Consider the following 57,671-nt stretch of genomic DNA (forward strand, 5'->3'; position numbering starts at 1 on the left):
TGAATTAGTAGCAGCATTGATTAGTCGTAAAGATAGTCTTGTCGAAGGAATCAAATATGCACAAGAAGTAATTAAAGGATCTATGAGTATCTTGATCTTAACAGCAGATGGTATTTATGCGGCTAGAGATAAGTTAGGGCGTACACCAGTAATTATTGGTGAAAAAGCAACAGGATATTGTGCTACCTTTGAAAGTAGTGCCTTTTTGAATTTAGGATATCATCACTATCGTGATTTAGGACCTGGAGAAATTGTTTATATGACACCAAATAAAATAGAGGTTAAACAAGTTCCTGGAGACAAAATGAAAATATGCTCATTCTTATGGGTGTACTATGGTTATCCTACATCTACATATGAAGGTGTAAATGTTGAATGCATGCGTAATCGCTGTGGTAACTTACTAGCAGGTCGTGATGATATTCAACCTGATAGTGTAGCTGGGGTACCGGATTCAGGAATTGCTCATGCGGTTGGTTATTCAAATGCCTCAGGAATTCCTTATGCCAGACCATTTATAAAATATACACCAACTTGGCCACGTTCGTTCATGCCGACAAGTCAAGAACAACGTAATATGATTGCAAAAATGAAATTGATTCCGGTAAAAGAATTAATAAAAGGAAAGAAACTACTTTTAATTGATGATTCGATCGTACGTGGAACGCAGTTAGGTGAAACAACTGAATTTTTATATGAAAGTGGAGCTAAGGAAGTACATGTTCGGCCTGCTTGTCCGCCAATCATGTTTGGATGTAAGTACTTGAATTTTTCACGTTCTAGCTCTGAATTAGATTTAATTACGCGACGTGTAATTCAAAAATTAGAAGGCGATAATGTCAGTGATGAAGTATTACAAGAATATGCTGATCCTGATACAGAGAGATATAAAAATATGTGTGAAGAAATTAGAAAGCGTTCTAAATTTACTTCACTTAGATATCATCGTTTAGATGATATGATTAAAGCAATTGGTTTGGATAAATGTAAATTATGTACATACTGTTGGGATGGTAAAGAAGATTAGGACTGTTTTTGCAGTCCTTTTATGTTGAATTACAATTTAAATTCTTTGATTTAAAAATATGATTATATTTTAGATAAAATAAAGATAAGTATTGACTTAAATCATCATCCGTTTTATCATTTAATTAATAATAAATTCGTTTAACTAGGAAGAGTAATTAACTAAGTTTTATTTAAGAGACTTGATGGCTGGTGGGAATCAAGATAAAGCGGTTAATGAATGGGCCTGGCTAGAAGCAAAATGAACCCTTTGGTAGTAGTGGCGCCGTGATTTTCGCGTTAAGAAAAACAGACATGATGGTGTCTTACAAGGTGGCAAAATGGTTTTTATCCTTGAGGATAAAAGCCTTTTTTATTTAGAAAAGGAGTATAGAAATGAAAAATATTATTTTAACTGGTGATCGCCCTACTGGTAGATTACATTTAGGACATTATGTAGGATCACTTAGAAGAAGAGTAGAATTACAAAACTCAGGTGAGTTTGATGAAATTTATATTATGATTGCAGATTCTCAAGCACTTACAGATAATGCTGATGATCCTGAAAAGGTACGCCGTAATATTTTAGAGGTAGCTTTAGATTATATGTCAGTTGGTTTAGATCCTAAAAAGGCGACGATGTTTATTCAATCGCAAGTTCCAGCGTTATTTGAATTTACTGCTTATTATATGAATTTAGTTACAGTTTCAAGACTTCAACGAAATCCAACGATTAAAGAGGAAATAAAACAGCGTGGTTTTGAAACAAGTATACCTGTAGGTTTTTTAAATTATCCAGTGTCTCAAGCAGCTGATATTACAGCATTTGACGCGACTTGTGTACCGGTTGGTGAAGATCAAATGCCATTAATTGAACAGACTAGAGAAATTGTTCATAGTTTTAATCGGATTTATGGTGATGTTTTAGTTGAACCTAATATTATGTTAGCTGAAAACGAAGTATGTCAAAGATTACCAGGAATTGATGGGAAAGCTAAAATGTCTAAATCAATTGGTAATTGTATTTATTTATCAGATACTAGTGAAGAGGTTCGTAAAAAAGTCATGAGTATGTATACTGACCCAAATCATTTAAAAGTTTCTGATCCAGGAACAGTTGAGGGAAATACAGTATTTACTTATTTGGATTGTTTTTGTAAAGATGAATATTTTGAAAAATATTTACCAGAATATAAGAATCTTGATGAATTGAAAAATCATTATCGTCAAGGTGGGTTAGGCGATGTAAAAATAAAGAAATTCTTGTTTAATGTTTTAGAAGAAAATTTGAATCCGATTAGACAGCGTCGAAAAGAGCTGGAACAGGATATAACATATGTTATGAAAGTATTAGAAGAAGGTTGTATTAAGGCAAATTTAAAGGCAAATGCTACTTTAAAAAGAGCCAAAGATGCAATGAAAATCAATTATTTTAGTAATCAAGACAGTATCACTGATTATTTTAAATAATTAATAAGCAGCTAATAAATACTAGAATCAAAGTTTGATGCTATTTGTCGTTAAAAGAATTTTAAAGAGGTTTTTATTCTATTGATATATCCAATAGATTTAAAAATCTCTTTTTTATTTGGCTTTCTATGAAAATGATGTAGATATAAAAACAGTAAAAAGTATACTTTGATAATACTATTTACAATATTAATAAGGATATTCAAAATAAGATGATCAATTATTTATTAGAATAAAAAATTATGAAAATAAAAGAATATTATGTTGTTTTATTCATTAAGGTAAAAAAATTAAATCTATGATTATTAAGTTTTTTGATATCACAAAGAATAGAAAAACTATTTTAAAAGAAATTACGCTAATAAATATGAATTAGAGTTATTTAATAAGACTATTATAATGAAAATGTAATAGTAGGGCGACACAAAGAATAAAGTTGTGATTAAAGGGTAGAGAAAATAATCTTTACCTTTATTATTTAAATGAAAGTATATTACTAAATATAACATATATTTAATGTATTTTTGTATTATTTTACTATTTATTGTAGAATTTTACCCTTAAAAATATATTATAATATAAATATAATAAGAAATTAAATATTAGTAAAGGAGGATATAAAAATGAGAAGGATATTAAAGGGATTTCTTGTTATAGCAATTATAATTTCTACTTTTGTTACGGGAATAAATTATACAAAAGCAGTATCTGATGGTGAAATAATATATCCTGTAAATGCAGATGCATATATTAGAAGTGGTAATAATGCTAACAATAATTATAATTATGAAAATATTACTCAAGCTCACGGGCAGCAGTATGTTGGTAAGAATTATAAAGTAATAAATACCAAATATTATCCAGATGGTTCTAAGATCATAAGTGTAATGAAATTAGAGCTGCCATCTATTGAAGAAATCAATGAAAACGAACTTGATACATATGACTTTGAGTTTAATATTTTTAAAAACCCTGATTTCAATAAATCAGGACAAACATATCATTTCTATTATACTGATGATGTAAATTGGAGTGAAACTACACTTACTTGGAATAATAAACCAGCAGGTATTGGAACTGGTGAAATTTTATTTGACTTTACAATTCCTCAAGGTTTTGAATATGAAAGTAAAAATGATGATGAAAAAAGAATTCGAATTGATATAACAGAAAAAACTAAAGAATTGGTAGAAAAAGGCATTACAGCAATAACTATCTATGTTGAAGGTGAGTCAAAAGCGGATACTTCATTAATGATTCACAGTAAAGAAAGTGGCGATGGTAGTTTAGGAGCAAAACTTGTTGCTTCAAATAGTAACTATAGTAAAAATAGACTAGAACAGTTAATTGATAAATGTATGTCGATAGAAAAGGGGAATTATACTGAGACAAGTTATGATTTATTAACAGCTAGTTTAAATAATGCTAGAGCAGTACTTGAAAATGGAACAACAGTAGAAATAGATAATGCTTATGATGCATTGCTTGCTGCTAAAGAGGCTCTAATAGCTGAATATCCTGTCTTAGAAGATGGTTATATAAGAAGTGATAAAGGGACTAGTGCATATAGCTATGAAAATATTACCCAGGCGCATGGAGCACAGTATGTGGGAAAAAATTATAAAGTTATAAATTCTAAATATTATCCAAATGGAAATGAAATCATTGGGGTAATGAAATTTGCATTACCTACATTAGAAGAAATAAGTGAAAGTGATTTTGATACATTTAAATTAAGCTTTAATATGTTTAAGAATCCAGGGTTCAATAATGGAATGCAGACATATCATTTCTATTATAGTGATGATACTAACTGGAGTGAATCATCACTTACATGGAATAATAAACCAGCATCGATCAAACATGATGGTGAAAATCTGCTTTGTGATTTTACAATTGCTCAAGGTGATGAATATGAAACAAAACCAGATCTTCAAAAAACAGTGAATATTGATATCAGCAGTAAGATAAAAGAATTAACTAAAAATGGTATAAATGAGATTACGGTATTTGTCTGTGCCGAAAATAAGTTAGATACCTCAATTATGTTCCATAGCAAAGAAAGTGGTGATGGTACACTAGAGGCAAAGATCGTTGGTTCTTATCAAAATTATCGAGGACAATTAGAAGCTTTGATCAATGAATGTAAAGAGCTGGATAGTAGTAATTATACTGAAGAAAGTTTTTCAGTTTTAACCCAAGTATTAAATGAAGTACAACAGGAATATGTTGAAGGGACTTCATTAGAAAATCATGTTTCTTATGAAAAACTATTAAAAGCTAAAGAAGCTTTAGTATTAGTGCGAGATCTTGAGGATGTTGATAATATTGCTTATCATAAACCGACAAGAAGTAATTTATCAAAGACCCAAAGTGATAAAGTAACTGATGGTGATCTTGCTACTTATTGGTCAGGATCATTTTATCCATCATATGTAGATATTGATTTGATGGATACATACGAATTAACTAAATTAAAAATATATACTTTAGAAGGTAAAAACTGCTGGTATACAGTTTATGGAAGTAATGATGGTTCTACATATGACCGTTTATATCAAAAACATGTTGACTCTTTAGCAACAAACGAAGGTGATGAAATTATTTTTGATACAGCACTGTCATATCGTATTTTAAGAGTATATATTGAATATACCCAAGGTGATGACAAAGCTTATTTAACAGAAGTTAAAGCTTATGGTACAGCAGCTCAAACAAATGAAGGTGTTTTAAAAAATGGGACTTTGGAAGAAATTCTTGATGTAACTTCTTATGATGAAAGTGAGTATGCAGCTACAATTACTAAAGAAGAGACAATTGAAAATGTTTATGGTATTATTGATCGGACGATTGGTGAAGAATATCGCAACTGGTTTAGTTTTGAACTTGTAGATGATGATAGTGAAAATGACTGGTATGAAATTAGTGACCAGGATGATAAAATTCATATTAAAGGTAATGAAGGATTATCGCTTACTACAGGATTAAATTATTATTTCAAGAATTATTTAAATGTGCATATTTCAGAACAGACAATGCAGGTAAATATGCCTGATGAACTAGTTAAAGTAAATGAAATCATCAAAAAAGAAACGCCATATCAAGTACGCTATGCATATAATTATTGTACATTGAGTTATACATTTGCTTTCTTTGGTGAAGAACAGTGGCAAAGAGAGAATGATTGGCTAGCATTAAATGGAGTCAATGTGGTGCTTGATCTTGCCGGTCAAGAAGCAACCTGGATCAAATTTTTAATGAATTTTGGTTATTCTTTTGATGATGCTAAAGACTGGTTGAGTGGACCCGCTTATTATGCATGGCAGTTTATGGATAATATGGAAACATTTGGCGGACCAGTTCCTGATGGTTATGTAAAAGATCGCTTAGAATTAGCTAGATCTTCACAACGCTGGAAAAAATCATTAGGAATGCAAACGATTCTCCAAGGGTATGCCGGTATGGTACCAACTAATTTTAATGAATATCAGCCTGATGTAACTGTAATTAAACAGGGGAATTGGAATGGCTTTAGTCGTCCTGATATGATTGCGACAGATTCTAAAGAATATGATCTATATGCACAGTTATTTTATCAGGCTCAGGAATTTGTTTATGGAGCTACCAGTGATTATTATGCAGTCGATCCTTTCCATGAAGGTGGGATCCGTCCCGTTGGGTTAAGTGATGCGACTATTGCAGCTGAAGTACTTGAATCGATGCTTGATTATGATCAAGATGCTATATGGGTAGTTCAGGGATGGCAGAGTAATCCAACTAATGATCTATTAAAAGGAATGGGTGATAATCGCGAAGATCATGTATTGATCGTTGATTTGATTAAATATCCAATTTCAGACTGGACGAAATATGATCGAACAAGTTATGGTAGTACTAAATTAGATGCTAAAGAGTTTAATGGTACTAGCTGGGCTTGGGGATTACTTGCAAACTTTGGTGGTAATCCATCAATGCATGGACAGATGCAGGTCATGGTAGATGATATTATGGAAGCTCAAAAAACTTCTTCACACATGGTAGGATTAGGTATTATCTCAGAGGCACAATATGATAATCCTGTAATGTATGATTTGATTTTTGATTTAGCGTGGGCTGATGATGATTTTGACTTAGATGATTGGCTTGATCGATATATAGAAAGAAGATATGGTGGAACTTCACAAAATGCGCAAATGGCCTGGCAGATCATGAAAGATGCCAATTATGATCATGGTGTAAGATATACTAATGAATTGTTTGGAATGAAATCTAAAGCACCGCAAGATTACAAGGAACAAAATATCCCTTATGGGGCTGATCAATTAGAGAGCGCTTTAAGACTGCTTATTAGAGACTTCGATAAATTTAAAGACAGTGAATGTTATTTATATGATTTAAGTGAAATAATGCGTCAACAAGTAAGTAATTATGCAGTATTAAAATACAATGATGTTTTAGCAGCTAAAAGTGCAAATGATTTAGAAGCATTTAAAAAATACAAAGAAGAATTTTTAAAAGCCTTTGAAATTTTAAATGAAGTAGAAGCTACCCAAAAGGAACAACTAGGTGGTGAATGGATTGGTAAGGCTCAAGATATTGCTGCTAATTATGATGATTTTGCAATGGATTCATTTACAATGAATGCTAAAGCATTAATTACATCTTGGGGATCGAGAGCCGGACATCGTAGTTTAAAAGATTATGGCTGGCGTAATTACGAAGGAATTTTTAAAGATCTTTATACTAATATCTGGAGCGATTATTTAAATCGGGTCGAAGCAAATATGGAAAATGGGACACCATTAAATAATATTGATAAAAACGGTTACTTTGATTTATATTGGAAATGGAATATGAGTGATCAAGAGTATACAAGGGATGCTAAGGATTCGCCAGAAGAAATTTACGAAGTATTAGAAAAAGTACTAGAAAATTGTGCAATTAGTGGCGATGTTGATGCCAATATTGGAAATCTTGCTCTTACAGGAATCGTTAAAGATAGTAATGATTTAAAAGCTGATGCAAGTGCTGTTAATGATGGTGACACAGTGACAACATATTCTCTTAAAGCAAAAGATGAAAAAGCACCACAAGTTATTGTTGATTTAATTGGAATATTCCAGCTAAGTGAGATCAATGTTATTGTAAATGATATATATGACTATGAAATATGGGTTAGTGAAGATAGTGTTGATTGGTTAAAAATTGGTGAAGGAATAAGTGATGAAACAAAATTTGCTGTCCAGGGAAGCGTTCGTTATATCAAGCTTGTCGGTATAAATAATATCGCGGAATTAAGTATTGGTGAAATAAGAGCATATGGTGAAAGGGTATTACCAACTTTAAATCAGTTAGAAAGTCTTATTGAATTTTGTGAAAGTATAAATACAAGTGGTAATGAAGAAAGTAAGATTATAGATTTTAATAATATCTTGAATTCAGCTAAAAAAGCAGCTGATAATGAAGCTGCTCCTGATGAAATAAATACAGTATATTGGAATTTATATGATGCCGTAACTGATTTAAATTTAAGTGGCATATTTAATCTATCATTGAATAAACCAGTGACTGCGCATAATGATCCAAGTGGTAATTCTAGTAATTTAGTTGACGGCAATCTATCAACTGCTTGGAATGCTGGACGTTTGAGTTTGACAGGTGCGCCATACGAAGATAAGATTACTCCAGCATGGGCGATCATTGATTTAAAAGAAGAATATCAAATTGATGAGGTAGAAATTAATTTTGGTAGCAATGTGTGGCATCATTATACTGTTTATGGCAGTGTTGATGGTGAGGAATGGTTTGAAATAGGCCATAAAGATACGGATAGCTTACCAAATGATATTGAAGATACTTATAATTTAGAAAATACTTTTGCTCGTTATATTAAATTAGAAATTACTAATGTTCAATTAGAAAGTTCAGGGAAAAGAACGCCTGTAATGGTTAAAGAATTAATTGTTATGGGACGGATAAAAGAAGTTGTAAATAAAGAGGAATTACAACAATTAATTAAGACTGCTAAAGAACTTGATTTAAATGATTATCAAGATGGACCTGCAAAAGATGTATTTAAAGCGAAACTTACAGAAGCCATTGAGTTATTAGATAGTGGTGTAAATCAACAAGAAATAGATGCAATGATAATTGATCTTAATAAAGCAATGGATGCTCTTGAAAAAATTGCTGTAGTAAATAAATTAGCATTATCAATAGCTGTTGAAATGGCAAATAATGTAACTGAAGAACAGTTAGCTAATGTTGTTCCAGCTGTCGTTAATGAATTTAAAGCAGCACTACAAGAAGCAACAGTAATCTTAGCTGATGATAGTGCCAGTCAGGAAACTATCAATGCTTCATTTGCTCGCTTATCAGTTGCGATGCAGATGTTGGAATTTGTAAAAGGTGATAAGAGTGCTTTAGAAGCTTTGATCAATGAAGCAAATAGTTATGCAGAAGAAAACTATACAGTTACTTCATGGATGGCATTTAAAGAAGCCTTAGAAGCAGCCAATGCAGTAATGAGTGATGAAAATGCAATGCAGGAAGAAGTAGATCAAGTATATAATGATCTTCAAGTTGCAATTGACAGTTTAGTTGAAGTTAAAAAAGTAGATAAGACATATTTAGAGGCAATGGTAAATAAAGTATTGAGTTTAGATGAAAGTAAGTATATCGAATCATCATGGCAGGTAATGTTGTCAGTATTAGAAAATGGACAAACAGTATTAGCAGATGAAAAGGCCAGCCAGGAGGCTGTAGATACAGCTTATCAAGCACTAACAAAAGCATATTTAGAGTTAAGATTGAAACCAAATAAAGAACTATTACAAGAACTGATCAATCAGGCAAAGGGATTAAATAGTACAAAATATAGTGCTAAGACATGGGATATAGTAACTGAAACATTAAATAAAGCACAGCTTGTCTTAGATGATCCTGAAGTAAGTCAAGAACAGGTTAATATTACAAAAGATGCTTTAACACAAGCATTGGCAGGATTACATGTAAAGGTAATAAATTCAGGTGATTCAACTGTAAGTGTAGCTACGGGTGATAATATCGATCCTATTTATTCACTTGCAGGAGTAGTATTAGCATTAATTGCTTTATATGGAGGTAGAAAAAGAAAAAGTTTGAAATAATTTAATTAAAAGGCAACAAAGTAATTAGTTTAAAGTAGTTATTTTGTTAGCCTTTTTATTTTTGTTAATGTTTAGCTCTTTTTTCTTTTTTAGTAGAATGATAAAATAAATATAATTAGAATATATAGAATAGAGGGAAATGGATGAATTTTTTTATTTTAATTATGTTGGTTTTATGTTTAGCGGGTTTATTAGATAAAATTTTAAATAATCGCTTAGGTTTAGTAGAAGCTTTTGATAAAGGAATCAATTCAATGGGAAGTATTGCAATGAGCATGACGGGATTTTATTGCATTGCTATAGCGTTAATTCAAAAAAATGTTGATATAATTACTAAAATAGGTACTGATTCTGCTTTTGATCCCAGCATTATTATTGGAAGTATTCTGGCTCCCGATATGGGTGGTTTTTCGATTGTAGCAGGATTAAATAGTGAAATCTTTTTAATTTTTTCGGGAGTAGTTTTAACATCTACACTTGGTCAAACAATTAGTTTTCAGTTACCGATTTTTTTAGCTTCCTTAAAAAAAGACGATTTACAGCCATTTATTAGTGGGCTGGTATATGGTATTTTAAGTCTGCCTTTAGTTTTGATCGTTGTAGCATTATATCTACAAATCCCTCATTTACTAATAAATCTTTTGCCAATCTTACTTTTATGTTTAGTCTTGATCATGGCACTATATTTTTCGTATGATCGAACAATTTTTGTACTAACTTTATTTGGTTATATAATTAGAATTATTAGTATCATTTTGTTTGCTTTAGTAATTTTACAGTTATTTTTTAATAATCTTTCTTTTACTAATGATCTTTTGATTAGTGAAGCTATGGTCATTGTATTAAGAATGTGTATCGTTGTTTGTGGATCGATGATTTTAAGTGATATTATTATTAAAAAATTTTCAAGAGTTATTTTTATGGTTGGACAAAAATTAGGAATAAACAGTACTAGTGTTATGGGGTTGTTATTGAGTTTAGGAACAAGTATTGCAATGATTCCTTTATTTAGTCAGATGGATAGAAAGGGAAAAATGATAAATGCAGCATTTAGTGTTAGTGGGGCATATGTATTTGGAGGTCAATTGGGATTTATTTCTAGTGTAGTTGATAGTCAAGGAGTTTTAGTATATATGATAAGTAAGATCGTAGCAGGTGTTTTAGCAATTATTTTTGTAATGCTGTTTTATAAGTTGAAAAAGAAGAAGTCGGATTAAAGAATCTGACTTTTTTTCTAATTAAATACAAATAATTGTTATAATAGGGTTTAAATCTTATTTGCTTAATTTGACGAAAAGGAGTTGTGAGTATATACTAAAGACGGTAAAATGCATGTGTATTTTATTAAGTAATTAAAAAATTATTCTAGAAAAGAATCGTAATATAGATGATAATTTAATATATGAGGGTGATTATTAATGAAGATAATAGATTTATTTGATATACAAGGGATTGATTTATATACTGGTACAATAAGCAATAATGAGGTTATTGATCATTTGATTGCTTTGATGCAGCTTAGTGATCAAGAAATCGATAAACATGAAATTATCGAAACGGCAACAAAAGCAGGTGAAGAAACGATGATTTTTTATGTACCAATAGATAAAGAACCAAAATTATCGATTCTGATCATTAGAGATGATTCTTTAGATAGTCTAGCAAAATTGTTTTTTTTGATAGCAGTACCTAAAGATGATATTAATATTTATTTAACACTTTTATTAAAAATGTTAAGAAATCGTAAATTTGAAGAACGATTGATCAGTGCTCAAAATTCTGAAGAATTTATAGCTTTAGTTAAAGAATTTGAAAATAAGATAGAAAATAGTTATGATCTTTTGTTTGTTGATGCTTGTAAGAGTGAAACTAGGGCAATGAGAAATTTAATGAGTAAAGCTAAAGAAATGAATATTTCTTTTAAAGTAGAAATTGATGATTTAGAAGTTAAAGAAGAGTTAGAAAAAGTAAAATGTGTTATTATTGTAGGTGATGGACAGGTAGAGATGTCAAGATTTGATGGTAAACCGGTAATCTTGATAAAAGATGTTGAAAGTGATAAAGCTGAAATTTTGTTGCATCAGGCTGTAAATGAAGAGATAGATATTTTTCACTATCAAGATAAAATAAAGAAAACAATAAAACCCAATCGAGTAATTTTAAAGCGGATGTTTCAGCAATTAAGTAAGGGAGTCGATAAGATCATACCAGTGTTAGTGGGATCGGGAGCTTTGATATCGATTGCAACCTTAGCTGTATCCTATAATTTGTTTGGAATATCTTCTTTAGTAGATAATGTTTGGATAGCTAATAGTTATGTGTTTGGTAATGCGATTCAAGGGATGATCGTTGCTCTTTTAGCTGGATTTATTGGTCAAACGATAGCGAAGCAGGCTGGTTTTGCAGCGGGGTTTAGTTGCGGTGTCGCTACACAGTTAAACGTTATTTATTTAAATGATGTAAATAATCCCGGTTTATTAGGAGGAATTGTTGCTGGTTTTATAGGTGGTTATGCAGTAATCTTTTTACAAAGATCATGTAAAAAGATTTCTAAACAATTTGATGAAGTAAAATCAGCAGTTATTTACCCACTATTTTCAATTATCTTTGCTGGCATGATCACATATTTAATTAGTCCCTATATAGGAATATTTAATCATACGATCAGTAATTTTATTGGTGAAATGAATTTAGGTTTTAAATTGATTTTAGGTATGGCTGCTGGTGCAATGATGGCAATAGGTGGACCTGTTAATAAAATAGGGTATATTTTTGGGGTTAGTCAGATATTGGAAGGAAATTTTGATGTCATGGCGGCAATTATGGCAGCAGGTATGGCTCCAGCTTTAGCGATTGCATTTGCAACTACTTTGTTTGAAAATAAGTTTTCTATTCAGGAAAAGAAATTAGGACGAGATAATTTTTTAATGGGGTTTGCATTTGTTTCTAAAGGAATTTTACCTTTTATTCAAAAAGAACCGCAATTAGTTACAGTTACATGTATTATTGCTTCAGTAATTACAGGGGGACTATCAATGGTGTATAACTGTGGAGTTATGGTTCCTTGTGGTGGTATTTTTGTTTTACCATTAATAGCACATCCATTAAGATTTCTTATTGCCTTATTGGCAGGAATGATTTGTGGTGGGACTGTTTATGGATTATGGAGAGAGGCAGGCGATGAATAATGAAAAAATATATATTTTTTGATATTGATGGAACACTTACTGATAATAGAACTGGTAAAATTGTTCCAAGTGCTAGAGAGGCTTTAGATAAGTTAAGAAAAAATGGACATTTTGTTGCTATTGCAACAGGTAGAGCATATTATAAAGCAAAAGATTTTTTGAAAGAAGCTGGATTAAGAAATATGGTTTGTAATGGGGGAAATGGAATTGTGATCAATCATGAATTGATTAGAAATGCCCCGCTTGATCATGCTAAAGCTTTAGCCATTATTAATGAGGCTGAAAGCTTAGGATATGGTGTCTTAGTTGCTCCATATGATAGTAAAGATGTTGTTAGTAAAAATATGTTATTTTTTAAACAGGCTGGGTTTCGTAAAGAACCGACACGTTATTTAATTGATGATAAAATAGATTATGCTAAGTTGGAGAATATCTATAAGATCTATATTTCGATACCTGGTGATAAAGAAGAGGAATTAACTTTAAAAGATACTTTGGGATCGTTACGGTTTGAAAAAGAATACTTAATGTTTCAGCCTGATGATAAGAAAAAGGGAATCATTGAAATGATTGATTTAATGGGTGGTAGTTTAGATGATGTAGTTGTTTTTGGGGATGATTATAATGACTTAGTAATGTTTGATAAACGTTTTTATAAAATTGCAATGGGAAATGCTTGTGATGCGTTAAAATCAAAGGCGGATTATATCACAAATAGCAATATCAATGATGGAATCTATAATGCTTGTAAAGTTCATGGATGGATTAAAGAATAAATTTTAATTAGTTCACATTTAATTCATACAGTGGTGATAGGATAATAGTGTCGAAAGACAACCATAATAATATGTAAAATATATTAATCCCCTCATATATGTTTTACAACTCAAAATGATGGATGATTCCCTCTCCCATAAATCTCATCCATCATTTAGAAGCCTCCCCTGGCTTCTTTTTTAATGACATGATAAATATTAAATAAGGAGGACAAATATGATGGAAAATATTACATTATCTAATGGTGTAAATATTCCCCTTGTTGGTATGGGGGTATTTAAAATTGATAGTGAAGATATGATGAAAGAAATCATTGAAAATGCTATAGATTGTGGATATCGTTTGTTTGATACAGCACAAATGTATAAAAATGAAAAAAGTCTTGGAAATGCATTACAAGCAGTGTCGATTAATCGTGAAGAATTATTTCTCATTAGTAAAGTAGATAATGGAAATCAGTGGTATGAACAAACAATAAAAAGTTTTTATGAAACTTTAAACGATTTACAGACTGATTATTTGGATGCTTTTTTAATTCATTGGCCAGGTCAAAATAAAGAACGTATTTTATCGACATGGAAAGCGTTAGAAGAGTTATATGAAAAAGGAAAAGTAAGAAGTATTGGAGTATGTAATTTTGAAGTTTCACAATTACAATTTCTTTTAGCGAATTGTCGTATTCCACCAATGATAAATCAAATTGAGCACACACCTTTCCTCCATAATCAAGAATTATTAGATTATTGTCGAAAAAATAATATTCAGATTATGGCGTGGGGTCCATTATTACGTGGAAATCTAGAAGATCCAAAATTACAAAAAATTGCTGATAAATATGACTGTAGTGTTGCTAAGCTTCTTCTTCGGTGGAATGTTCAGCAAAATATCATCCCTATTCCTAAATCGAAAAATAAAGGGCGAATGCAGTCAAATATAGATATTTTTTCTTTTTCTATTGATGAAGAAGATATGAAAATTTTAAATCATTTAAATAAAAATCAGCGTACAAGCCATGATCCAAATACATTTGATTTTTAGGATCAAGTAAAGTAAAAAGGAAGAATTAGTTTTATTGAATGTTTCAATAAATTAATTCTTCCTTATTTTGATAATTTAGAACTTATGGGAATCGTTATACCGACATTAAATAGTTTATTATCGGCATAAATATCAACAGTCCCCTGATATTTATAAATAATACTTTTTATCGATTCCAAACCAATACCATGCTGCTTAGGATCATCTTTTAATGAAAGATATTTACTACCAATTTTTCTAATCTTACCATTATAACTGTTCTTAAAAACTAAATAAAACGTATGTTCAGTTTCTTTACTATTGATTTGAATAAATTTATGAGTATCTTTTTGTTGGAAACAAGCTGTAATACTGTTTTCTAATAAATTACCAAGAATGATACACCATTCAACATCATTTAATGGACTAGCTTCAGGTAATGATAAATTAAGACTTAATTTAATATTTTGTTTTTAACAAAGTTCTGCATAATATTGTAAAAGCGCATCAACAGCAACATTATTAGTAAAAATAATATTGAAGTTGTTAGAAGTGTCAATGAATTCATTAGTGTTACTAATATATTCAATTATATTTTTTGGATTAGTTTGTTTAGCCATGTTATCGATTACGCAAAGATGGTGTTTAAAATCATGAATCAAACGTCTTTTTTCATCAATTACTTCTTTTATCTTGAGGGTATAAGCCTGCTGGATATCCAATTGTTTAGTTATCTGGCGATATTCTTCAATAAAGGCTAGATTAAGAGTATAGGTTTTAATAATGTTTTTCCAAAGCAAAATAGCAATTGAATATATTACTACTAAAATACCGCCTTCAATAAAACGAATACCATAAATAGGTTCATAGTTTATAAAGACTCTATCCCATATACAGGCACAGGCAAAAAATATTTCACTGTAAAATAATAGATTAGCTTGTAAATAATCGTTTTTAACAGCATAATAACTTGTAATTAAAAGATAAGCAGCTAATAAAATTTTAAATAAAAAAATTAAATCAGAGAAAAGTGCAATAATATTAAGATCAAGATTTCCAGAATTTAAACAATAAAAGGCAATCAGTAGACAAAATAAGCCTGTTGATATCATGGAAATCAAAGCAGTTTTTTTATTTATATAACAAAGACGATTATGTAAAACAACAATCAATAACATTGCTAAATAACCGGATGTTACTTCAAAAAAATACCAAGGGAAAATAGAGGTAACAAACATTGTATGAATGATTGGATATGAAATAAAACCTAATGAGGTTAAAGATAAAAGGAAAAAAATAAAGGTGTTAGTTTGTTTACGAACAATACAAAAATATAATGAAAAAGTAGCTGTAATCAAGATGATAGTTATATTAATTAGATTTATCCCTAAATGAATGCCACGGACATAGTTTAAACTAGTAGGATTTCCAAAAGCTGGCGGGTATACCATTCCACTATAAAAGTGAGAATAATTACTAACGTTGATGATGATCGTGATCGTTCCTGATTGTTTAAAAGTAATCAATCTATTGGCAGTTTTAGCCTCGTAATTATCAGGATCAGGATTACCGATCGAAAGCATCATTTCATCATTGATATAGATAGTATAAGCAGAAAAGATTTCTGGAATATCTAGGGCATAAGTGTCTTCTTTAGGAAGTTTGATTCTTAAAACATAAGTGCCTTTTCCATAGGGATCAAAAATAGCATTTTCACCAATTGTTACATCTTTCATGTAAAGATCAGGATCACCATTTTGAAAATCTTTTGGACTTAATAGTACATCAGGATAGAAAGACCAGCCACGACTAAGAAAATAAGCTGTATCTTCTTTAAAGTCTTCTTTTGAAAGAATCAATAAACCATTAGAAGCTTGTAAAGATCTTTGATCGTATTTATTATCAAAATAAAATAAAGCAATAAATAAAAGAGAAGAAACTGTTATAATTGATAATATTTTAAGATATTTGTTTAACATTTTTAATTCCTCTTTTTATAATAATAAAACCAATTACGACAATTAAAAATAAAATATAAGGTAAATAATTAGGTTTTGTCTTCTCTTGTAAATGTGTTATTTGATATAAACCAGGATAATCTGTTTCAAAAGTTACTACTTGTAATTTAGAATCATATGTACCATTATAATTGCTGTCATTATTAATAATTTCAATTTCAGTAACATTATCTTTCAAAGAACAAGGAAACATTACTTTCATATTATTAAGTTTATCTATTTTTTGATTATTTATTTTTATTTCAAAGCTAAAACTATAGTCATCGACTTTATTAATATCAATTTCTACTAAATCAGAATCTTGAAGCTTTAAATCAGCAATCGTTGAACTAGGAATTGAAATAGTAATTCCATGCTTTGAAAACTTAAGACTATGATAACTATTTTCCTGCATTAATGAGATTCGGTATCCTGATAGGATATCTTTATCATTTCTAAAATACTCGTTATTATCTAGGGGCTGGTTTTCATTTACTGAAGCAGTATTATTTTCACTTTCTTCAGGAACTGGAGCAGGTTGTTCTATTTCAGGTAGCGGCGGGTTTTTACTGTCACCAGCATCACGATCACCACCAATATTTTCATAGACCGGTTTATCATGATCTTTATAATATTGAATAATCTCAGAAGCATCTTGACCATTTTGAAAATAAAAATAATAATATTTATTTAATTCCAGCTTAGTTTGACTTAATCTAAAAAAATCGCTAACGATCGTGTCATCTAATATTTGCCATGATTTATTTTGCAGATCTTGATATGTTAGTTTTACATCACTTTCAATATAAAAGACAGTAGTTTCATTTTGTTTTCTTTTTAACCAGGAAAAAGTAATATTTGAAGCATTATCGCTCATAATAAAAATATCAAAGTTATTTGGATCACTGACACAAACAGAAAAGGTGACTGTTTTGATGCCTTCGTCAAGTATATAATCATCTACACAAACATCATCCAGTCTTAAATTAAGATAAACTGGATATATACCAGCAACGTTTAAATTAACATTGCTAATATCAATATTATCTATTATTACACGGGCATCAGCTGTATCATCATCATTATAGCCAGCGATATAAACTTTATTTTTATTTTCAACAAACTTATTAAAAGCATCATGATCGTTTAGTGCAACTATAATACCGGTGGTAAGAATGTCATAACTTGTGATTTTATTGACGATTGGTTTAGTATTTTCAGGTTCTGTTTCATTGTTTAGGGCATAAACCATATTATTAGAAATTAATAAAATTATACATATAATAAACGTAATAATTTTTTTCATCTATTTACCATTCCTTCAAAAAATATAGTGACGAAATGTTTTTTCAATACTTTTTCTATTTCTAATACTAATAGGAATGCTCTCATTATTATTAAGAACAAAATAAGAATCAACAGTTCTATTGATGTGTTCCATATTAACGACAATACCTCTAATACAATTAATAAAGCGAGAATCATTTAATAATGGTTTGGTAATTTCTTTGAAAGAACCGCTTACTTTAATAGTTTCGTTGATTAAATGAATTCTTGTGGTTCGATTGGCGATATCAATATATAAGATATCACCGGTATTTATTTTGACTTCAATTCGAGAAGTTTTTACTTTAATAAAAGGGACATCGTATTTAGAAAATATTTGACAAAATTCCATTGCCTGTAAAAAAGATTGATCATTTATAGGTTTAACTAAATAATAAGTAGCATGAACAGAATAACTTTCGAGGGCAAATTCATTTGATATTGTAAGAAAAATGAGTTTGCATTTTTTATCTTGTTGGTATATTTGTTTTGCAGCTTCCATACCGTTTAGTTTATCTAAAAAAATATCCATAAAAATAATATCATAAAAATTAGGTTCAAATTCTTCTAAGAATGTTTCGGCATTTTTATATGTAAATATGGAGTAATCAATTTTCTTATCAGCAAAATAATTATCTAATATTTTTACTAAAATATTTTGGTCTGTTTCTAGATCATCAATAATTGCAATTTTCATAGATTACCTCCTCAGGACTAATTTATAATATTAGTTTAATTAATTTGTTTAATAAAAGCAAATATTATTTATGTTAAGTTTTGCTGTATTTATTTTAAACTTAACAGGCATCAAAAAATAGATAAATATGTTAAATTTTGTTGAGATATTTTAAATAAAAGATAAATTATTATAACACTACATTTAAATTAAAAAAATAATGTATTTGAAACAAAAAAGTCGCGTTTTAAGCAAAGGTTATATGAATAAAAAAGAATTTTTATTAAAATATATAAGGATTAATTAATCACATCATATAAATTAAAGTTTTAATTTTAATAGCAAGAAAAGGAGGAATAAACAAAAATGTTTAAAAAAGAAATAATAAAAAAATCATTTTTAATATCATTTATTTCATTATGTATGATGTTTTCCCTGTCACCAGCAATGGTCTTTGCAGTTGAAAATGAGACTGGAGAACCATCGATCGGTGATGAAACACCTGATGAAACAGAATCAGTGGAAATAGCTAGTGTTACTATTGGAGATAAAACAACTGTTTATAGCTATGGTTCTGATGAAGAATATACAACGCTTGATGATGCATTATTTGCAGCCTGGGAGTCTGCCCAAGGTAAAACAGCTACAGTCACTTTATTACAAAGTGTAGATTGGGGTTATACGTCAACTAATAATTTAGAAGTAACCCAAGACAGTGATATTACATTATGTATGAGTGAAGGGGTAGCATTATCAGGAAGTGTAACTTCTGTTGATACTGGTTTAATTCTTGTTTCTGGTAAGCTTACTCTTGTAAATGCGACAGTAACAAGCTATGGTTATAATTGTATATATGTAATTAATGGTGGTAACGTTCAAATTGATGGTGGTGCGATTTCTAGTATTAATGGCTATAGTTGTATAGCTGTGAATGTAGCTAATGGTGAAGCTACGATCAACGATGCTAAAATTGACACTTTAGGTGGGACAGGACTATATGCTACAGGTAGCGAGAGTAATATTTTAGCTAATAATTGCTCATATAATCGATCATTTACAGTTATAAAAGCAGAAAATGAAAGTCAAATCACAATTAATGGCGGAACTATCGTGGCTAGTGCTTATGGTATAGATGTATCTGGTGCAAATATTAGTATCACTAATGTTAATAACATCAGTGCTCCAGGCGGTAATGTATTATTAAAAGGTAATACGGTTGCTAAAATCAATAATTGTACTAATAATAGTACTGCTGCCTATGGAGTCCAAATAAGTAATAGTAATAACAAGCTGGAAATGATTAATAGTACATTTCCTGCTATAAATACAAATGGAAATGACTGTAATAATAATAGTATTACTATTGATAGCAGTACGATTAATACTACGGGACCAAATAATATATATGTAAGAGGTAGCGATAATGAAATTAGTGTTACTAATAGCAAGCTGAATGCTAAAGCAAGGTATACAGCAAACGCTGCAATTGGTTTATTTGGTACTAATAACAATGCTATTGTTAATAACACTGATATTGTCGGTGAAAATGATGATTATGGTATATATGGTGAATCTTATAATCTTACAATTAATGGTAGTAAAATTAGTGGCTTTGAGAATGGGATACAAGCATATGATAGTAGCGAAATTACAGTTAATGATTGTGTAATTGATACTACTACGGGTAATGGATTATTCTTATATAATATGGTAAATACTGCTACAGTAAATAGATGTACAATTAATGCTGGTGCTGTAGCTATATATCATCGTGGTAGTGGGACTTTTATAGTCAATGATTGTACTCTTACTGGGAAGGCTCATGGAATAGAAGCATATGCTAGTACTGCTAAAGTTATGATCAGTGATACAACAATTAGTGCAACATATAGTTTTTTATCAGTGAATAGTGATAGCACTGTGAAAGATGCTTTAGCACCTGGTAATGCTTTTTATGATAGTGATAATAACTTGATTACAACTGGTTTAGATGGTGATGAATTAAGAGGAACTAACTATGAAGTTACTACAATAAATATTAGAAAATGCAATCATGATTATACATATACAGATAATGGTGATGAATCTCATACACGTCATTGTCTAGCATGTAATGATACAATTACATCTATGCATGTTTATGAAAATGGTAAATGCAAGTTTTGTGGTGCTGAAAAAGAAACTGTAAAATATACTTTAAATGTTTATATTGATAACGAATTAAATACTTCACAAACGATGGAATATGAAGAAGGATCAATAGTTACTGCTAAAGCAGAAACAATAAGTGGTAAAAAATTCTCTCATTGGGCTCTTAATACCCCTGAAGGTAGTATGTTGAGCAGTAATGAAAATTATACATTTAGGTTAACTGGTAATATGTCAGTTTATGCGGTCTATGTAGATGAAGCGGAAACAGTAGAAAAATTACCTCAGGTTGCGGTAACTGATGTTCATACTTCAGGTACTAAGATTGTATATGAAGTTACACGCTCTATTCCATCAGAATATACCGTTATAGAAGCAGGTTTGTTATATGGTACTAGTGCAAGTACGTTTGGTAATGGAACAGCAGATGAAAATTTAAGATTTGCAGATAGTAATACTAATGGCGCAACTACTGATTTAAAAGCAAAAGTGTATAAAGTAGCATTTACATCTAAATCGTTAGAAGGAAGTGCAATCTGGTATATAAATGTTGGTTCAAATACTGATAAATCAGTTTATTTAAGAGGTTATGTTGTAGTAAAAGATTCAAAAGGTCAGTATCACTATGTATATAGTGATGTAATTGATAAAACACACGATCAGGTAACTGCTGGTAATTAAGCTATAAAACTGTAATCATTAATAAAACAGGTAGAAAGAAAGGTGATTGAGATAATGAATAAAGAATCATATGTAACTCCAGAAATAGATATTGTATGTTTTGAAATCAAAGATATTATTACGACTAGTGGAGTTTATGGAGAAATAAGTGGCGGTCTTGATGATGATAGCAGCCTTGATTTTGAATAATTAAAATTAGATTAATTAATCGAATGGACGGCAGAAGTGCCATCCAATGGCATGAACTATATATTATGAGTTCATGCTTTTCTTTTTCTAATAAAGCATATACTCAAAAAAAGTGCAAAATCCCTCTGCAAGATTTTTGGTAATGTCAAGTAATTTGTGTAAGTAATTTTAAAATTATTATTCAATTGTAAAATTTTTTTGCGGTTGTAGTTAAACAGTATCAGATATCTGTAGATAATGTATCTTTAGAAACAGTAGTAAATAACATGTTGACATTAGATGAAAGTAAGTATACAGAATCGTCATGGGAAATCATGTTACCAGTTTTACAAAATGCTCAAGATGTTTTAAGTGGTGTAAGTGCAAATCAAAATGATATTGACAGTGTATTTGTAAAATTGACGACAGCATATTTAAGTTTAAGATTAAAACCAAGTAAAGATTTACTTGCAGGCTTAATTAAAAAATAAAGATATATATTATTGATGATCGGATCAAGAGTGATGTAAATTGTAAACCACTGGTTTAAGCCAGTGGTTTTATAGTGTTTATGACTAAATTATGATTAGTTATAAGATTTTATTAGCAACTAATTTTAAAAAAATCATATTTTAACTGTCCATATTAAAAATGATAAATTAGTTCATAAAAAGCGAAAATAATGTAAGCGCTTTTATGATATTGTTAATATATAGTAACAAATAGACGTTATCTTATTTTTATATAGAATAGGAGTTGATATTTCGAAAAAGAAAATATATTTTAGGAAAAATAAATAAAGGAGGATATGTGATGAAAAGATTTATAAAAAAAGCAGGTTTGATGTTGTTAGTACTGTCATTATTTTTTACTTCTGCAAATTTTAGAATCTATGCATTTGATAATGATCAAATGCTATATGTGGATTTTGATGAAAATGTTGAGGATAAATCAGGTAATGGTAATGACGGTACGATTCAGGGAAATCCAGAATATGTTGACGGAGTAAGAGGTAAAGCATTGCATATTGTTAATAGCAATGGCAGTACAAGTGAAGTAGCAAATCAATATGTTGATTTTGGTAATAATATTAAATTTACGAATAAAGATTTTGCTATTTCTTTTTGGTATAAAAGTGATAATGGAGTTAGTGCTGGAGGAGCATTGATTTCTAATAAAAATTTTGATTCTGGAAGTAATGCTGGATTAAATATTGGTGATTTTGATACCGGATTAAGAGTGAATTTTACCCCAGAAAATAGTGGACGTTATGATGTTTATAATTTTGCCCCAATTGATGGAGTATGGCATCATGTTGTAGTTAATTTTGATCGTGATGGAACGATTGATACTTATTTAGACAATCAGTTTGTTAAATCTACAGATATTTCAAGTGAGGCTAATAAAAGTATTGATGTAACTAACTTTGTTGTTGGTGCTGATGGTTATTTTAAAAATGGTTTGAATGATGCTTATATTGATGAATTAAAAGTTTATTCACGTTTAATGAATGAAACTGAAATAGCTACAGAATATAATCTTAATGATGATGAAATCATTCATTTAACTTTTGATGATGAAAATGCTAATGATGTTAGTGGTAATGAAAATCATGGAGTGGCTTCTAATATTACATATGCTGATGGTATTGCGGGAAAAGCGGCTCATATTGTTAATTCTAATGGAAGTTCTAGTGCTGAAGTTTCTTCATTTATTAATTTGAAAAATGCAGTAGCTTTAGGAGTTGAAGATTTTACAATTAGTTTTTGGTATAAAACAAGTGTTGGAAATGAAGATGGAGGAACGATCATTTCTAATAAAGACTACGATAGTGGCGCTAATGATGGTTTCGCAATTGGAAGTTTTACTAATGAAATAAGAGCTAATCTAGCTTTTAATCGAACACGTAAAGATATTAAATTCACAGCTATTGATGGTTCATGGCATCATAATGTAATTACTTTTGATCGTGATGGAATGATGTCTACTTATACTGATGGAATAAAAACAAGTGCGGTAGATATTTCAGCCTTTAAGGATAATAGTTTAGATTTAGGTGATTTAGTTATCGGGGCTGATAGAAATAAATGTTATGGTTTATTAGATAGTTATATAGATGAGCTTAGAATTTTTAAATCAGTAAAATCTGATCAAGAAATTACACGACTTTATGAAGAGTTTAAAGAACCTGATATAATTCCAACTGGTGATATATTGTTAAAGGCATCGTTTGATGATAATGTTGAAGATTTAAGTGGTAATGGCAATCATGGTAATATTGTTGGAAATGTAAGTTATGTTGATGGAATAAAAGGGAAAGCAGTTCACATTATTAATTCTAATGGCAGCACAAGTGCGAAGGCTGAACAATATATTGATTTTGGTAATAAAATCAAGTTAACTGATCAGGATTTTTCTTTATCATTCTGGTATCAAAGTGATAACGGTGTATCTAATGGCGGTGCGATGATATCTAATAAAGATTTTAATTCTGGAGGTAATGCTGGATTTAATATTGGTGATTTTAATACAGGATTAAGAGTGAATTTTACAGCCCAAGGCAGCAGTCGTAGAGATGTTTATAATTTTGCTCCAATTGATGGAATATGGCATTATGTAGTTATTAATTTTGATCGTGATGGTTATATTGAAACTTTTGTTGATAATCTAGCAGCAGGAAAGACAGATATTTCTAGTGATGCTGGTAAATCGATCGATGTAGCGAATTTTGTTGTTGGCGCAGATGGATATTTTAAAAATGGTTTAGATGATGCTTATCTTGATGAGTTAAAAGTATATTCTCGTTTAATGAGTAAAGATGAGATCAAAGCGGAATATGATACAACATATTTACAATATGTTGTAAATGATGCGGATAAGTTTTATCAAGAAGCGGTTAAAAATGTTAAATATGATCATGATAAATTAACTGATTTAAATACAGCTATTGAAATTGGTAAAGCTGCTATCGAAGCTGATGATTATAGTAATGTTGAGATTTTAGTAAGTAACATTCAAATTAAATTGGCTTTAGTCAAAGATGGTGTTGAAGGTGTTGTTGAAGGTCAGGTTTTATATTTGAGTTTTGATAACGAGAATGTAAAAGATGAATCAGGACGTGAAAATCATGGTACAAGTGTAGGAGATGTAAGTTATGAACCAGGGGTAATCGGAAAAGCGTTACATCTTCAAAACGATAACGGAAGTACGATGCAAATAGCTAAGCAATATGTGAATTTTGGACAGCCTGATGACTTGAAATTTAAAACAGATGATTTTGCTATTTCATTCTGGTATAAAACTGTAAATGGCGGTGGCAATGAAGCGGCGATTATTTCTAATAAAGACTGGTCTACAGGCAGCAATGTTGGAATGAATATTGGAAACTTTGGCGATAGTATTAGAGTTAATTATACAGGATCTGGATGTAGTCGTGATGATATATATGGTTTGAGTGCTAATGATGGTAATTGGCATTATATAGTTGTTAATTTTGATCGTGATAATGTAATTAGTGCTTATATTGATGGAAATTTAGAGAAGACAACAGATATTAAAGATACTTTTGGTAAGAGTATTGATGCTATTGATTTTGTCATTGGAGCAGATGGTAATAAAACTCAGGGACTTAATGATGCATATCTTGATGAAGTAAGAGTAATGAAAAGATTATTTACGACTACAGAAATTGAGGAATATTATTTACCATACCGTCTTCAAATGAAAATCGAAGATTATACAAATGTTTTAAATCAAGCTAAAGAAGATGGTTATGATGAAAGTAAAATAGCCGAATTTGAAAAAGTATTAAATGCAGTTAATGAAGAAAAAATAAATGCTGATGCAGATACGATGCGAAAGCTGATCAAAAATCTTACAAATGCTTTTGATCGTTTCCAAACTTCAGAAACACCAATAATGAGTTTCCAGGTTTTATCAGATGTTCATATTGATGGAACTGAAGAAGATAATCAATCAATATTAAATTTAGTTGATGCTTTAGAAGACATTGCAATGTTAGATCCAACGAGTTCGGCAATTTTATTCCCAGGTGATTTTACAGATGCTGGATCAGAAGGGCAATATCAGGCATTCTATAATACTATTGAAAAGTATAACTTTACAAAAAGTATAATTTCGTTAGGAAATCATGATGTTCGCTGGTTGTGTTCAGGAAGTAATCGAAATGAACCTGGTGCAAATATTCCAACATGTAAATATGGTACTTCACCATTTATGGAAAGATATTTAAAATATAATACTCCTTATATGGATGGAGTCGAAGATCAGGCATATTTTGATACTTGGATCAATGATTATCATTTTATTACACTTAATACAGAACAGGATTTAAAAGATAATGCTTATTTGTCTAATGAACAATTAGATTGGTTAAAAGAAGTAATCAAAGAAAATGCTAGTATAGATAAACCAATTTTTATCCAAATTCATCAAGCATTTACAGGAACTTCAGATCATGAATCATTAGATTTGATTGGTGAACAAGAAGAAGCATTAAGAGCAATACTAAAAGATTATCCACAATCAATCGTATTTACTGGACATGTTCATAATGGAATAAATTTAGCTAAAGTACATCAAGTAGAATTTGGATATGTAGTTGATGTACCAGCATTTAAATATCAATCTTATGGTGATCCACGAGCTCAAATTGGTTACCAGGTAAATGTTTTTGAAGATAGAGTTGAAATTAGACCACGAGATTATAAAAATGATGTTTGGTTAGATGAGTATAAAACAGATATTCCTTTAGCTAAAAAAGAGGTTATTACTGATAAATTAGCATTATCGATAGCTGTTGAAATGGCAAATAATGTAACTGAAGAACAGTTAGCTAATGTCGTTCCAGCTGTCGTTAATGAATTTAAAGCAGCACTACAAGAAGCAACAGTAATCTTAGCTGATGATAGTGCCAGTCAGGAAACTATCAATGCTTCATTTGCCCGCTTATCAGTTGCGATGCAGATGTTAGAATTTGTAAAAGGTGATAAGAGTGCTTTAGAAGCTTTGATCAATGAAGCAAATAGTTATGCAGAAGAAAACTATACAGTCACTTCATGGACAGCATTTAAAGAAGCCTTAGAAGCAGCTAATGCGGTAGTAAATGATGAAAATGCAATGCAGGAAGAAGTAGATGCAGCTTATGCTGATTTACAGACAGCAATCAATAACTTAGAAACAGCAGCTAAGGCAGATAAGACATTATTAGAAGGATTAGTAAATCATATTCTAGGACTAGATAAAGATAAGTATGTTGAAGAATCATGGAATGCGATGGTACCAGTATTACAGAAAGCACAGGATGTTTTAGCGGATCAAAAAGCTAGTCAAAGCGAAGTCGATAAAGTATATATCGAATTAGTAACAGCATTCTTGAATTTAAGATTCAAACCAGTAGAAGAGGTAGATAAAACTGAGTTAGAAGCATTAATAAAAGAAGCAGAAGGCTATGATGAAGAAGAATATACACCAAGTACATGGAATGTATTAGAGGAAGCTTTAGAAGCAGCTAAAGAAGTAATGAATAATGAAAATGCTACAGAAGCTGAAGTAGAAAAAGCAGTCAATGATTTACAAGAAGCAATCAATGCTTTAACAAAGAAAGCCGATAAAGGATTCTTAGAAGAGTTGGTCAATAGAGTAGAAGAATATAATGAAGAAGACTATACAACAGGATCGTGGGCAGGATTACAGGAAGCTTTAGAAGCAGCAAAAGAAGTATTGGCAAATGAAGAAGCTACAGAAGCAGAAGTAATCGATGCATACAATAATTTAATCGATGCAGTTGAAAACTTAATCTTAAGAGCAGATAAGACATTACTACAGGGAATGTATGATAGGTGTGAAGGATTAGATAAGAGTAAATATACAGAAGCAAGTGTTACAAACTTAGCAGAACCAATGGCAAAAGCTAAAGCAGTATTAGATGATCCAAATGTAACACAAGATGAGGTAGATAATGCATATTATGGATTATTGAAAGCATATTTAGATTTGCGGTTGATCCCAAATAAAGAATTGTTGACAGGAACGATTGCTAAAGCGATGGAGCTAAATAAAGTAAATTATAGTGCAAAGACATGGGCAGTAGTAGAAGAAGCGCTAGAAAAAGCTAAAGCAGTAGCAAATGATCCCGAAGCTATGCAAAGTGAAGTGGATAAAGCTAAGGATACTTTAACAAAAGCAATCGAAGGGTTAGAAAGTACATCAGTTGTAAAAACAGGAGATACAACAAGTGTTGCTACAGGCGATGATGTAAACACTCTTTATTCTCTTTCAGGTATGGTAATTGCTTCAATCTTCTTATATGTAAATAAAAAAAGAGAAATCAATTAGTATTTGATTTTCTTTAATAAAGAAATTAAAAGAGAAATTTGGTTATACCCATATTTCTCTTTTGATGTTATAAGATTTTTATTATTTTACTGTACTATTTATATTTTTTTGCATATAATCAAATAAAAAAGATTAGGGGGTAATAAAAATGATCGATGGCCATATGCATTTAGAATATGGGGAATTAAGTAAGGAATATGTGTTACAGTTTGTTGAAGCTGCCCAAAAGAAAGGATTAACTAAAATCCAAATTTTGGATCATACACATCGTTTTATTGAATTTGAACCTATTTATGCTGAATTAAAAGAAGAACCGTTACAAAAGAAATGGTTAGAAAATAAAGCAATGAAATTTAAAGATAGTTTAGATGATTATGATGATTTAATCAAAGAAATGAAAGCGATGGAACTGCCAATTGAAGTTTCTTTCGGTTTAGAAGTATGTTATGTACCTAAACACGAAGATTATATTAGAAGTGTTTTAGAAAAGCATCATTATGATTTTGTAGTAGGGGCAATTCATTCGATTGATGGTAAATTATATGATATGAACTTTTCTAAAGATATTTTATGGGATAAATACGATGTTAATGATATTTACAAAAGATACTATGATTTAATTTTCTCATTAGTTAAATCTGATTTATTTACACAATTAGCACATCCTGATACTATTAAAATGTTTAATTATTATCCTACTTATGATTTATTGCCAACATATCACCAGTTAGCTGATTTATTGGTAGAACATCATGTTATTGCTGAAAATAACACCGGATGTTATTATCGTTATAATCATCGTGATATGGGATTAAGTGATGAATTATTAAAAATTTTTAAGGATCATGGAGTAGCGATGATAACAGCTAGTGATGCTCATCATCCTGAACATGTGGGATCAAATATTGCGGATATTTATGAAAAAACAATGATGTAAGATTTTGAATTTATTCAAAGTCTTTTTCATTTTAATAAGAAATTTATAATTTTTTTAACCCGCTATTCAAGTGTTAAATCACTATATCAATTCATTGCTTATCTTAAATTAATAATGGTATAATAGAAAATATGAGAAAGGGTGATATGATGAAGGCAATTAGTACCGGAACAGAAAATTTTAAAGAGTTTATTGATCATGATTATTATTATGTTGATAAGAGTGATTTTATTGAATCAGCATTAAGTGATAAAGTTGTCTTGTTTACAAGACCAAGAAGATTTGGCAAGACTTTAAATATGAGTATGTTACAGTATTTTTTATCAATAAAAGAAAAAGATAATGCTTATTTATTCAACGGTTTAAATATCACCAAAAATCAAGAAATCATGAAATATCAAAATAAATACCCTGTTATTTTTATGACTTTCAAAGATATGAAAGGTTTGATATTTGATGAACAAATCGAACAATTTACTTTTCTGATTTCCAATATTATCAAAGAGCATCATGAGCTGCTTAAAAGCGATAAGTTGGATGAAGTTGATAAAAATAAGCTTGAGAAATATAGAAGTGGTGAAAGTACCATTACAGAAATTAAAAATAGTTTATTATTTATATCGCGATGTTTAAAAAGACATTATGATCAAAAGGTCATTATTTTGATAGATGAATATGATGTGCCATTGCAAAGCGCATATCTTCATAACTATTATGATGAGATGACAAATTTTATGGGTGGAGTGTTAAGTTCGGTTTTAAAAACTAATGATTCACTGGAAAAAGGGATATTGACAGGATGTTTAAAAACAGCAAAAGAGAGCATTTTTACAGGGCTTAATAATTTTACAGTCTATTCTATTTTTAATAAAGGAAAGACAAGTAGACATTTTGGTTTTACACAATCAGAGATAGATGAATTATTAAGATATTATCATCTTGAAGAATATCAGGATAAAATAAAGGAATGGTATGATGGATATTTATTTGGTAATGTAAATATTTATAATCCCTGGAGTACCCTTAATTATATAAGACAAATCATCCAGGAGCAGGATGACATGATGGCTTCATATTGGGCAAATACAAGCGGAAATGATATAGTTTATAATTATATAAAAAAGGGAAATGAAGTTTTAAAAAAGGAATTTGAAGAACTGGTTCAGGGGGGAAGTGTTTTAAAAACGATCAAACCAGAGCTGACGTATCGAGAAATGGAAGATATATATAATATCTATAGTTTTCTATTGTTTACAGGATATTTAAAGATCAAGGATCGAGTATATGATGATAAGCAGGAAATCAAGTTGAACCAGTATGAATTAGAGATACCTAATAAAGAAGTTAAAGTTATATATGAAAATCAGTTTCAAAGTTATTTTGAAGAATATACGCAAAATAAAAAAGAGGAATTAGTAGAAGCACTGAGAAATGAAGAAGTAAATAAAGCAAATGAACTGTTAAATGATATATTGAATCATGCAGTAAGTTTTTATGATAATTATGAAGCCTTTTATCATGGCTTTATGATAGGGTTGTTAAGTGGATACCAGGTTTATTCAAATCGAGAAAGTGGTGATGGGCGTTTTGATATTGGAATCAAGCCAGAAACGATCTTGAAGGCATATGTAGTAATAGAATGTAAAAAGGCAGATAAGTTATCTTCATTAGTACAAGTTAGTCAAGAAGCAGCAAAGCAGATCGTTGATAGAAGGTATCTTGAAGGGATAAAGAATGAAGGATATTTGAAAGTAAAAGGTTATGGGATATCGTTTTATGAGAAAAACTGCTGGATCAGTGAAGTTGTTTGATTTAAGATAAAATATGAGAAAGGGTGATATGATGAAGACAATTAGTACCGGAACAGAAAATTTTAAAGAGTTTATTGATCATGATTATTATTATGTTGATAAGAGTGATTTTATTGAATCAGCATTAAGTGATAAAGTTGTCTTGTTTACAAGACCAAGAAGATTTGGCAAGACTTTAAATATGAGTATGTTACAGTATTTTTTATCAATAAAAGAAAAAGATAATGCTTATTTATTCAACGGTTTAAATATCACCAAAAATCAAGAAATCATGAAATATCAAAATAAATACCCTGTTATTTTTATGACTTTCAAAGATATGAAAGGTTTGATATTTGATGAACAAATCGAACAATTTACTTTTCTGATTTCCAATATTATCAAAGAGCATCATGAGCTGCTTAAAAGCGATAAGTTGGATGAAGTTGATAAAAATAAGCTTGAGAAATATAGAAGTGGTGAAAGTACCATTACAGAAATTAAAAATAGTTTATTATTTATATCGCGATGTTTAAAAAGACATTATGATCAAAAGGTCATTATTTTGATAGATGAATATGATGTGCCATTGCAAAGCGCATATCTTCATAACTATTATGATGAGATGACAAATTTTATGGGTGGAGTGTTAAGTTCGGTTTTAAAAACTAATGATTCACTGGAAAAAGGGATATTGACAGGATGTTTAAAAACAGCAAAAGAGAGCATTTTTACAGGGCTTAATAATTTTACAGTCTATTCTATTTTTAATAAAGGAAAGACAAGTAGACATTTTGGTTTTACACAATCAGAGATAGATGAATTATTAAGATATTATCATCTTGAAGAATATCAGGATAAAATAAAGGAATGGTATGATGGATATTTATTTGGTAATGTAAATATTTATAATCCCTGGAGTACCCTTAATTATATAAGACAAATCATCCAGGAGCAGGATGACATGATGGCTTCATATTGGGCAAATACAAGCGGAAATGATATAGTTTATAATTATATAAAAAAGGGAAATGAAGTTTTAAAAAAGGAATTTGAAGAACTGGTTCAGGGGGGAAGTGTTTTAAAAACGATCAAACCAGAGCTGACGTATCGAGAAATGGAAGATATATATAATATCTATAGTTTTCTATTGTTTACAGGATATTTAAAGATCAAGGATCGAGTATATGATGATAAGCAGGAAATCAAGTTGAACCAGTATGAATTAGAGATACCTAATAAAGAAGTTAAAGTTATATATGAAAATCAGTTTCAAAGTTATTTTGAAGAATATACGCAAAATAAAAAAGAGGAATTAGTAGAAGCACTGAGAAATGAAGAAGTAAATAAAGCAAATGAACTGTTAAATGATATATTGAATCATGCAGTAAGTTTTTATGATAATTATGAAGCCTTTTATCATGGCTTTATGATAGGGTTGTTAAGTGGATACCAGGTTTATTCAAATCGAGAAAGTGGTGATGGGCGTTTTGATATTGGAATCAAGCCAGAAACGATCTTGAAGGCATATGTAGTAATAGAATGTAAAAAGGCAGATAAGTTATCTTCATTAGTACAAGTTAGTCAAGAAGCAGCAAAGCAGATCGTTGATAGAAGGTATCTTGAAGGGATAAAGAATGAAGGATATTTGAAAGTAAAGGGTTATGGGATATCGTTTTATGAGAAAAACTGTTGGATCAGTATTGTGGAAGGGTGAGATTTCATCCTTTTTGTTTATTATGATGCTTAAATTTTGTTTGAATAGAGTTATTATATTGTAATTGAAGCATATAGTGGAGTGATGTTTTTAATAATTGGTTAGTAAATTGTTTAAATTTGGATAATTTTAGGTTAATTGTATACAATTTTGTAAAAATGGCTTTACAAATAAGATTGTATACAATATAATAAATACATTACAAGAAAGGAAAGGTATTTATATGACTGAAAAAAGAGTATTTAATTTTTCTGCAGGTCCTTCAATGTTGCCTGTGCCAGTTTTAGAAAAAGCGGCTAAACAAATGTTGAACTATGAAAATAGTGGGATGAGTGTAATGGAGATGAGTCATAGATCCTCTTCCTACTTAGACATTTTTGAAAAAACAAAGGGATTATTGAAAAAAGTTATGAATATCCCTGATGATTACAAAATCGTGTTTATCCAGGGGGGAGCTACACAACAGTTTTCGATGGTACCATTAAATTTATTGAAAAATGGGAAAGCTGATTATATTATTACAGGTGCTTTTAGTAAAAAAGCAGCAGCTGAAGCTAAAAAGTATGGTGAAATCAATATTGCTTATGATGGTAGTGTTGATAATTTTAAACATATTCCAACTCAAGATGAGCTAAAATTAGATCCAGAGGCTTCTTATGTGCATTTATGTGCAAACAATACAATTTATGGAACGGAATGGAAATATGTTCCAGAAACAAATGGAGTACCTATCATTGCCGATATGTCTTCTAACATTCTATCAAAACCAGTTGATGTATCTAAATATGGAATGATTTATGCTGGAGCACAAAAAAATATGGGAATAGCTGGTCTTGGTGTAGCAATCATTAAAGAAGAATTGTTACAAAAAGTAGCACCAACAACACCAGTACTATTAGATTATAAATTAATGATTGAAAATGATTCAATGTATAACACACCACCGGCTTATGCAATTTATGTTTTAGGTCTAGTATTAGAATGGATCGATAATTTAGGTGGTTTAGAAGTAATGCAGGAAAGAAATATCAAAAAAGCTAATTTATTATATGATTATCTTGATGGTAGTGATTTTTATATTTGTCATAGTGATAAAGATAATCGTTCTTTGATGAATGTTACATTTACAACACCTAATAAGGATTTAGATGCAAAATTTGTTAAAGAAAGCATTGAAGCGGGAATGACTAATTTAAAAGGACATCGTTCAGTTGGTGGAATTAGAGCATCAATCTATAATGCTATGCCAATTGAAGGGGTTGAAAAATTAATTGCCTTTATGAAAGATTTTGAAGTGGCAAATAAATAGGAGAAACGTTATGTATAACATAAAATTATTAAATAAAATATCTACAGTAGGATTAAATGAATTTGATGAAAGCTACAATTATAGTGAAGATATAAAAGATGAAGATGCAATCTTAGTTCGTTCTGCTTCATTACACGAATATGATTTTGGTGAAAATTTAAAAGCAATCGCTAGAGCTGGGGCTGGGGTAAATAATATTCCGATTGATAAATGTAGTGAAAATGGAATCGTTGTTTTTAATACCCCAGGGGCTAATGCTAATGCAGTTAAAGAATTAGTATTATGTGCATTATTTTTATCATCACGTAAAATTGTTGAAAGTATTCGTTGGGTCGATACTTTAAAAGATGATCAAAATATTGCAAAAACAGCTGAAAAAGGTAAAAGCAACTTTGTAGGTCCGGAAATTGAAGGAAAAACACTAGGAGTTATCGGGCTAGGAGCAATTGGTGTCAATGTTGCAAATGCAGCAATCAAGCTAGGAATGAAAGTTAAAGGCTATGATCCATATATTGGTGTAAATGCGGCTTGGGCGTTGTCTAAACATGCTAAACAAGCTGTTTCTTTAGAAGAAATTTATCAAGAATGTGATTATATTACGATTCATATTCCAAGTAATGCTGAAACTAAAGGTTTCTTAAATCAAGAAGCTTTTGCACAAATGAAAGATGGTGTAAGAATCTTGAACTTTGCTCGTGGTGATTTAGTTAATAATGATGATTTATTAGCTAATGTTGCTAGTGGGAAAGTTGGTAAATATATTAGTGATTTTGCAGCTCCAGAATTAATTGGACAGGAAAATATTATTATTTTACCACATTTAGGTGCTAGTACACCGGAATCTGAAGATAATTGTGCTAAAATGGCGGTTGAAGAAATTCGGGAATATTTAGAAAATGGAAATATTATTAATTCTGTTAATTTTCCTGGTGTAAATCAAGCTCGGGTTTCTAAGACTAGATTATGTATAATTAATAAGAATGTGCCAAATATTTTGGCTAATATTTCTAAATTATTTGCGGATCATAATTTAAATATTGAAAATATGGTTAATCGTTCACGTGGTGAATATGCATATACTTTGATTGATACAAATGATATGGTTCGTCAAGATATTATTGAACGAATTGAATCTGCAAAAGGAATTATTAATGTAAGAGTAATTGTTAAGGAGTAACTTAAGTGTTACTCCTTTTTTATTTGAAATATAATAATATTCTTAATTTGTTTTAATAAGTATAAAAGTTGTTTACTTTTGTTGAATCTTGTACTATAACAATATGAGAAGGTGAAGTAAATGAAAAGAATTAGATTGAAAAATGTTTCCATGAGAGGAAAATTATTAATTATTGGGGTATTGCTTTTTTTTATTATAGTGGGAATTGTTAGTTATTTTTTAACAAGATGTCCAATCGTTTTTAAAGAAGAAAATGTTAAAATTGAAATCAATGATAGTTTTGATGCTGTTAAAAATATTTTAGATGTTAGAAATGGAAATATTGCGGATGTCAAAGTAAATACTAAAAAAGTTAATTATCATAAGTTAGGTGAGTACTCAATTATATATACTTATAAAAATAAAGATTATACTGTGTCGGTTGAAGTTGTTGATACTAAAAAGCCTAAGTTTGATGTTGTCGATTTAGATATTGATGTTGGCATGACTGTTGATCCTAAAAGTATGGTTCAAAATGTTGAAGATGCTACTAAAACAAAAGTGAAATTTAAAAAAGATTATAAGTTTGATCATGAAGGTGAAAAAACAGTCGTTGTCCAAGTTATTGATGAGGCTGGCAATATTAGTGAAAAGAAGGGGAAAGTTAAAATAGTCCTTGATAAAACAAAGCCGGAGATCACTGGTACTGATGAATTAGTAGTTGTTAAAGGGGGAAAAGTTGATTATGAAGAAGGGGTCAGTGTCAGCGATAATCGTGATCCAATTCCTAAATTAGATATTGATAGTTCTAAAGTGAATCTTAATAAGATCGGAACTTATAAGGTTACATATAGCGCTACTGATCGTTCTGGAAATAAGACCCAAATAGAACGGACAATTAAAGTGATTGAGAAGAAAGAAATTGGTACTGTAAATCAAAGTGAAGAAAAAATCGTTTATTTAACTTTTGATGATGGACCATCAGCTAATACACAAAAGATTTTAGAAATACTTGATCGTTATAATATAAAAGCTACATTTTTTGTGACTGGAACAAATCAAAATTATAATTACTTAATAAAAGAAGCTTATGATAAAGGTCATACGATTGGATTACATACCTATAGTCATGACTATCAAACAGTCTATTCTTCAGTTGCGGGATATTTTGATGATTTGACAAAGGTAGGAAATATGGTCAAAGATTTAATTGGTTTTACTCCTAGATACATTCGTTTTCCCGGCGGGTCTTCAAATACTGTATCTCGTAAATACACACCAGGAATTATGACAACTTTATCTAAAGAAGTTATAAATAGAGGATATCAGTACTATGACTGGAATGGCGATTCTACTGATGCTTCTGGTAATAATGTCCCTGTTAGTAAGTTGATTGCTAATGCGACTTCAAGTAAATCTAATAATATTAATATTCTTTGTCATGATACTAATGCTAAATCAACAACGGTTCAGGCATTACCGGCTATTATTGAAAATTATTTGGCACGGGGTTATCGTTTTGAGGCTATTGATGATAATTCATTCGTACCACATCAGGGTATAAATAATTAAAAGCTGCATTAAGCAGCTTTTATTGAATGATCCATTTGAAATAAAACATCGGCATGGCACTAAACATTAAATATCTTGGTAAAAGATATTGGTCATCATTAGTAGTCATATTACGATTTTGATTGTAGCCAAAGGCTAAAGCAACATTATGTTTTTTTAAAACAGTGATAATATTTTGACATGTTGCACCATAGGGAAAAGCAAAGTATTTGTCACTGACAATATTTTTATTTAAATTAAAATCTTCATCGATTTGTTCCAAAGAAAGAGTATTGATCTTTTTTGTGCATTTATTTTTATGATGAAGATTATAGGAATGAGAATAAAATTCGACATATTCATCATTGATCAAATCGCTTTTTCTTAAATACTGATGTTTGGCAGGATCGTTATTGTTTTTAATAGTAGTTTTATAGCCGATTACAAAACATGTTGCTTTTAAATTATATTTTTCTAAAATAGGTTTAACAACAGTTTTAAAATTCAACAAGCCATCATCAAAAGTCAAAGCAACAGCTTTTTTTGGTAATTTATAATTACCATGATAATAAGCTTCTACTTCTTCCATAGTCAAGGTATGATAATTGTTTTTAGCTAAATAGGCCATTTGAGCTTCAAAATCTGATTTTGCCATATAATATATATAATTACTAAAATATGTATTTTTAGTATCATCATCTACAACTCCATGATAACCAAGAATTGGTAAACCATCTATATTTAAATAATGAACAGTTATATCTTTTCCGATCCAGATCAAGCCAATGATTAAATAACTGCAAAGGATAAAAATAAACATTCGTTTGATTGTTTTCATATTGCCTCCTTTAAAGCATTATAACAAAATTAACCATTATTCTGTTACTTTTTAATAATATTTAAATGAATTTTTTTTACATTTATTGTCTATACTTACTAGTGTAGTCAGAAATAATAATATAGTTTTTCATTCCTTTCTCTTAATAATTATCGACTACATATGATATCCTTTTCCCCGATATCTATAATAAAAAACTAGCAGTCGTCCCAGCTGCTAGTTTTTTATTATAACTTGATTTTATTTGATAACAGTGTCGCAATAATTATTTTAACGATATCTCCAGGAATAAATGGAATTACACACATCATCAACGATGGAAAAAGAGTATTCTTGGTAAGATAAATAAACCAGATAGTTCCGATTAAATAACAAATACCGGTTCCAATAAGCATAGCGATTATTTTTAAAATATTAGAAGATCTTTTATTAACGATCAAGCTAATTACTAAGGCCATTATTGGAAAACTAAAAATATAACCGCCGGTAGGACCTAAAAGTGAACTTAAGCCACCACCAAAACCAGAAAAAACTGGTAGACCAATAGCTCCAGCTAAAACATATACAAGACTGACACAAAAAGCTAATTTAGGTTTTAAGATACATGACGCTAAATATATTCCTAATGTTTGTAATGTGATTGGAACTAAACTAGGTAGATCGATTTTAATTTGGGCTAATAGTGAAATAATACAAACGAACATCGAACAATATAACATGTTTTTTACTTTTAAGTTCAAACTAATCACCCCCAAATGAGTTTAACAAATATCTTTATTTTATACAAGAAAAAAGTAAGGCAATCAAGTATTCGTTTAAAAATAAATTATTAATCAAATTTGGTTCAATTTTTTCATGATTTTTCAATAAATGATAAAAAATACAAATAGCATCTTTACTACTTAATTTCTTTATTGAAGTAAGAATATCTTTTAATGAAAAATCTCTAAAATTATTTTCGAATAAAGGGTAACGATAATGATAGTCCTTAGAAAATGTGTTAAATACTTCTAAATAAGTATTATTAAAATCATAAATTATATCACTTTGATAATGATAATATTCCATTGCAATTTCCACACCACGAATAAAATAGTCACTAAGTTCCAGCTTATGAAGATAAATATCTGCTTTCAATAAATCTGTCAAAGGACGATTAGAATTAAAAATAGATTTATTAATAATACTTTTATTAATAGCATCTTCAAAATTTATGATTGACCAGTAAAAACGGTTTAAAATCTCTATATCAATGCTAGCATGATGAAAATTAAAACGATAACCCATCAACTTATTAAATGTTTTTAATGTATCATAATAGCCTAGTTTAATACGCCAATCAAGAAGATTACGATTAAAATCTAAAAAACCACCTAAATCATAACTAGGACGAATCAATGTAATGTAGGGGCGATCAACATAATATTCGTGATTAGCTTCTTTAGAGAGTTCAATGGCAATAATCTTATCAGCTTTCATCTTTAAAGCTAATGAGATTGGGAGATTATCATAGTAACCCCCATCAATGTAACCCTGTTTTTTTATATGGTGAACAGGAAAAGCCGGAAAACAGGAAGCAGAAGCGATAGCAAATTCTACAGGTTCGTTTGTTTTCATTTTTTGTTTTGTAATTTCTAAAGGAGAAAGACTAGGATATTTTACAGTGACGATTCCATAATCGATTTTGCTGCTAAAAAACTTTTTATCATTATAATGAAAATGGATCAATTTTTTTAAAGGGGTGATGTCAGCACCTTTTTCATTAAGATATGATTTAAAGAAAGATTTGATTAGATTTGTCTGGGAAATCATCGATTCAAAAGAAAAATCAAGATTTATTGGATCTTTTAAAACATCACTGATTTTTATTTTATCCCATAATTGATATAATGCTTGATAATCTTGCTGAACGACCAGTAAGGCATTTAAAGCGCCGATAGATGTACCAGTAACGATATCGAATTCATATTTCATTTCATGCAGGGCCTTGATACAGCCGGCTTGATAGGCTCCTTTTGCACCACCGCCAGCTAATACTAATGCTTGTTTCATTAAATATCACCTCAATTAAATTATACGTAAAAAAATATGAAAAGTACTAAAAAATCAGCTTTTAGTAAGCTGATTTAGCACATATTTCATAAGTTAATGCACCTAATTTACTAATACCTGTTTCAATTTGGGTCATTGAAGCGCTAGTAAATGATAAACGAATACCCGACATTTTTCTGTTTTTATCAACTGCAAAAGTATCTTGCGATACAATGGCAATATGCATTGCTAAAGCTTTTTCAAAGAATAATTTTGCATCTGCATATTCCGGTAATTCAAACCAGATAAACATTCCCCCGTCAGGGGCGGTAAATTTAACATCAGGATGAAATGTTTTTTTCATCATTTCAATCATAAATGAACTTTTTTTGCCATATACATTTTGTAAATGTTTTAGGTGCTGATCAATATCAACAGTTTCAAAAAAACGCGTGATCACATATTGGGACCAGTTTGTTGCAGCACCGCCGCTAGTTCCTTTTAAGATATCGAAATGAGCAATAATATCTTTATGAGCAGTAATACTCCCTAAACGGATACCTGGAGAGATGATTTTTGATAAACTTGCAAAATAAACTACAATGCCTTTATTATCGATTGCTTTAAAAGTTGGAATATCTTCACCTTTAAAACGCAAAGTACCATATGGATTATCTTCTAAAATAATAATGCCATATTTTACACAAAGATCATAAATTGCTTGTCTTTTCTTTAATGAAGTAGTAATACAAGTAGGATTTTGGAAAGTAGGAATAATATATAATAACTTAGGTGCTGGTTTAGTTTGCATAGCTTTTTCTAATGCTTTTAAATCCATTCCATCATCTTGTAATGGAACACCGATCAATTTAGCTTCATTACTTAAAAAGCCATTTAATGCTCCAACAAAAGTAGGGTCTTCAACAATAATACTATCACCAGGATCTAAAAATACTTTAGCTGCCATCTCTAAGCCTTCACCAGAACCGGAAGTGACTGTAATATCATCGTTTTCTTTGACGATATATTCCTGACGATTCAAAAATTTTTTAAGAGCTTCTTTTAAAGCGGGTAAAGCTGGTTTTCTAGCGTATTGTAAAATAGGATAAATTTCTTCTTGTAAAACTTCAGCCGAGATCCTTTTAATTTCTTCAGTGGGAAAAGCATCGTTATCAGGAAAGCCGGGTGAAAAATTGATCATATCCGGACCAGCCGCTTTTTCTAAAACAGCTCTGATTCCACTAGGGGTAATGTGATCGAATCGGGAAGAAAAATTATATTTCATAGTTACACTCCTCGTAATTAATTTTCTCTATATTACACCTATTTTAGGTTAGGGGTCAAGGATTTATCGTGATGATAAAAATAAAACTGTTAAATTAATAAAAATTTGTTATAATAAAAGCGAGGAGGATTTTAAGATGAAAAAAGTAGTTAAAACTGATCAAGCTCCTGGAGCTATAGGGCCTTATAGCCAGGGAATTAATATTGGTGATTTATATTTCTTTTCTGGACAAATTCCATTAGATCCAGTTACTGGTACTATGCCTGAAGGAATCGAAGCCCAGGCGCATCAAGCATTAAAAAATGTTAAAGGATTATTAGAAAGTCAAGGATTAGATTTTTCTAATGTTGTTAAAACAACAGTATTTTTAGATAATATGGATGATTTTGTTACTGTAAATGATATTTATGCTACATATTTTGTAGAGCCGTTTCCAGCACGTAGTGCTGTAGAAGTAGCTAAACTTCCAAAAGGAGCACTAATCGAAGTCGAAGTTATTGCAACAAAATAATTAAAAAATGATATGTTATTATGACATATCATTTTTGTTTTTATAAAAATAACACTGCGATTATTCCCATGATCAAACAATATCGCGAGAAAACAATTAATTTTCTTTTTTCTAATAATCTAAATAATAAATGAATTGAAAGATAGGTTACAAGCATACTGATTATAAAAGCGATTAAATATGGTAACCATAAAGTTTGTAAAGTACTAGAAGTGATAAAATCTTTAAATTTGAGAATAATTGCACCTATACTTACAGGCATAAACATGAAAAAAGAAAAATCACGAGCTGCTTTTTGAGATAGACCGCCTAACATTCCGCCGGTCAACGTTGAACCACTGCGTGAAATACCAGGGAGTAAGGCAAATAATTGAAATATTCCCATTCTTAATGCATCAAATAAATTTATATTTTTAGCTGAGCGTTTACCTTTATAACCAAATTTGTGAATCGATAATAAAAATATTGCGGTTATAAGTAACATACAGCCTACTAGTTTAGAATCAGAAAAAGCAGCCTCGATTTTATCATTAAATAAATATCCTCCAATAGCAGCAGGAATTGTAGCAACGATCAATAGAATACAATAACGAAAATCTTTTATATAATAATTTCTTTGGTCTTTTTTTTGAATGTAGCCAAAAAAAGCTGTGAATAATGTTTTGATATCTTGGCGATAATAATACATGATAGCAAATAGTGAACCAGTATTAACGATAACTTCAAAAGTTATATCATTCATTTGGGGTAAGATCAGGCCTAATTTTTTGAAAATACTTTTAAAAATGACCAAGTGTCCACTGCTGGAAATAGGAATTGGTTCACTAAATCCTTGAATTGCTCCAAGTAAACCATAAATAATAATATTTTTGATTAGTTCCATGTTTTCACCTCGGCAAATATTATAACTTAATTAAAAATAAAAATATACTAAAACATGATTTATTAAGTTAAACATATAATTATATGGGAGGATATATGAAAGATATAATTGTTAATTGGGTTAAAGAAGATGAAGAATTATTAGAGCCATACGAGTGGGATGAGGATGATGATTTAGAAATCATTTCTGTTGTAGAAGCTTATTTAGTTAATAAAAAAACATTGCATGATTTTATTTATGGCTGTATTAATTTATTTGATGAAGAGTATTTTAATAGTATTTTTATTGTTGGTGATGGTAAATATAGTGTCGTTGTTGAGATAAACAGTGCTGGTAAACTTGTTTATCGTTCGTTGCCGATGATTAATCAGCGGACTTTAATAAACGAGTATTTAAAAACGCAGTCACTAACAGTATTCAATTATCATATGTATGATGAAGGTTTGATAAAGGAATATGGTTTAACAAGAAATGAACGAATAAAAAAACAGTATGTGGAAAATATGATCGATCAATTGTATGTTGAAGATTATGAGAAGTTTTTAGATCTTTGTAAACAATTGGAGATCAAAGATGAAAAAAGTATTGGAATGTATTTGCGGTTAAAGAAAAAGTTGGAGAAGGGATATTCTTTTATTCATGAATTATTGTATAACGAGTTTGTTAAAAGATAGAGTAATTGCTCTATCTTTTATTTGACAATGACATAATATTGTGTTACTGTATTATTGTATTAATACAGAAAGGGGATGATAATGGAAGAATTATTAAAAATTGATAATGTTAGTAAGAAGTATGGACATTTTAAGGCTTTAGATAATGTTTCATTAACATTATCTAAAGGGAAAATAATTGGTTTGTTAGGACCTAACGGTTCTGGTAAGACAACTTTAATTAAAATTATCAATGGCTTATTAAAAGAATATGATGGTGAGATTTTAGTTGATGGTAATAAGATTGGAGAAAAATCAAGAAAAATAATTTCTTATTTACCAGATGAAAACTATTTTCAAGATTGGATGTATGTAAGAGATGTATTAGGAATTTTTAGTGATTTATATGAGGATTTTGATAAAGAGAATTGCTTGTCTTTGATGAATCGTTTTAAATTAGATAAAAATATGAAAATAAAAGCGATGTCAAAAGGAATGAAAGAAAAGTTTCAATTATCTTTAGTAATGTCTCGAAAAGCTAAAATATATATTTTAGATGAGCCAATCGCGGGAGTAGATCCAGCAGCTAGAGAAGTGATCTTAGATGTAATCTTAAATAATTATGAAGCTGATTCACTGGTATTGATCTCAACGCATTTAATTAGTGATCTAGAAACGATTTTTGATGATGTGATCTTTTTAAAAGAAGGAAGAGTTGTTTTACATCAAGAAACTGAGGAATTAAGATCGCAAAGAAAACAATCAATTGATGAAGCATTCAGGGAGGTATTTAGATGTTAAAATTATTAAAATATGAGATCATTCAATCATACCGACAATATTTATTAACTTTTGCAATTTTCTTAATTATGTGTACTTTAACACCTTGGATGCCGGATTTTATTAGTGGGATATTATTGACATTACTTATTATTGCTTTTATGGGAATTTCAATAGCGATTAATGTGAATGTAATCTTAAATTTTAATCGTTCAATGTATAAAAGACCAGGATATTTAACATTGACTTTACCTGTTAGTACCAATAAATTAGTTGCAGCAAAATATTTAGGAAGCTTAATTTGGGTTTTTGCAAGTTATTTAGTTTTGTTGCTTGGGTTTATGATCTTGATTTTTTTAGTTGGCGATATAAGTTTTGCTGAGCTGCTTAGAAGTGGAAATGTCGTTGTTGAAATAATGAGTGAAAATATTGGTGATTTTGTTTTACATTTACTTGACTTTTTTGTGGGTATTAGCGCTATGATTTTATCTTTCTTTTTTGTAATTACACTTACAAAGACAAAATATATTCCTAAATATAAAACAGTATTGGGGATCGTGATTTATTTATTAGGTCTTATAGTAGTTGCAAATATTTTTACACTTAGTCCTATCAACAATTTTATTAACAGTTTAACTTACAGACAGAGTGTTATTTTTGATATTATTACTATAGGAATATTTGCAGCAATTTTATATTTTTTAACAGTATATTTGATTGATCATAAAATCGAAGTAGAGTAGGTGGCTAAATGAAATATGATTTTGATCCTAATTTACCGATCTATATTCAAGTAATGGATGAAATCAAGAAAAAGATTTTTAATGGATATTATGGTTCTGGTGTTAAGATTGATTCAGTTAGAGAATTAGCGTTAGAGTATAGTGTTAATCCTAATACGATTCAAAAAGCTTTAAGTGAACTTGAACGTGAAAATTTATTGTATAGTAAAAGATCAATGGGACGTTTTGTTAGTGAAGATGCAGAACTAATTGAAAAAATGAAATCAGAAATTATTAATGAAAAAGTAAAAGTATTTATTAATGAGATGTGTGAATTAGGATGTAATAAAAATGATATAATTGAATTGATAAAAGAACTTGGTTGAACTAAGTTCTTTTTAATATAGATGGTTTTAGTTGGTGAATATTTGATAGCTTTAAAAAGAGAAAGATAGAAAAATATAAAAAATGATACAAATAGTCGATATTTTGCTTTGAATAATAGTATAAATATCTAAATAACTGAAAGTCAAAATAAAAAAGGATAGAAAAATAATTAAAATAATGTATAATAATGGAGTAAGGGAGATGATATTATGATTCGTATTTATACTGCGCCTAGTTGTGCATCATGTCGAAAGGTTAAATCTTGGCTGAAAGAACATAATATTCCATATGTGGAAAAAAATATTTTTTCAACCTTGCTTAGAGAGGTTGAATTAAAGGAGTTATTGGAGCGAAGTGAAAATGGGACAGATGATATCATTTCTAAAAGAAGCAAGATAATTAAAGAAAATGATATTGATATTGATAGTATGTCAGTTAATGAATTGATTAAATTTATACAAGAAAATCCATCAGTATTAAAACGACCAATCATGATTGATGAAAGAAGATTTCAAGTAGGTTATAATGCTGAAGAAATCAGAGTATTTATTCCACGAGAACTTCGTAAATTAGCAGAATGTCCTCGTAGAGATGCATGTCCACAATTTATCAGTCAACCATGTAAGATCAATGAAGCGTATTTTAAAGAAAAATAAGCAGTGTTAAGGCACTGCTTTTAAATTATAATGATTTGATAAGACGGTTTATTTTGCTGAGGCAATTGCTATGATAGGTTAGGTTATATTGATGGATGAAATCTAAAAAAGCTTGTTTACCGCTTAAATAATCATTTACTTCGTATTCTAGTTCATAGTCTTCATGGCCATTATATTGATTATAATCGATACAAATTAAACCTTCAGGAGTTTTAATTTCTTTACGAAGTGTAGTTAAAAAACAATCGGTTTTGAACATTGTACTGTCTAATTGATATTTTTTTAAAATATCAAATACTTCATTATTTATTAATTCATGATCAATAATTTTATTTTTGAGCTCTTTACTTATAATTAGGTTTGTTTCTAAATTACCTTTAGTTTGCGGTTGTTTTAAAGTTAATTCATACTGGTTATTTTTTTCTCTAATTCTAAGTGAGTACTTTAATTCACTTAATACAGGATGCATTAAATAATAATTAGTTTGTTGATAAGAACGATCTATTTTATGATCATTGATAATTTGCTGATATGTATCTTTATCAATTAATATTTTAAATTCTATTTCTAAGTTTTCTTCCATAGTGACCTCCATTAGTATATACTATATAGTATATACTTTAGGGGTGATGAAAACAATGAAACAATACGCATTAGTGATAAAACAAGACGATTTATCTAAATATGTCGCCGATAAAATTAAACATGAATTAAAAGGAATTATGGAATATGATCAAGAAAATCCTGATTTAGTAATTAGTGTTGGTGGTGATGGAACGATGTTAATGTCGATTCATCAATATTTAGATCAGAATGTTAATTTTGTAGGTGTACATACAGGAACATTAGGGTTTTTTACAGATTATCAAAAAGATGAAGTGTTTGAATTAGTTGAAGCAATCAAGCGGGACGAATATCGGATAACACCTCGTAATTTATTGGAAGTAAAAGTTAAACACGAGGGAAAAGAAGATATTTATTTGGCTTTGAATGAGATGCGAATTGATCACGATTATACAACACAGGTAATTGATATTTATATTAATGGGGAATTATTAGAGGTTTTTAGAGGAAACGGAATATGTGTCTCTACGCCCTCAGGTTCAACAGCTTATAATAAATCTATTGGTGGAGCGGTTATTTATCCTGGAGTGCCATTGATGCAGTTGACTGAAGTGGCGGGAATTCAGCATAATGCTTATCGTAGTTTGGGTTCAAGTTTGATTTTAGATGCTGATAAGATAATAAAACTGATAGGACATCATTTTGATCATGTTTATTTAGGAATCGATCATTTGGCTTATTCGATTGAAAATGTAGAGAGCATTGAGGTTAAAATTGCTAAGCAGACAGTTAATTTTATTGAATATCGACAATTATCGTTTATCCAGAGAATTAGAAGGGCGTTTATAAATGAATGAGATTTATAGTTAAACCAGAAGATGAAGGAGTTTTGTTGAAAGATTTTTTAATGAAACAAAGTTTAAGCAAAAAAGCACTTAAAGCAATCAAGATGACAGGTGATATTTTAGTAAATGGAGAACATCAAACGGTTCGCTATTGTTTAAAAAAAGCGGATTCAATAGAATTGATCTGGCCGCCTGAAACTACTTCAATGCAGCCGTATGAATATTCATTAAAGATCGTTTATGAAGATGAAGACTATCTAATTATTGATAAACCTGCCGGATTACCTTGTATTCCTACTAAACGCTATCCGCAAAAAACATTAGCTAATGCTCTGATCTATTATTACCAGCAGCAAAATCTTAAAGCTACTGTTCATTTGGTCAATCGTTTAGATAAAGATACTCAAGGATTACTGCTGGTTGCTAAAAACAGACAGGCGCATTATCTATTATCAAAAGATATTAAACAAGTAAAAAGAGTGTATCATTGTTTGGTAGAAGGAATTTTAACTGGTACTGGGAAAATTGATAAACCAATCGTCAAAGATGATAATAGTGTAAAAAGATTAATTGCTGATCATGGTAAAAAGGCAGTTACTTATTATCGATGTTTAAAAACATATGATAATATGAGCTTGATCGAGTGTGTTTTGGAAACAGGCAGGACCCATCAAATAAGAGTGCATCTAAGTTCGCTTGGACATCCTTTAAAAGGTGATAGTCTGTATGGTTCAACTTATCCTGAGTGTTATTATTTAGATAGTGTATATATTGAATTTTTGCATCCTTTAACTAATCAACAAGTTAAAATAAAAAAACGCTAAAGCGTTTTTTTAATATCTTTTCTTACCTTCGATTATTCTAGTCTGCTTTTCTATATCTAAGAAAATTCCCATTGCAATCATATATGAAAGCAATGATGAACCACCATATGATAAAAACGGCAGGGTAATTCCGGTAATTGGGAAAAGTCCAAGAACCATTCCAATATTCCAAACCTGTTGAAAGATCAGAAGTCCAAAAATACCAGCAGTAAAATATTTATCACGATTATTTTTTGCTCTAAAACCAATTCTAATCAATAATATATCAAATATACAGATGATTAAAATTGTAAGACCACCACCAAAAAAACCAAAGCTTAAGGCAATTATTGCAAAGATAAAGTCAGTTTGGGCTTCTGGTAAATTAACTAATGCCGTTTCCATTCCATGGCCCCATAAACCAGCAGTACCATAAGATAATAAAGCATTAAACAACTGATAACCTTGATCACCATAAGTTCCTTCAGGATCGATCCAGCCATAAAAACGTCCTAATTTATGATCGCCACCCATTAGACTAACAAATAACTCATGTTCATATAGGAAAATATAAACCATGATCCCAATAATAATAGCGACCACTATTCCTCCAATAACAAACCAGCCGGCTTGGATTCCTGACATAAACATAATAAAGACAACTGAGGCTAGCATGATCATTGTGACCCCTGCATCATTTTGTAAATAAACTAAGATACATGGCGGCATGGAAACAGCTAAAATCTTACCAATTAATAAACAGTCATTATGTAAATTGTGAACAAGATATTTATTGTTATGTTTATCAATAATATCAGCCATGACAACCACTAAAATGATTTTCATAAATTCCGAAGGCTGGAGATCAAAACCGGGTAATTTGTACCAGGATGTTGCGCCACCGGTGTATTTAGCTAGAGGAATTACTCTAATTCCAAAATGGGTGAACAAAAAGTGTTCTATAGCCAGGCCGACGAGTAAAACTACCAAAATGCCGTATATGATCCACATAGAGGAATAAATACGATCGTTTGATATTTTAAAGACAACAATCATTAATGTAAAAGATATTCCATAAAATATAAGTTGTTTTAACCAGTAGGTGCTGGGATTTCCTTTAGTAATTAATGGAGTTGCACTTTTAATTCCTAGACAGCTAATAAAACAAAGTAATAATAATAAACCAATCAAGGACCAGCAAATTACGGATTTCTCTTTTTCTTCCACAAAATCCCTCCTTATAAAAAAGATAGTTTTTTCTATCTTGATATAGTATACTATAATTAAATAATAATTAATAGGGGGTAGATGTTAATGAATGATTATTTATTTTACGGAATTGTTGCTTTAATTGTGGTAATTGTTCTAGCTGTTATCTTTTTAAAAGTCATAAAAAATAAACAGCCAAAACAAGTTAAAGCAAGTGATATTCCTGTAGATATAAATATGATTATGGAAGCTGTAGGCGGTCGAACTAATATTAAAGAGACAGTTGCGACGTCTTCTAAAATTACTTTTTTTGTAAAAGATGATAGTCTTGTTAGTTTGGAAAAATTAAAGGCTGTAGGTGCATCAGGAATTGTTCAGACAACAAATAAAGTTAGTGCTATTTTGGGTAAATATTCAAAAGAAATATCGAATATAATTAATGGGAGTTAAGCAGATTGGTGATATCTGCTTATTTGTTTATAGATATGGAGGTAATTATGGATATAAAGGATCGAATAAAAAGTTATGAGCCTTTGTTTGATCAATGGCTTTTTGATGAAATAATAGATGTATATAATCAAGAATGTTTGATAAAATTAAAGCATCAGTCATATGCTAATGAAAAAAGAACCGCTTATTTAAATGTGATAACTGTGTATGATCAAAATGATAATATAAAAGAATTAGAAAAAAGAGTAGAAGATATTAGAAATAATTTTAAAGATAATCAAAAATCGTTACAAAATGATTTTTTTGAATATGAGCAATATTTAATTGAGTATAATCAAGGGGATATCATTGGTATAGATCTATGTATATTGATGGAAGAAGATGAAGATATTGCAGGTGAACTTGATGATTTAAGCGGTAGATTATTATATAAGATCGGATTAAAACTATTTGATCGTCATGAGTATCAAGAAGCTTTAAAATATTTTGAAAAAGGTGAAGAACTTGATAACAGTGACTGTATCTGTGTTATTGGATATATGTATGAACGAGGTTTGGGTCTTGAACCAAGTGATACGCTGGCAGCACATTATTATCAAAAAGCAGCGAGTTATAATAATGTTGTTGCTATTTGTAATTTGGCTTACTTTTATGAATTTGGAATAGGTGTTGAGCAGGATTATCAAAAAGCTTTTAATTTGTATCTTCAAGGTGCCAAGGCAGATTTTCCTAGAGCGATATGTAATTTAGGTTACTGCTATGAGTATGGTCGCGGTGTTAAAGCAGATTTGCATCAGGCAGTAGAGTATTATCTTAAAGCAGCTAAACTTGGATATAGTGAAGCTTTATATAGTTTAGGAACATGTCTTGAATTTGGTGAAGGAATTGATAAAGATGATAAAAGAGCATTCAAATGTTATGAACAAGCGGCTAATCAAGGTCATGTACAGTCGCAGTATCGCTTAGGTCATTGTTATGAAAGTGCGCTAGGAACAAAACAGGATTTTGTTAAAGCTGTTTACTGGTATTACCAGGCAAGTGAAAATAATTATCCTCCAGCATTAGTATCGTTGGCGACTTGTTTTGAATTGGGGCAGGGAGTCGCTATGGATTTAAAAAAAGCGCGTCGCTATTATAAACAAGCAGCTCATTTGAATTATGCACGAGGGCAATTTTGGTTAGGCTATTTTTATGAAAATCATCCGGAAATAAAAAATGCTGCTTATCGCTGTACATATTGGTATCGTCAAGCGTGTAAACAAAAGGATGTTCAGGCTATGGTAGCACTTGGATATTGTTATGAAAGTGGTTTTGGAGTGAAAAAAAATTTAGAGTTAGCTGTTAAATTATATGGTGAGGCGGCTAAATTAAATTATCCTGCGGCACAGTGTAATTTAGCATATTGTTATGAAATGGGAATTGGAACTGCAGTTGATTTAAAGGCGGCTGTTTATTATTATCGTTTAGCTAGTGAAGCAGGTTATCCAAGAGCGTTGTGTAATTTAGGTTATCTTTACGATCATGGTGAAGGAGTAAAATGCGATCATCAGTATGCTTTTGATTTATATATGCAGGCTGCTAAAGCTAATTATGCTCCTGGATTATATCATGTTGGATTAGCGTATGAAGAAGGAAAGGGAAGAAAAATTGATCTTGAAAAAGCTATTGATTTTTATCAGCAGGCAGCAGATTTGAATTATGTGGCAGCAATGTATAATTTAGGGCTGATTTATGAACAGGTTCCTGCATATCATGATGATTTAAAAGCTATTACTTATTATAAGATGGCAATAAATCAAAATGACATTAGAGCGATGTATCGAATGGCTTTATATTTAGATGAAGGAAAAGTAGTTTTTAGAGATGTAAAAAAAGCTTTTACATATTTACAGATAGCTTCTAATTATGAATATGTACCAGCATTAAATATGTATGGTATTTATTTGGAAAATGGAATAGGTACAGAAAAAAATTTCAATGAGGCGTTTAATTGTTATTTAAAAGCAGCAAGTAATAATTATGCACCAGGAATTTATAATTTGGGACGATGCTATTTTTATGGGATTGGAACAAGCATTAATAAGCAGGAGGCTTTTGAATTGTTCTGTCGAGCTAGTGAGTTAGATTATCGTGAAGCGAGTTTTATGGCTGGCTATATGTGCTATTATGGTGATGGAATCGAAAAAGATCTTGAAAGAGGTTTAAAGTATTATCAAAAAGCAGCTGATTTAGGATCGCTTGATGCTATTGATGAGTTGAATAAATTAAAGTAGTGCGGTATTATTTTGTTAAAGGCTGAAAATAGTGGTAAAATATGATTAATAAAATATAAATATAGAAAGGGAATAATATGTCATTTAAAGAAAAGTTATTGAAATATGCTAAATTAATTGTAAAGTCGGGATTAAACGTTCAAAAAAACCAAATAGTAGTAATTGATGCTCCGGTTGAAAGTGCTGAATTAGTTAGATTAATTACAAAACAAGCTTATGAAGCTGGTGCCAAGGAAGTTGTGGTCAAATATCATGATGAAATAGTATCACGTTATAAATATGAATATGTAACAAAAGATGAATTTGGTAAAGTACCAGCCTGGTTTAAGGAATTTAGAAATGATTATGCTGCTCAAAATGCTGCCTTTTTAACTATTCATAGCGATGATCCCGAAGGTCTTAAAGGAATTGATCCGGCAAAGATAGCTTTATGGTCTAAAAGTGTAGCGACTGCTTGTAAACCGTTTTATGATAGTTTGGATCTAGGGGTCAATACCTGGTGTATTGTGGCAGCTAGTTCGTTGAAGTGGGCTAATAAAGTGTATCCAGATATGTCAGATAGTGAGGCTTTAGAAGCTTTATGGAATGCTATTTTTAAAGCGGTGAAAGTTGATTGTGATGATCCGGTTGCTGCTTGGGATGAACATCGAAAAAGTTTTGAAAGAAGAGTTGATTATTTAAATCAGCTTAATTTAAAAAGTTTGGTTTATACTAATTCATTAGGAACAAATTTAACAGTAAGTTTAAATAAAGGTTATTTATTTGCTGGTGGTGGTTCATATACTGTTGATGGTGTTTATTTCTTTGCAAATATGCCAACTGAAGAAATTTTTACAAGTCCTAATTATAAAGGAACAAATGGTGTCGTATATAGCTCTTTACCGCTTAATTATAATGGGAATTTAATTGAAGAGTTTAAATTGGTATTTAAAGATGGTCGGATCATAGATTATGATGCTAAGATTGGTAAAGAAGTTTTAAAAGAAGTGATAGAAATAGATGAAGGTAGTCATTATTTAGGGGAGATAGCGTTGGTTCCTTATGATTCACCAATATCAAATATGAAGACATTATTCTACAATACTTTGTTTGATGAAAATGCTTCTTGTCATTTGGCGATTGGTAAAGGTTTTAGCGAATGTCTTAAAGATGGTTTAACAATGACTAAAGAACAGCTGTTAGAAAAAGGGGTTAACGATTCTTTAACACATGTAGATTTTATGATTGGGACAAAAGATCTAAGAATCATTGGAAAAACCAATGATGATCAGGAAGTAATTATTTTTGAAGCAGGAAATTTTGCTTTTTAAATAGCATGGATCTTAAATAATAGTGTTTATATAAGTAAAAAAATAGGCAGATATTTTGCCTATTTTTGATATTATATAATATTAAAAATGTTTAGTGCTTTTTATCACTGGGAAACCTAAAATTTAATGTTTGTAGAAATCATTTTTTTAATTATTAAATTCCAAATTCTTTTGCATACTTGACAATTCCATGAATATTAAAAGCATCTTTGTTTATTTTATAAACCATAAAATTTTCTTCTGGTACATCAAAAGATGGTTTTATACCAAATCTATTTGCTGGTAAATAGCCTGTTTTTGGATAATATTTCTCACTGCCTAATACGATTGAATATCCATAACCTAATTTTTTCGCAATTTTATGTCCTTCTTTGATCAAAGCAGTTCCTACACCTTTTTTTTGATATTCAGGTAAAACAGATAATGGAGCTAATGCTAAAACTACATTATTATCAATATTTGCCTTTGTAAACATTATATGTCCGACGATCTTTCCATTTATTTCAGCAACTAAAGATAATTCGGGAATAAAAGCTTTACTGCTTCTTAATGCATCTACTAAATTATGCTCATTTCCATCTGTGTGTTGAGCACAACTAAAGGCTTTTTTTATCACGGAATATACAATTTTATAATCTTTTATCTCTTCTTGTCTTATAAACATATTGCACCTCACTTATTTTATTATAGCATGGATGATTGTCATATAAAAATATATATTCATATTACTTTTCAACAAATAGTATTCAAATGGAAATAATTAGTCATTTTGAATATTGAGTTATATGATCATGATAAGTTAGATACTCTCTTTCTACAAAAAAAGATATTTAATTGATATATTGTTTTAAATGATAAGAAGTCAAGTTTAGGTTGACAAAATCAGGATTAATCTATATTATTTAAGTTTGCAAGGAGACATTAAGATGAGTGAATTTATTAAAGAAGTAGAAAAAAGAAGAACATTTGCAATCATTTCCCATCCTGATGCAGGGAAAACGACATTAACAGAAAAATTCTTATTATATGGAGGAGCAATCCAACAAGCTGGTAGTGTTAAAGGTAAAAAAAATAGTAAACATGCTACTAGTGACTGGATGGAAATTGAAAAACAAAGAGGGATTTCTGTTACATCATCAGTATTACAATTCGAATATGATGGTTTTTGTATCAATATTTTGGATACTCCAGGACACCAGGACTTTTCAGAAGATACATACCGTACTTTAATGGCAGCAGACTGTGCAGTAATGGTAATTGATGCTAGTAAAGGTGTCGAAGATCAGACACGTAAATTATTCAAGGTATGTACGATGCGTAATATTCCTATTTTTACTTTTATTAATAAAATGGATCGTGAAGCCCAGGATCCATATCAATTAATGGAAGAAATTGAACAAGAACTTGGAATTGATACATGTGCTATCAATTGGCCGATCGGTTCGGGAAAAGAGTTCAAAGGGGTCTATGAACGTAACGATAAAGAAGTGATCCGCTTTATTCCGGTTGATGGCGGGCGTAAAGAAGTAGATACTAAAGTTATGAAGTTTGATGATCCTGAGTTAGTTAATGAATTAGATGAAGAGTTATATAATAAATTACAAGAAGATATTGAGTTATTAGATATGGCTGGTAATAATTTTGATTTAGAAAAGGTTCGTCAGGGGAAACTTTCACCGGTTTGTTTTGGTTCAGCCTTAACTAATTTTGGAATTGAACCATTTTTAAAACATTTCTTAGAAATGACGACGCCACCATTGCCACGTAGTACGGGAGAAAAAATAATTGATCCATTTAGTGAAGATTTCAGTGCTTTTGTTTTTAAGATTCAAGCTAATATGAACAAGGCACATCGTGATCGAATGGCGTTTTTTAGAATTTGTTCTGGTAAGTTTACTAAAGGAATGGAAGTTTATCATTACCAAGGTGGTCGTAAAATTAAATTGAATCAGTCAAAACAGTTAATGGCCGATGAACGTCAGGAAGTAGATGAGGCCTATGCTGGAGATATTATTGGTATTTTTGATCCAGGAATCTTTTCTATTGGTGATACGATTACTACGGGTAAAGCAAAATTTGCGTTTGAAGGAATACCAACATTTGCACCTGAACATTTTTCGCTGATTCGCAATAAAGACACGATGAAAAGAAAACAGTTTGTAAAAGGTGTTGAGCAAATTGCTAAAGAAGGAGCAATTCAGATTTTTACTGAACTAGGTGGTGGAATGGAAGAAATCATCGTTGGTGTAGTTGGGGTACTGCAATTTGAAGTATTAGAGCATCGTTTAAAGAATGAATATAATGTTGAAATCATTAAACAGCCTTTACCTTATCAATATATTCGCTGGGTAAAAGCAAGCTGTGATTTAAATTCGTTAAATTTATCTAGTGATACCAAAAAAGTTCAGGATTTAAAAGGACAATATTTATTGTTGTTTACAAATGATTGGGGTGTACGCTGGGCAAGTGAAAAGAACCCTGGTTTAGAGCTGTTAGAATTTAGTAAAAATTAGCTATGATAAAAGTCTAGATCATCTAGACTTTTTATGTTTATTGTTTTATTGGTTTTAGAAATGTTATAATAAAAAAGAAAAGAGGTGATTACTATCGCAAATATAGGAAAGCGGCGAGTTTGCCGCTGTATTAAAACGATGAATATCGTTATTGGTAAAGAAAAGCGGGATTTGTTTACCAAAGGGCATATTTATGATTGTGTGATTAGGGATAGTGGTCAACTACAAATCAATTATAAGATTTATGGTGAGGAATTTGATCTTTCTTGTACTAAAGAAGAATTTGAAGAAAATTTTGTATTGATGAAAAGGAAAGGGATAAAAAGATGATCTTTAAAGATTTAGAATTAAAGGATTTTGATGATTTTTATAATATTATTTTAAATAATTTTCCAAGAAAAGAAATTAAGGATTATGAATATATGAAGGATACTTTTAATAAAGGTGCCTTTAAAGTACTGACTTTAATAGATAATAATAAAATGATTGGGATATTGTCTTATTATCTTAGTAATGAATTTGTTTTTATTGATTATTTTGCTATTGATGGTGATCATAAGGGAAAAGGTTTAGGAAGTAAAATGTTGAAACACTTTATAGCAATGGTTGATGCGATGGTGATTTTAGAGGTTGAGTATCCTGAAGATGAACAAAGTATTCGGAGAATAGCGTTTTATCAAAAATGTGGACTTGTTTTAAATAATCAATATGATTATTGCGTTTTGCCGGTGCGTAATTTGAAACACTGTTTATATTTTCATTTAATGTCTTATCCTAAAGCGATAACAGAAGATGAATTTGAAATTTTTTATCCCCGAATTTTAAAATATGTTTATGGAATAAACATATAGGTTTGGCTTTTTAGAATAGATATGATAAAATAAAAATCAATTAGAAAGGAGATTACTATGGCGCGTAATTTCTATGTTGATAATATAAATGATAATCATAAATTAAATGAAATAAGTTTATTATTGAATGGAATGGAAGAAGTTTCAAGAATCAAGATTGGTAAAACAGGAATATCTTTTTATTGTGAAAATCCAGATAATGTTCATGAAGTTTTGAAAAATAATTATCCTGATCTAGTATTAAAAGAGGAAATCAATTCACGTAAGCGTGAATTCGTTGCTTCGGAAAGTAAAATGGAATACATCTTTATGTTTACTAATTTGGAAACAGAAGAAGAAGCTAAAGAAATTGAGGAAGTAATTTCCCGCTATTCGGCATATGAAAATGTAACTCTTGATTTTACAAATAAATTACTTAAAGTGACAACTAGTCAGAAAAATATTTTGGTAAGATTGAATCGTTTAGTAGATAAAGTTAATCCTAATATAGATGTGGAACAATGGAAAAAACCGTTTAAATCTCAAGATTTGTTTCAAGAAAAATATTTAAAGAGAATGTTTAAAATTGCTGTTTTGTTTGTTGCACTGGCTTTAGGATTGGTAACGAGAAATGATCCAAGTATTATAACAAATCTTGCCTGGTTAGTAGGATTGATTATTTTTAATGAAAATATTTTACGTAGAGCTTATAAAGATTTGAAAGTTAAACATTTTTTAAGTGAAAATATAACTATTAATTTAGCTTGTTTATTTGGCTGGGTATATGGGGCTTATGTTGAAACATTGATAGTTTCATTGATTTTTCAAATAAGTGAACGGCTACTATTACATCTTATCAGTTTAACGATGGGAAAAATAAATAATGAGATAAATCCAGTTCAGTTAGGAAGACGAGAAATAAAAGAAAATGAGTATGAAATGGTTTCTTTAGAGGATATTGATATTGGTGATATTATTACTATTATGCCAGGAGAAACAATTCCTCTTGGGGGAAAGGTTATTTCTGGTGAAAGTGATATTGATATGTTTGCTATCAACGGTAATGATATTTTAGAAAAAGTAACTGTTGGCAGTGAGGTTCAAAGCGGTAGTGTTAATATTACGGGAACTCTACGAATCAAAATTTTATATACATATGATCATAGTGCTATGAACAAGATCTTAGAGATTGCGATGATGGCACCAGTTAATTCTTCTAGAACCCATAAAATAGTAGAGCTGATCTGTAAAGTATATACTGTTTTTTTAGTTGCTTCAGGAATAATTTGTGCAACGATCATTCCATTTATTGATCTAGAAAATAATTTCAAGTTTATTTATTTAGGAACGATTTTATTGACTATTTCTGGTTCGTTTGCTTACAAACAAGTTTCATCGTTTGCGGTATTATCAGGAGTCGCTAAAGCTTTTTCAAAAAATATTGTAATAAAAGAAAATAGTGGGCTAGATGCGTTAAACTCTTGTCGAACTGTTATTTATGATCGTTTTGATGGTGTTGAAGTAACTGAAGAGGAGATGAATTTATTTTCTGAGTTATCTAAATTGCGTTTAGATTTGATTATTTTTAATGATGGTCCGGTTGATTTGGAAGATGATCAGTATAAGATCCATAATAATTTAACTGTGGATGAGAAGTTAGAAATTATGGAAAGAGCAGGAGTAGATGGCCCAGTTGCTTATATTGGGGAT

At 30.1% G+C, this 57,671-nt stretch carries 44 protein-coding genes (2 of these 44 cut by a window edge); 32 read left to right on the forward strand and 12 right to left on the reverse strand.

The window, feature by feature from the left end:
* The 7 genes from OC535_RS11215 to OC535_RS11245 all read left to right on the forward strand — a co-directional run.
* Positions 1-1,027: the 3' portion of an amidophosphoribosyltransferase gene (locus OC535_RS11215; RefSeq protein ID WP_498823858.1), read on the forward strand. The gene continues 383 nt to the left of window position 1, outside the view; the window shows 1,027 of its 1,410 coding nt (coding positions 384-1,410); its start codon lies off the left edge, out of view; the stop codon is at positions 1,025-1,027.
* Positions 1,028-1,401: 374 nt separating this feature from the next.
* Positions 1,402-2,475: a tryptophan--tRNA ligase gene (gene trpS, locus OC535_RS11220; protein WP_227053028.1), complete on the forward strand. Its 1,074-nt coding sequence runs from the start codon at positions 1,402-1,404 to the stop codon at positions 2,473-2,475.
* Positions 2,476-3,098: 623 nt separating this feature from the next.
* Positions 3,099-9,623: an alpha-N-acetylglucosaminidase TIM-barrel domain-containing protein gene (locus OC535_RS11225; protein ID WP_498823859.1), complete on the forward strand. Its 6,525-nt coding sequence runs from the start codon at positions 3,099-3,101 to the stop codon at positions 9,621-9,623.
* A 143-nt stretch (positions 9,624-9,766) separates the two neighbouring features.
* Positions 9,767-10,840: an ethanolamine utilization protein EutH gene (eutH, locus tag OC535_RS11230; protein WP_498823860.1), complete on the forward strand. Its 1,074-nt coding sequence runs from the start codon at positions 9,767-9,769 to the stop codon at positions 10,838-10,840.
* Between the two features lie 201 nt (positions 10,841-11,041).
* Positions 11,042-12,811 carry a fructose-specific PTS transporter subunit EIIC gene (locus tag OC535_RS11235; RefSeq protein WP_498823861.1) on the forward strand — a complete coding sequence of 590 codons (1,770 nt, stop codon included), beginning with the start codon at positions 11,042-11,044 and terminating at the stop codon, positions 12,809-12,811.
* Complete coding sequence (locus tag OC535_RS11240) at positions 12,811-13,587, forward strand: HAD-IIB family hydrolase (RefSeq protein ID WP_498823862.1); 777 nt, start codon at positions 12,811-12,813, stop codon at positions 13,585-13,587. Before OC535_RS11235 ends, OC535_RS11240 begins: the two co-directional genes overlap by 1 nt.
* Positions 13,588-13,804: 217 nt before the next feature.
* Positions 13,805-14,626, forward strand: a complete 822-nt coding sequence (locus OC535_RS11245) for an aldo/keto reductase family protein (protein WP_051409446.1) — start codon at positions 13,805-13,807, stop codon at positions 14,624-14,626.
* A 62-nt stretch (positions 14,627-14,688) separates the two neighbouring features.
* Here OC535_RS11245 and OC535_RS11250 read toward each other — a convergent pair whose 3' ends face one another.
* The 4 genes from OC535_RS11250 to OC535_RS11265 are packed head-to-tail and all read right to left on the reverse strand — an operon-like array spanning position 14,689 to position 18,625.
* Positions 14,689-15,069 carry an ATP-binding protein gene (locus OC535_RS11250; RefSeq protein ID WP_498823894.1) on the reverse strand — a complete coding sequence of 127 codons (381 nt, stop codon included), beginning with the start codon at positions 15,067-15,069 and terminating at the stop codon, positions 14,689-14,691.
* A gap of 9 nt (positions 15,070-15,078) precedes the next feature.
* On the reverse strand, positions 15,079-16,584 hold the full coding sequence (locus OC535_RS11255) for a hypothetical protein (protein WP_498823863.1): 1,506 nt from the start codon (positions 16,582-16,584) through the stop codon (positions 15,079-15,081).
* Positions 16,565-17,908 (reverse strand): hypothetical protein, encoded by a 1,344-nt coding sequence (locus OC535_RS11260; protein WP_498823864.1) that lies wholly within the window; start codon positions 17,906-17,908, stop codon positions 16,565-16,567. Before OC535_RS11260 ends, OC535_RS11255 begins: the two co-directional genes overlap by 20 nt.
* Before the next feature lie 15 nt (positions 17,909-17,923).
* Positions 17,924-18,625, reverse strand: coding sequence for a LytR/AlgR family response regulator transcription factor (locus OC535_RS11265; protein WP_498823865.1), 702 nt, complete (start codon positions 18,623-18,625; stop codon positions 17,924-17,926).
* A 345-nt stretch (positions 18,626-18,970) separates the two neighbouring features.
* Between OC535_RS11265 and OC535_RS11270 the strand changes: the two genes are divergently transcribed.
* From OC535_RS11270 to OC535_RS11315, 10 genes are all read left to right on the forward strand, one after another.
* A complete protein-coding gene (locus OC535_RS11270; RefSeq protein WP_498823866.1) occupies positions 18,971-21,433 on the forward strand; it encodes a right-handed parallel beta-helix repeat-containing protein in 2,463 nt (820 codons plus the stop codon).
* A gap of 54 nt (positions 21,434-21,487) precedes the next feature.
* Positions 21,488-21,622: a hypothetical protein gene (locus OC535_RS11275; protein ID WP_264467764.1), complete on the forward strand. Its 135-nt coding sequence runs from the start codon at positions 21,488-21,490 to the stop codon at positions 21,620-21,622.
* A 266-nt stretch (positions 21,623-21,888) separates the two neighbouring features.
* On the forward strand, positions 21,889-22,092 hold the full coding sequence (locus tag OC535_RS11280) for a hypothetical protein (RefSeq protein ID WP_498823867.1): 204 nt from the start codon (positions 21,889-21,891) through the stop codon (positions 22,090-22,092).
* Positions 22,093-22,414: 322 nt separating this feature from the next.
* Positions 22,415-27,958, forward strand: a complete 5,544-nt coding sequence (locus OC535_RS11285; protein WP_498823868.1) for a LamG-like jellyroll fold domain-containing protein — start codon at positions 22,415-22,417, stop codon at positions 27,956-27,958.
* A gap of 148 nt (positions 27,959-28,106) precedes the next feature.
* Positions 28,107-28,895 carry a PHP domain-containing protein gene (locus OC535_RS11290; protein WP_024722848.1) on the forward strand — a complete coding sequence of 263 codons (789 nt, stop codon included), beginning with the start codon at positions 28,107-28,109 and terminating at the stop codon, positions 28,893-28,895.
* Positions 28,896-29,044: 149 nt separating this feature from the next.
* Positions 29,045-30,706 (forward strand): AAA family ATPase, encoded by a 1,662-nt coding sequence (locus OC535_RS11295; RefSeq protein WP_498823869.1) that lies wholly within the window; start codon positions 29,045-29,047, stop codon positions 30,704-30,706.
* A 31-nt stretch (positions 30,707-30,737) separates the two neighbouring features.
* A complete protein-coding gene (locus tag OC535_RS11300; RefSeq protein ID WP_498823870.1) occupies positions 30,738-32,402 on the forward strand; it encodes an AAA family ATPase in 1,665 nt (554 codons plus the stop codon).
* Between the two features lie 223 nt (positions 32,403-32,625).
* The gene (gene serC / locus OC535_RS11305; protein ID WP_227052734.1) at positions 32,626-33,711 is read left to right on the forward strand and encodes a 3-phosphoserine/phosphohydroxythreonine transaminase; all 1,086 of its coding nucleotides are present in this window, start codon (positions 32,626-32,628) and stop codon (positions 33,709-33,711) included.
* Between the two features lie 10 nt (positions 33,712-33,721).
* The gene (locus OC535_RS11310; RefSeq protein ID WP_024721185.1) at positions 33,722-34,888 is read left to right on the forward strand and encodes a phosphoglycerate dehydrogenase; all 1,167 of its coding nucleotides are present in this window, start codon (positions 33,722-33,724) and stop codon (positions 34,886-34,888) included.
* A 120-nt stretch (positions 34,889-35,008) separates the two neighbouring features.
* Positions 35,009-36,439 (forward strand): polysaccharide deacetylase family protein, encoded by a 1,431-nt coding sequence (locus tag OC535_RS11315; RefSeq protein WP_498823871.1) that lies wholly within the window; start codon positions 35,009-35,011, stop codon positions 36,437-36,439.
* 19 nt (positions 36,440-36,458) lie between these two features.
* Here OC535_RS11315 and OC535_RS11320 read toward each other — a convergent pair whose 3' ends face one another.
* From OC535_RS11320 to OC535_RS11335, 4 genes are all read right to left on the reverse strand, one after another.
* Positions 36,459-37,256: a polysaccharide deacetylase family protein gene (locus OC535_RS11320; RefSeq protein WP_024721183.1), complete on the reverse strand. Its 798-nt coding sequence runs from the start codon at positions 37,254-37,256 to the stop codon at positions 36,459-36,461.
* A gap of 227 nt (positions 37,257-37,483) precedes the next feature.
* Complete coding sequence (locus OC535_RS11325) at positions 37,484-37,996, reverse strand: biotin transporter BioY (RefSeq protein ID WP_227052736.1); 513 nt, start codon at positions 37,994-37,996, stop codon at positions 37,484-37,486.
* A 34-nt stretch (positions 37,997-38,030) separates the two neighbouring features.
* Positions 38,031-39,308 (reverse strand): patatin-like phospholipase family protein, encoded by a 1,278-nt coding sequence (locus OC535_RS11330; protein WP_024721181.1) that lies wholly within the window; start codon positions 39,306-39,308, stop codon positions 38,031-38,033.
* A 61-nt stretch (positions 39,309-39,369) separates the two neighbouring features.
* The gene (locus tag OC535_RS11335; protein ID WP_498823872.1) at positions 39,370-40,572 is read right to left on the reverse strand and encodes an aminotransferase-like domain-containing protein; all 1,203 of its coding nucleotides are present in this window, start codon (positions 40,570-40,572) and stop codon (positions 39,370-39,372) included.
* Between the two features lie 136 nt (positions 40,573-40,708).
* Between OC535_RS11335 and OC535_RS11340 the strand changes: the two genes are divergently transcribed.
* A complete protein-coding gene (locus OC535_RS11340; RefSeq protein WP_227052738.1) occupies positions 40,709-41,083 on the forward strand; it encodes a RidA family protein in 375 nt (124 codons plus the stop codon).
* Positions 41,084-41,123: 40 nt separating this feature from the next.
* Here OC535_RS11340 and OC535_RS11345 read toward each other — a convergent pair whose 3' ends face one another.
* Complete coding sequence (locus OC535_RS11345; protein WP_024721180.1) at positions 41,124-41,966, reverse strand: undecaprenyl-diphosphate phosphatase; 843 nt, start codon at positions 41,964-41,966, stop codon at positions 41,124-41,126.
* A gap of 95 nt (positions 41,967-42,061) precedes the next feature.
* On the opposite strand from OC535_RS11345, the gene OC535_RS11350 reads away from it, so the two are divergent.
* From OC535_RS11350 to spx, 5 genes are all read left to right on the forward strand, one after another.
* The gene (locus OC535_RS11350; RefSeq protein WP_024721179.1) at positions 42,062-42,640 is read left to right on the forward strand and encodes a hypothetical protein; all 579 of its coding nucleotides are present in this window, start codon (positions 42,062-42,064) and stop codon (positions 42,638-42,640) included.
* A gap of 81 nt (positions 42,641-42,721) precedes the next feature.
* Positions 42,722-43,420 carry an ABC transporter ATP-binding protein gene (locus OC535_RS11355; protein ID WP_227052739.1) on the forward strand — a complete coding sequence of 233 codons (699 nt, stop codon included), beginning with the start codon at positions 42,722-42,724 and terminating at the stop codon, positions 43,418-43,420.
* Positions 43,414-44,142, forward strand: coding sequence for a hypothetical protein (locus OC535_RS11360; RefSeq protein WP_227052740.1), 729 nt, complete (start codon positions 43,414-43,416; stop codon positions 44,140-44,142). Before OC535_RS11355 ends, OC535_RS11360 begins: the two co-directional genes overlap by 7 nt.
* Positions 44,143-44,150: 8 nt before the next feature.
* Positions 44,151-44,507 carry a GntR family transcriptional regulator gene (locus tag OC535_RS11365; protein WP_498823873.1) on the forward strand — a complete coding sequence of 119 codons (357 nt, stop codon included), beginning with the start codon at positions 44,151-44,153 and terminating at the stop codon, positions 44,505-44,507.
* Between the two features lie 210 nt (positions 44,508-44,717).
* Positions 44,718-45,164, forward strand: a complete 447-nt coding sequence (spx, locus tag OC535_RS11370; protein ID WP_227052741.1) for a transcriptional regulator Spx — start codon at positions 44,718-44,720, stop codon at positions 45,162-45,164.
* 25 nt (positions 45,165-45,189) lie between these two features.
* On the opposite strand, the gene OC535_RS11375 is transcribed toward spx, so the two are convergent.
* Entirely contained in the window at positions 45,190-45,747 is a 558-nt protein-coding gene (locus OC535_RS11375) for a CYTH domain-containing protein (RefSeq protein ID WP_024721175.1), read from the reverse strand.
* 46 nt (positions 45,748-45,793) lie between these two features.
* Here OC535_RS11375 and OC535_RS11380 point away from each other — a divergent pair, with 46 nt between their 5' ends.
* Positions 45,794-46,585, forward strand: a complete 792-nt coding sequence (locus tag OC535_RS11380) for an NAD kinase (protein WP_336245264.1) — start codon at positions 45,794-45,796, stop codon at positions 46,583-46,585.
* Entirely contained in the window at positions 46,582-47,397 is an 816-nt protein-coding gene (locus tag OC535_RS11385) for an RluA family pseudouridine synthase (RefSeq protein ID WP_498823874.1), read from the forward strand. The genes OC535_RS11380 and OC535_RS11385 overlap by 4 nt, the downstream gene beginning before the upstream one ends.
* 9 nt (positions 47,398-47,406) lie before the next feature.
* On the opposite strand, the gene OC535_RS11390 is transcribed toward OC535_RS11385, so the two are convergent.
* Entirely contained in the window at positions 47,407-48,603 is a 1,197-nt protein-coding gene (locus OC535_RS11390) for an FtsW/RodA/SpoVE family cell cycle protein (protein WP_498823875.1), read from the reverse strand.
* An 87-nt stretch (positions 48,604-48,690) separates the two neighbouring features.
* Here OC535_RS11390 and OC535_RS11395 point away from each other — a divergent pair, with 87 nt between their 5' ends.
* The 3 genes from OC535_RS11395 (at position 48,691) to OC535_RS11405 (ending at position 52,618) form a co-directional block, all read left to right on the forward strand.
* The gene (locus OC535_RS11395) at positions 48,691-49,035 is read left to right on the forward strand and encodes a PTS sugar transporter subunit IIB (RefSeq protein ID WP_024721171.1); all 345 of its coding nucleotides are present in this window, start codon (positions 48,691-48,693) and stop codon (positions 49,033-49,035) included.
* 47 nt (positions 49,036-49,082) lie between these two features.
* Positions 49,083-51,308: a tetratricopeptide repeat protein gene (locus OC535_RS11400; RefSeq protein ID WP_498823876.1), complete on the forward strand. Its 2,226-nt coding sequence runs from the start codon at positions 49,083-49,085 to the stop codon at positions 51,306-51,308.
* A gap of 77 nt (positions 51,309-51,385) precedes the next feature.
* Positions 51,386-52,618 (forward strand): aminopeptidase, encoded by a 1,233-nt coding sequence (locus OC535_RS11405; protein ID WP_498823877.1) that lies wholly within the window; start codon positions 51,386-51,388, stop codon positions 52,616-52,618.
* A 154-nt stretch (positions 52,619-52,772) separates the two neighbouring features.
* Here the strand turns inward: OC535_RS11405 and OC535_RS11410 are convergent, their stop codons facing one another.
* Positions 52,773-53,282, reverse strand: a complete 510-nt coding sequence (locus OC535_RS11410; RefSeq protein ID WP_227052746.1) for a GNAT family N-acetyltransferase — start codon at positions 53,280-53,282, stop codon at positions 52,773-52,775.
* Between the two features lie 262 nt (positions 53,283-53,544).
* Between OC535_RS11410 and OC535_RS11415 the strand changes: the two genes are divergently transcribed.
* The 4 genes from OC535_RS11415 to OC535_RS11430 form a co-directional block, all read left to right on the forward strand.
* Entirely contained in the window at positions 53,545-55,131 is a 1,587-nt protein-coding gene (locus tag OC535_RS11415; RefSeq protein ID WP_227052747.1) for a peptide chain release factor 3, read from the forward strand.
* Positions 55,132-55,269: 138 nt separating this feature from the next.
* On the forward strand, positions 55,270-55,461 hold the full coding sequence (locus tag OC535_RS11420) for a hypothetical protein (RefSeq protein WP_264467744.1): 192 nt from the start codon (positions 55,270-55,272) through the stop codon (positions 55,459-55,461).
* Positions 55,458-55,982 (forward strand): GNAT family N-acetyltransferase, encoded by a 525-nt coding sequence (locus OC535_RS11425; protein ID WP_498823878.1) that lies wholly within the window; start codon positions 55,458-55,460, stop codon positions 55,980-55,982. Before OC535_RS11420 ends, OC535_RS11425 begins: the two co-directional genes overlap by 4 nt.
* Before the next feature lie 57 nt (positions 55,983-56,039).
* Positions 56,040-57,671, forward strand: partial view of a P-type ATPase actuator domain-containing protein gene (locus tag OC535_RS11430; RefSeq protein ID WP_498823879.1) — the 5' portion only. It continues 318 nt past the right edge of the window; 1,632 of the gene's 1,950 nt are visible here — the first part of the coding sequence; it begins with the start codon at positions 56,040-56,042; its stop codon lies beyond the right edge, outside the window.

Origin of the sequence: Clostridium sp. Marseille-Q5894 (genome assembly GCF_946902305.1) — a bacterium.
In the GTDB taxonomy this organism is placed as follows: domain Bacteria; phylum Bacillota_I; class Bacilli_A; order Erysipelotrichales; family Coprobacillaceae; genus Thomasclavelia.

Excerpts from the sequence above, each read along its gene's own strand:
- OC535_RS11395 (WP_024721171.1), top strand. The coding sequence starts at position 48,691 with ATGAATGATTATTTATTTTACGGAATTGTTGCTTTAATTGTGGTAATT.
- OC535_RS11280 (WP_498823867.1), top strand. The coding sequence starts at position 21,889 with ATGTTGACATTAGATGAAAGTAAGTATACAGAATCGTCATGGGAAATC.
- OC535_RS11275 (WP_264467764.1), top strand. The coding sequence starts at position 21,488 with ATGAATAAAGAATCATATGTAACTCCAGAAATAGATATTGTATGTTTT.
- OC535_RS11425 (WP_498823878.1), top strand. The coding sequence starts at position 55,458 with ATGATCTTTAAAGATTTAGAATTAAAGGATTTTGATGATTTTTATAAT.
- OC535_RS11380 (WP_336245264.1), top strand. The coding sequence starts at position 45,794 with ATGAAAACAATGAAACAATACGCATTAGTGATAAAACAAGACGATTTA.
- OC535_RS11300 (WP_498823870.1), top strand. The coding sequence starts at position 30,738 with ATGAAGACAATTAGTACCGGAACAGAAAATTTTAAAGAGTTTATTGAT.
- OC535_RS11360 (WP_227052740.1), top strand. The coding sequence starts at position 43,414 with ATGTTAAAATTATTAAAATATGAGATCATTCAATCATACCGACAATAT.
- OC535_RS11255 (WP_498823863.1), bottom strand. The coding sequence starts at position 16,584 with ATGTTAAACAAATATCTTAAAATATTATCAATTATAACAGTTTCTTCT.
- OC535_RS11340 (WP_227052738.1), top strand. The coding sequence starts at position 40,709 with ATGAAAAAAGTAGTTAAAACTGATCAAGCTCCTGGAGCTATAGGGCCT.
- OC535_RS11285 (WP_498823868.1), top strand. The coding sequence starts at position 22,415 with ATGAAAAGATTTATAAAAAAAGCAGGTTTGATGTTGTTAGTACTGTCA.
- OC535_RS11355 (WP_227052739.1), top strand. The coding sequence starts at position 42,722 with ATGGAAGAATTATTAAAAATTGATAATGTTAGTAAGAAGTATGGACAT.
- OC535_RS11405 (WP_498823877.1), top strand. The coding sequence starts at position 51,386 with ATGTCATTTAAAGAAAAGTTATTGAAATATGCTAAATTAATTGTAAAG.
- OC535_RS11320 (WP_024721183.1), bottom strand. The coding sequence starts at position 37,256 with ATGAAAACAATCAAACGAATGTTTATTTTTATCCTTTGCAGTTATTTA.
- OC535_RS11240 (WP_498823862.1), top strand. The coding sequence starts at position 12,811 with ATGAAAAAATATATATTTTTTGATATTGATGGAACACTTACTGATAAT.
- OC535_RS11375 (WP_024721175.1), bottom strand. The coding sequence starts at position 45,747 with ATGGAAGAAAACTTAGAAATAGAATTTAAAATATTAATTGATAAAGAT.
- OC535_RS11265 (WP_498823865.1), bottom strand. The coding sequence starts at position 18,625 with ATGAAAATTGCAATTATTGATGATCTAGAAACAGACCAAAATATTTTA.
- trpS (WP_227053028.1), top strand. The coding sequence starts at position 1,402 with ATGAAAAATATTATTTTAACTGGTGATCGCCCTACTGGTAGATTACAT.
- OC535_RS11365 (WP_498823873.1), top strand. The coding sequence starts at position 44,151 with ATGAAATATGATTTTGATCCTAATTTACCGATCTATATTCAAGTAATG.
- serC (WP_227052734.1), top strand. The coding sequence starts at position 32,626 with ATGACTGAAAAAAGAGTATTTAATTTTTCTGCAGGTCCTTCAATGTTG.
- OC535_RS11410 (WP_227052746.1), bottom strand. The coding sequence starts at position 53,282 with ATGTTTATAAGACAAGAAGAGATAAAAGATTATAAAATTGTATATTCC.
- spx (WP_227052741.1), top strand. The coding sequence starts at position 44,718 with ATGATTCGTATTTATACTGCGCCTAGTTGTGCATCATGTCGAAAGGTT.
- OC535_RS11330 (WP_024721181.1), bottom strand. The coding sequence starts at position 39,308 with ATGAAACAAGCATTAGTATTAGCTGGCGGTGGTGCAAAAGGAGCCTAT.
- OC535_RS11290 (WP_024722848.1), top strand. The coding sequence starts at position 28,107 with ATGATCGATGGCCATATGCATTTAGAATATGGGGAATTAAGTAAGGAA.
- OC535_RS11270 (WP_498823866.1), top strand. The coding sequence starts at position 18,971 with ATGTTTAAAAAAGAAATAATAAAAAAATCATTTTTAATATCATTTATT.
- OC535_RS11385 (WP_498823874.1), top strand. The coding sequence starts at position 46,582 with ATGAGATTTATAGTTAAACCAGAAGATGAAGGAGTTTTGTTGAAAGAT.
- OC535_RS11345 (WP_024721180.1), bottom strand. The coding sequence starts at position 41,966 with ATGGAACTAATCAAAAATATTATTATTTATGGTTTACTTGGAGCAATT.
- eutH (WP_498823860.1), top strand. The coding sequence starts at position 9,767 with ATGAATTTTTTTATTTTAATTATGTTGGTTTTATGTTTAGCGGGTTTA.
- OC535_RS11420 (WP_264467744.1), top strand. The coding sequence starts at position 55,270 with ATGAATATCGTTATTGGTAAAGAAAAGCGGGATTTGTTTACCAAAGGG.
- OC535_RS11260 (WP_498823864.1), bottom strand. The coding sequence starts at position 17,908 with ATGAAAAAAATTATTACGTTTATTATATGTATAATTTTATTAATTTCT.
- OC535_RS11310 (WP_024721185.1), top strand. The coding sequence starts at position 33,722 with ATGTATAACATAAAATTATTAAATAAAATATCTACAGTAGGATTAAAT.
- OC535_RS11350 (WP_024721179.1), top strand. The coding sequence starts at position 42,062 with ATGAAAGATATAATTGTTAATTGGGTTAAAGAAGATGAAGAATTATTA.
- OC535_RS11225 (WP_498823859.1), top strand. The coding sequence starts at position 3,099 with ATGAGAAGGATATTAAAGGGATTTCTTGTTATAGCAATTATAATTTCT.
- OC535_RS11235 (WP_498823861.1), top strand. The coding sequence starts at position 11,042 with ATGAAGATAATAGATTTATTTGATATACAAGGGATTGATTTATATACT.
- OC535_RS11415 (WP_227052747.1), top strand. The coding sequence starts at position 53,545 with ATGAGTGAATTTATTAAAGAAGTAGAAAAAAGAAGAACATTTGCAATC.
- OC535_RS11295 (WP_498823869.1), top strand. The coding sequence starts at position 29,045 with ATGAAGGCAATTAGTACCGGAACAGAAAATTTTAAAGAGTTTATTGAT.
- OC535_RS11315 (WP_498823871.1), top strand. The coding sequence starts at position 35,009 with ATGAAAAGAATTAGATTGAAAAATGTTTCCATGAGAGGAAAATTATTA.
- OC535_RS11335 (WP_498823872.1), bottom strand. The coding sequence starts at position 40,572 with ATGAAATATAATTTTTCTTCCCGATTCGATCACATTACCCCTAGTGGA.
- OC535_RS11245 (WP_051409446.1), top strand. The coding sequence starts at position 13,805 with ATGATGGAAAATATTACATTATCTAATGGTGTAAATATTCCCCTTGTT.
- OC535_RS11400 (WP_498823876.1), top strand. The coding sequence starts at position 49,083 with ATGGATATAAAGGATCGAATAAAAAGTTATGAGCCTTTGTTTGATCAA.